The following is a 56,983-nucleotide window of genomic DNA, read 5'->3' as shown; positions in this document are numbered from 1 at the left end:
CCACTGGTCGCGCGGTGTGCCGGTGACGTCGTCGTGGTAGTCGAAGCCGCTGCTTCCGGCGGAGGACTGGTAGGCCCGTCGGGCGCGGTAGGCGTCGGTGGACCAGCTGCTGCTTCCCATGGTGGTCTCCTCGTGGCGTGGCGTGGCGTGGCGTGGCGTGGCGTGGCGTGGCGTGGCGTGGCGTGGGGTCTGGGGGAGGGGGTCTGCGGATCGGTGCGGGGGATGGCGCGCGGCGTCCGGGCAACGGGCCGGGTCAGCCGGGCATGGAGAAGGGCCGGAACCGGCGCGGTCCGAAACAGCGCTCCAGCGCGCGGTCCACTTCGCCCAGCAGGGCGAACGCGTCCGCGGGCCGCCGTTCGGGCGAGGGGAGCGTGCACCCCCGTGCCAGGGCGAGCAGCGGCCCGGGCAGGCGGCCGCCGGTCACGAACTCCACGCAGCGGGTGGCCATGTACACGTCCGTGGCGGGAACGGCGGGGCACCGGTCGGCGACCTCGGGAGGGTAGGTGTCACGGCGGTGCGGCACCATCGCCGGGACGTGCGGCGCGGTGCGCGACGAGGCGAAGGTGACGGAGTAGCACCAGTCCACGAGCACCAGTCCGTGCTGTTCCGGGTGGATGAGCACGTGCTCGGGGATGACCGCCCCGTGCACGACCCCGGCTCCGTGCGCGTTGCCGAGCGCGACGAGGAGCCGCCGCCACATCCAGGCGGCGTCGCGCGGGTCGATCCCCTCGGGGCGGGCCCGTCGCACCTCGGCCAGGCTATGGAAGCCGGTGAGGCGGTCCAGCACGTTGCCGCGCCGCTCCACTCCGGTGGCCGCGTCCCGGTGGCGCAGTGACTCCACCAGCCGGGGTACGAAGGCGCGGTATCGCTCCTGGCCGTGTTCGCGGACGCGGCGCAGCGCGGTGGCCTCGGCCAGGACCAGGTCGTTGTCGCGCGGGGCCCGGGGGAGCTTGAGCACCCCGTCGTGCCAGCCGCCGCCGGGGGCGGCGGGGTCGTCCCCCCTCCACCGCAACGGGTGCAGGTCGGCCACGTCGCCGCTGGCCAGGGGACCTCCCCGGCTCACGTGGTAGGTCCGCTCCCGGGTCACCAGCGTCACGTCGTCGAGGCCGGGGCCGCCCTCGGCGGCCCTCCGGTAGCGCCGCCACGCCTCGGTGAGCCGGGTGAACCCGTCCGCGGCCTCGGCCGCGCGGAGCGGGGGCGCGGTGTCCGGATGCAGCCGCCGCGCCAGGCGACGGTACGCGGAGGCGGCGGCCGCGGGGAGGGGGCCGCCGTCGACCGGCACGGGGCCGAACAGGTCGGTGGGGTCGGCTGCGAGGCCGACCTCGCGCAGGGCCTCGTCGAGTCCGTCCCGGGGGTCTCCTCCGGTGTCCACTGTGCTCCCCTCACCCGTGCTCGCGGTCGTCGTGTCCTCGTCGGTTCCGTGCCCCAGGGGCCCTCTCACGGGGCGCCGCGCAACAGCGGCGGGTGGAGCAGGGCCGCGCCGCCCGCCCGGTACAGCCGGGCCCGCCGCCCGCCCCCCGCGCCGCCGCGCTCGGCCAGTGCGCCGGTGTCCTCCACGAACCCCGGGGTGGCCTGGATCTTGCGGTGGAAGTTGGCGGCGTGCAGGGTGCGCCCCCAGACCGCCTCGTACACACCGCGCAGGGCGGAGACGGTGAACGTGCTCGGAAGGAAGGCCGTGGCCAGGGAGGTGTACTCCAGCTTGGAGCGGGCGCGTTCGATCGCGTCGCCGAGTACGCGGGCGTGGTCGAACGCGAGTTCGTACCGTTCCCGGGCCCCGTCCCCGTGGCCGAGCGCGGTCCACGGCACCCACGCGGCCTCGGCGGTGTCGCGGCCGGTGCGCGGGTCGGGCAGGTCGGGCGCGAGCACCATGTACGCCACCGAGACCACCCGCATACGCGGGTCGCGGTCGATCGCCCCGTAGGTGCCGAGCTGCTCCAGGTGGAGTTCGGCGGGCAGGGGGGTCTTCTCCGTGAGCACGCGCAGGGCGGCGTCGGGCAGGTCGGGGTCGGCCGGTCCGTTCGGTCCGTCCTGGGCCCGGACGAACCCGCCGGGCAGAGCCCACCGTCCGTTCTGGGGCTGCTGGCCGCGTCGGCCGAGCAGGACGTGGGGGACCGTGTCGCGGATGGTGAGCGCCACCACGTCGACCGTTACGGCGACGGGGGCGAACGCGTGCGGGTCGTACCCGGCGAGGAACCTGCGCTCGTCGTCGGCGTCGTGCTCCCGGCCGTGTGGCGTGTCGGCCGGTCCGTCGATCCCCTCGGACACCGCGCCTCCCAAGTTGTTCTCATTATGAGTTTTTCTCGATCTGAGATGAACATAGCACCGTTCGGGCTCCGCGTCCACCCCCGAGGCCCGCGCGGGCCCGACACGCCGCGCACGGCGGCCGATCCGTCGGTGCCCGCCGCTAGCATGGTGCGAACGGGCGTTCGAGACCGGCGGCCGCTGGACGACGAGACGAAGGACCGGGTGGCGACGTGCGCGTGCTGGGGATCGACCCGGGGCTGACCCGCTGCGGCGTCGGCGCCGTGGAGGGAGCCATCGGCCGCCCACTGCGCCTGCTGGCCGCCGACGCGATCCGCACCGGTCCCGACACGCCGCTCCCGCAGCGCCTGGTCGAGGTCGAGCGCGGCATCGAGCAGTGGCTGGACACCTACGAACCCGACGCCGTCGCCGTCGAACGCGTCTTCGCCCAGCACAACCTCAGCACCGTCATGGGAACCGCCCAGGCCAGCGGTATCGCCCTGGTCTGCGCCGCCCGGCGCGGCCTGCCCGTGGCCACCCACACGCCCAGCGAGGCCAAGGCCGCCATCACCGGCAGCGGCCGCGCCGACAAGAAGCAGGTCGGCGGTATGGTCGCGCGTATCCTCGGACTCGACGGGCCGCCGAAACCGGCCGACGCCGCGGACGCCGTGGCCCTGGCCATCTGCCACATCTGGCGCGGCGGGGCCCAGGCCCGGGTCGCCCAGGCCCAACAGGACTTCGCCCGCAAGGTGGAACTGGCCCGCCGCGCACGCGGCCGCTGACACCGCCGCGCGGTCGGGCCCGCGCGACCCCACCGCCCCCAGGAAGGAGACGGGCACCCCTCCCGGTGTCCACACCAGATGATCGCGTTCCTCACCGGCCGGGTGGCCGCACGCGGCGCGACCAGCGCCGTCATCGACGTCGGCGGGGTCGGCATGACCGTGCGGTGCACCCCCGCGGCCCTCTCCCGGCTCCACGTGGGGGAGGAGGGCACCGTCGCCACCAGCCTCGTCGTACGCGAGGACTCCCTCACCCTCTTCGGTTTCGCCGACGACGACGAGCGCACCCTCTTCGAACAGGTCCAGACCGCCTCGGGTATCGGGCCCCGGATCGCCCTGGCCATGCTCGCCGTGCACAGTCCCGACAGCCTCCGCCAGGCCGTGGCCACCGAGGACACGGCCGCGCTGACCCGCGTTCCGGGCATCGGCAAGAAGGGCGCCCAACGCATCGTCCTCGAACTGCGCGGCAAGCTCGACGCCCCGGTCACGACCGACGGCACCCTGCCCCCCGTCGACACCGCCGCGGGTGCCGCCCCCAACGACGCCTGGCGCGGACAGGTCGTCTCCGGTCTGGTCAACCTCGGATGGTCGGCCAGGGACGCCGAGGCCGCGGCCTCGGCGGTCGCCGCCGAGGCCGAGGACACCAACGACGTCGCCGTCCTGCTGCGCAGTGCCCTGCGCAGGCTCAGCCGCGCCTAGCCGCCACCGGAACCGGAGGGGAGAACACCCGTGTACGAGCGTGACGCCGTCTCGCCCGAGGCAGACGTCGAGGAGCACCAGATCGAGGGAGCGCTGCGCCCGAAGAACCTGGACGAGTTCGTCGGCCAGCACCGGGTGCGCGAACAGCTCTCCCTGGTCCTGCACAGCGCCCAGCGCCGGGGCCGGGCACCGGACCACATCCTCATGTCCGGCGGCCCGGGCCTGGGCAAGACCACCCTGGCCATGATCATCGCCGCCGAACTCGGCGCGCCGCTGCGCATCACCTCGGGCCCGGCGATCGAACGCTCCGGCGACCTCGCCGCCGTGCTGTCCACGCTCCAGGAGGGAGAGGTCCTCTTCCTCGACGAGATCCACCGCATGGCCCGGCCCGCCGAGGAGATGCTCTACGTCGCCATGGAGGACTTCAGGGTGGACGTCGTGGTCGGCAAGGGCCCCGGCGCCACCGCGATTCCCCTCGACATCGCCCCGTTCACCCTGGTCGGGGCGACCACACGGGCGGGTATGCTCCCGGCGCCGCTGCGCGACCGCTTCGGCTTCACCGCGCACATGGACTTCTACGAGCCCGACGAACTGGAGCTGATCCTCCACCGCTCGGCCGGGCTCCTCGGCGCCCCGCTGGAGGGCGACGCCGCCGCGGAGATCGCCGGACGCTCGCGCGGCACGCCCCGGATCGCCAACCGCCTCCTGCGGCGCGTGCGCGACTACGCCGAGGTACGCGGCGGAGGCCGCCTCACCCTGGACAACGCCAGGGCGGCGCTGGAGCTCTACGAGGTGGACGCCCTGGGACTGGACCGCCTGGACCGGGCCATCCTGGACGTGCTCATGAACCGCTTCCGGGGCGGCCCCGTCGGTCTGTCCACGCTCGCGGTGTCCGTGGGGGAGGAGGCCGAGACCGTGGAGGTGGTCGCCGAACCCTTCCTCGTCCGCTCCGGGTTCCTCGCCCGCACCCCTCGCGGCCGGGTGGCCACCCCGATGGCCTGGGCGCACATGGGGCTCACCCCGCCCCCCGACGCCGCCTTCGGCGCGGCCGCGCCCGCCGCCAACGGCTCCGGCACGGCCGGCCAGGGCACCGCGGGCCCCTGACCTGGCGTGTGCGCGAACCGGGTCCGAACCGTTAGCGCTCCGACCCCGGGCGGTGGGCCGCCGGTGACCGGCGCCACGTAAACTGGGGTGAACCAGCCAGGACGGGGCGAGCGCCCCGTGTGGTGTCGTCGGACACCGGCGGAACGAGTTGGCCCTCCTGCGCGTTGTACGCGTCGGGACGACTCCGGCCGCCGAGGTCGGTCGGCCCGAGAAGGTGGTCGTCGCGGTGTCGGAGCCGACAGACGTCGGCCACAGGAAACGTCAGGAAGGACGCCCCCGTGCAGGGCATTTACACTCTCGCCGACGCGGCCCAGCAGGAGGGCAGCATCTTCAGCATGATGCTCCCGTTCGTGCTGATCCTCCTGGTCTTCTGGCTCCTCTTCTGGCGCCCGAACCAGAAGCGCCGCCAGCAGGAGACGCAGATGCAGAGCTCGCTGGTCCCCGGTGTGGAGGTCATGACCAAGGCGGGTATCTTCGCCACGGTGGTGGAGGTCCACGACCAGGACGTGCTGCTGGAGATCTCCCCCGGCACCCGGATCAGGATGCTGAAGGCCGGTGTCGGCGAGGTCATCACGCCCGCCGCCGACGACACTCCCGTCGAGGACCGTCCCGACTTCGGCGACGACGACAAGCCCAAGGGTTAACCGGGCCGGGCGCCGTCGCGCGCCCCGGCTCAGCACAGACTCCGTACCGGCCCCCACCGGGGGCCGGTACCGCTGTTTTCCGGCCACCGACCCGCGCCGGCCCGGGCCGCCGCCCGACCGGACCCACGACAGAAGGCCCCGCCCCACCATGTCCCACACCGCGACCCCGGACGTCCCGGACGCCGCCGACCTCGCCCTGATCGAGGCGCACATCCGCGACGTCCCCGACTTCCCGCACCCGGGCATCCTGTTCAAGGACATCACGCCCCTGCTCAACCACCCGGAAGCGTTCGCCGCGACGGTGCGCGCGCTGGCCGCGCCCTACGCCGACAGCGGCGTCGACCACGTCGTCGGCCTGGAGGCGCGCGGGTTCATCTTCGGCGCGCCCGTCGCGATGGCGCTCGGCGCGGGATTCGTTCCGGCGCGCAAAGCGGGGAAACTGCCCTCGGACACCATCGACCAGGCCTATGATCTGGAGTACGGCACCGCGACCGTCGAGATTCACGCCGACGCGATCACCCCGGGCGGCCGTGTGCTCGTCGTCGACGACGTCCTCGCCACCGGCGGGACCGGCAGGGCCGCGGTGGACCTGGTCCGCAAGGCGGGTGGTACGGTCGTGGGATTCTCCGTCCTGATGGAGCTCTCCGCGCTGCGGGGACGGGAGAAGATGCCCGACGTGGAGCCGCGCACCCTCCTTTCGGTCTGAGGCCGACCCTGCCCGGCTGTCGCCCTTTCGGGGGAATAGCTCGAGCACCCGTCCTTGTTGACGTACTCCGGCACTCGGTGTGACGTTCCTGGTGGTCCGTGTCACCGGGCGTACCCGCGGGCCGGTGCCCGGACAGGAGGGGCCGGACCGCTCCCCGCGCAGGTGGGGACGGTCCCACTAGACTGGCGGGAGAGGGGACCGCGGCGGCCGCGTCAACGACTGGCCCTGATGACACGCACGTGCACCGGAGGCGAGCCGGACGGCGACGTCGGCTCCACCGGGAGGAACCGCGGGAGGTAGGCATGCCAAGCGAAGTGGTCTCGACCGGGGCGGTGTCCGAGCAGGGGCCGGGCCGCCGGACCCCCGAGGCGCCCACGGCCGCCACCCCCCAGGAACCCGCCGCGCGCGCGGAGCACGCGGACGAGCGCGGTGCGCAGACCGCCGACAGACCACGGAAGGACCGCCCGGAGGGCGCCGCGCGGGACGCGGCGCCCTCCGACGTCTCGGGGCCGGGAGCCCCCGGGGCGGCGGCCGCCACCACACCCTCCACCGTGCGAGTACGCCGAAGGCTCGCCCGACTCGGGGCCCAGCGGGGAGTGACGATGAACCCGGTGCTCGAACCACTGATCAAGACCGTGCGCGCCACCCATCCCAAGGTGGACGTGCGGCTGATCGAACGGGCCTACGAGGTCGCGGCCCACCATCATCGCCACCAGAAGCGCAAAAGCGGCGACCCCTACATCACGCACCCGCTCGCCGTCGCCACCATCCTCGCCGAGCTCGGCATGCAGGAGGCCACCCTGGCCGCCGCGCTCCTGCACGACACCGTCGAGGACACCGACTACTCCCTCGACGAGCTCCGCGCGGACTTCGGCGACGAGATCGCCGAGCTGGTCGACGGGGTCACCAAGCTCGACAAGGTCAAGTACGGCGAGGCCACCCAGGCCGAGACGGTCCGCAAGATGGTCGTGGCGATGGCCCGCGACATCCGCGTCCTGGTCATCAAGCTGTGCGACCGCCTCCACAACATGCGCACCCTGCGTTACCTCCCGGCCCGGGCCAAGCGGGAGAAGAAGGCGCGCGAGACGCTGGAGATCTTCGCCCCGCTCGCTCACCGCCTGGGCATGAACACCATCAAGTGGGAGCTGGAGGACCTCGCGTTCGCCACCCTGTATCCCAAACGGTTCGACGAGATCGCCCGACTCGTCTCCGAGCGGGCCCCCCGTCGCGACGTGTACCTCCAGGAGGTCATCGAGGCGGTCTCGGCCGACCTGCGCGAGTCCAAGCTCAAGGCGACCGTGCGCGGACGGCCCAAGCACTACTACTCGATCTACCAGAAGATGATCGCCCGCAACGTGGGCTTCGACGAGATCTACGACCTGATCGCGGTACGGGTCCTGGTGGACAGCGTCCGGGACTGCTACGCGGCCCTGGGCACGATCCACGCGCGGTGGAATCCGGTGCCGGGCCGGTTCAAGGACTACATCGCGATGCCCAAGTTCAACATGTACCAGTCGCTGCACACGACGGTCATCGGCCCCTCCGGCAACCCGGTCGAACTCCAGATCCGCACCCGGGCCATGCACCGCCGCGCCGAGTACGGCATCGCCGCGCACTGGAAGTACAAGGAGGACCGCAACTCGGCCGGGACCGAGGCCAGGTCCAAGGGCAGCACCGACATGCAGTGGCTGCGCCAGCTCATCGACTGGCAGCAGGAGACCAAGGACCCGGGCGAGTTCCTGGAGTCGCTGCGCTTCGACCTGTCCGTGCAGGAGGTGTTCGTCTTCACCCCCGGCGGCGACGTCATCTCGCTTCCGCAGGGGGCCACGGCCGTCGACTTCGCGTACGCCGTGCACACCGAGGTCGGCCACCGCACCGTGGGCGCCCGGATCAACGGCCGCCTCGTGCCGCTGGAGAACGAGCTGCACAACGGCGAGACCGTGGAGATCCTCACCTCCAAGGACCCCGACGCCGGGCCCAGCCGCGACTGGCTCAACTTCGTCAAGAGCGCCCGCGCCCGCAACAAGATCCGGCACTGGTTCACCAAGGAGCGCCGCGAGGCCGCGATCGAGCAGGGCAAGGACGAGATCGCCAAGTTCATGCGCAAGCAGGAGCTGCCGGTCAAACGCCTGTTCAACGGCGAGGCCATCATCGCCCTCGCCCGCGACCTGAGGTATCCGGACGTCGACTCGCTGTACGCGGCGGTGGGCGAGCGCCAGGTCAGCGCCCAGAGCGTGGTCGGCAAGCTCGTGGAGTCGATGGGCGGGCTGGACAGCCACACCGAGGACCTGGCGGAGTCGTCGCTGCCGACCCGCGCGGGCGGCACCCGCCAGCGGGCGGGCAACCCCGGCGTGGTGGTGGCCGGGGGCGACGCCGATGTGTGGGCCCGGCTGTCCAAGTGTTGTACGCCGGTGCCCGGCGACGAGATCGTCGGGTTCGTGACCCGGGGCAACGGGGTCTCGGTGCACCGCGCTGACTGCGTCAACGCCGCCAGCCTGGACCGCGAGCGCATGGTGGACGTGGAGTGGCGTCCCACCGAGGACTCCATGTTCCTGGTGGCGCTGCACGTGGAGGCCCTGGACCGCTCCCGGCTGCTGTCCGACATCACCCGGGTGCTCTCCGACCAGCACGTCAACATCCTGTCCGCGACGGTGCAGACCAGCCGGGACCGGGTGGCGCAGAGCCGCTTCACCTTCGAGATGGCCGACCCCACCCACCTGGGCAGCGTGCTGCGCGCGGTGCGCGGAGTGGACGGGGTCTACGACGTCTTCCGCGTCCGCAACTGACCGGCCTCCCCGAGCGGGCCGACCGGGCCCGAAAACCGGTGGATGCGGTGCGGTTCCCGGCGCTAGCGTGTGCGCCTGGCACCGCACCGACGGAAGGCAGCCCCCCATCATGCTCGACATCCGCCCGTTCCTGTCCCGGGACGCGCGTCCCCTGGAGGAGCTGGCCCGGCGCCTGTGGCCCGCGGCCCCGCACCCGGGCGGGCTCGGCTGGAAGCTGGCCATCGAGGACTTCACCGCCGACAACACCATCGTGGCCGAACGCGACGGCGCTCTGGCCGGTTGGGCCGTCGTCGAGGGCCCCAACGTCCTTCAGCGCCTGGCGACGATCTCGCTCGTGGGCGCCTCCGACGACCCCGGCGCCGGGGCCGCCCTGCTGGAGCGCGTCCTGGAGCGGACCGGCGACGCCGCCCTGGAGCTCCTGGTGTTCGAGGGCGACCCCGTGCTCCGCGACCTGGCCGAGGCCGCCGGGTTCACCCTTGGCGACGCCAACGTCTTCGGCGAGTGGATGGGCCGCGCCGCCACAGAGGAGGAGATCCGCCTGCCCGACGGCTACCTGATCCGCCCCGTGCGCGAGGGCGAGGAGGACGCCCGGGTGGAGTGCCACCGCGCCGCCTGGAAGCCCTCCGACCTGCCCTGGCCCGGACGCGAGTTCGACCCCGCGCTGAACAGCCGGTTCAGCCGCGAACGCTACGACAACACCCGCGCCTCCCTGCTGTACGACCCCGAACTCGACCTGGTCGTGGAGGCCCCGGACGGTTCTCTGGCCGCCTGCTGCGTGGTGTGGTGGGACGCCGAGAACCGCTGCTCGGAGATCGAACCCCTCGGGGTGGTGCCCGCGCACCGGCGCCGGGGCCTGGCCGTCGCGCTCGCCCTCACCGCGTGCGCCCTGACCGCCAGGCGCGGCGGGGACCGGGTCTACATCAACACCACCCCCAACGAGTCCTACCCCACCCCGGCCCGGACCTACGCCACCGTCGGCTACGCGGTGGCCGACCGGGGCACGGCCCTGACCCGCCCCGCGCGCTGACCCGCGACGGAGCCCCGGCCCCCCGACCAGGGGAACCGGGGCTCCGTGCGCCTCACCGGCGCGGGGCTACAGCCGGATCGTCGTGGACCGCACGATCCGAAAGACCGGGTGCCGGTCGGCCTCGGCCTCGAACGCCTCCTCCGGCGCCTCCGGAGGGGCGTCGAAATACGGTCCCACCACCGCGGAACGCGGGTGGTCCAGGTACTCCTTGAGCACCGGCGCCGCCTCGCCCGGGCCCAGCTCCACCACGCTCACCAGCTCGATCCAGCCGCCCTGGCGCAGGGTCGCGAAACCGTCCTTGCGGAGGTTGCGCACCCAGTCGACCTCCCCGTACGGGGAGACCAGGTAGCGGCCGCTCTCACTGTCCAGGACGATGAGCGGGATGGTGCGCAGGAAGCCGGAGGTGCGCCCACGCGTGGTGAGCAGGTGCAGCTCGGGCGGGCAGGCCCCGTACTTGACGAACCCGCTGACGAAGGCGTTGGCGGTGCGCCGCAGTTTCGTCATCTCGAACCGCTTCGTCGGTTCGTTCACCATCTTCGGCAACTCCCTCGTTCGGATGTTCCCATTGTGAGGGTTGCCGGCCGCCGATGGCACCCGGGCGAACCGGCCCGTCCTAGCGGAACGCCGAGACGCCGGTCACGGACTGACCGATGCTCAGCGCGTGGATCTCCTCGGTGCCCTCGTAGGTGGCCACCGTCTCCAGGTTCACCATGTGCCGCATCACGGGGTACTCCAGGGTGATCCCGTTCGCACCGTGGATGCCGCGCGCCGTCCGCGCCACCCGCTGGGCCGCCGCGACGTTGGCGAACTTGCCGAAGCTCACGTGGTTGTGGTGGCAGTTCCCCTCGTCCTTGAGCCGTCCGATCCGCAGCGCCGTCATCCCGGCGTGGTTGACGTCCACGACCATGTCGGCGAGCTTGCGCTGGGTGAGCTGGAACCCGCCGATCGGCCTGCCGAACTGCTCACGCGTGCGCGCGTAGTCCAGGGACGCCTCGTAGCAGGCGCGGGCCGCGCCCGCCACGCCCCACACGATCCCGTAGCGGGCCTCGTTCAGACAGGACAGCGGAGAGCCGAGCCCCCGGGACCCGGGCATGACGGCGTCGGTGGGCAGGCGCACGTCCTCCAGGACCAGCTCGGAGGTGATCGAGGCGCGCAGCGACAGCTTCTTGTGGATGACGTTGGCCGAGAACCCGGGGGTGTCGGTGGGCACCACGAAGCCGCGGATGCCGTCGTCGGTGGCGGCCCACACCACGGCGACGTCGGCGACCGAACCGTTGGTGATCCACATCTTGGTGCCGTTCAGGACCCAGTCGGAGCCGTCGCGGCGGGCCCGGGTGCGCATGGAGCCCGGGTCGGACCCGGAGTCGGGCTCGGTCAGGCCGAAGCAGCCGATGGCGTCACCGGCCGCCATCCTCGGCAGCCACTCGTTCTTCTGCTCCTCCGAACCGAACTTGTGGATCGCGGCCATGGCCAGCGAGCCCTGCACGGACACGAAGCTGCGCAGACCCGAGTCCACCGCCTCCAGCTCCCGGCAGGCCAGGCCGTAGGCGACCGCGCTGGACCCGCCGCACCCGTACCCGTCCAGGTGCATACCGAGCACGCCCAGGTCGCCGAAGGCCTTGGCCAGGCCGCGCGGGTCGGGCAGGGTCCCGGCCTCGAACCAGTCGGCGACCTGCGGCAGGAGTTCCCGGGAGGAGAACTCCCGGACGGCGTCGCGGATGTCGCGCTCGGTGTCGGAGAGTTCGGCGTCCACCGCCAGGAAGTCGAGGGGGTCGGGGGCGGCGGCCTTGCGCTGGGAGTCGCTCATGGTGGGTGTCCCTTCGTGGTGCTGTGTGTACGGGGTCGGTGCCGGGGCGCGGGCCCGGCTCAGCCGACGTCGGTCTGCTGGACGGCGCCGCGTGCGAGCAGCGCCGTGACGTGGTCCGGGTCCAGGCCGAGTTCGGCCAGGACCTGCGTGGAGTGCTGCCCGAGCAGAGGAGGGGCGGTCATGGGGACGGGAGTGCGTTCCATCCGGAAGCCCGCCCGCACCTGTTCCAGGGGGCCCGCGGTGGGGTGCTCCACCGTGCGCAGGACGTCGTCGCCCCTGGCGTCGGCGGTGCGCAGGGCGTCCAGCACGCCCCGGACCCGCCCGGCGGGGACCCCGGCCTCGACCAGGACTCCCATCCAGTGTTCGGCGGGCCGCTCCCGCAGGGTGGCCGACAGCTCCCCGACCAGTTCGTCGCGGTGCGCCACCCGTTGCGGGTTGGTGGCGTACCTGGGGTCCCGCCCCAGGTCGGGGCGGTCGAGAGCGGTGCACAGGCGCTGGTACAGGGCGTCGTTCCCGGCGGCGATCACCACCTCCGCGTCCCGGGTCGGGAACACCTGGTAGGGGACGATGGTCGTGTGAGCGTTGCCGACCCGCGCCGGTTCGGTGCCGGTCACCAGCGCCTGCTGGGCGAGGTTGACCAGGCTGGACAGCGTCGAGTTCACCAGTGAGACGCTGATGTTCTCGCCCCGACCGGTCTGCCGGGCCCTCATGAGCGCGCCGAGGATGCCCACGGCGGCGTTGAGGCCGGTCAGGACGTCGGTGAGCGCCACCCCCACCTTGCTGGCCGGACCGTCGGCGGGGCCGGTGGTCGCCATCAGCCCGCTCTCCGCCTGCACGACGATGTCGAAGCCCGGTCGGGTCGAGGGCTCGTGCTCGGGCCCGAACCCGCTCACCGAGCAGTACACGACCGCCGGGTTGAGGGTGCTGATCCGCTCGTAGCCCAGACCCAGCCGGTCGATCACCCCGGGCCGGAAGTTCTGGATGACCACGTCCGAGGCCGCGCACAGCTCCCGGACGGCGGTCAGGCCCTCGGGGTCCTTCAGGTCCACGGCCAGGCTGCGCTTGTTCCGGTTCACGGACAGGAAGTAGGCGGCCTCACCGGGGGAGTGGTCCGCACGGTGCTCCTCGGTGGGTTCCGCGTAGGGAGGGCCCCAGGAGCGGGTGTCGTCGCCGCGGCCGGGCTGCTCCACCTTGACCACCTCCGCGCCCATGTCCGCGAGGAGCATGGTGGCGTAGGGCCCGGCGAGTACCCGGGACAGGTCGGCGACGCGTACCCCGGCAAGGGGGAGCGGCGCGCCCTCCCCGGAGCCGGGGGCGGGCTGGGGGCCGTTCTCGTTCATGGGGGGTCACTCCTCGCCGTCGGGACGGACGGTGCCGTCCGGTTCCACGGAGCCGCCGGGCAGCTGGTCGCCGTCCCGGAGCTGGTAGTAGGTCTCCAGGCAGCGGCGCAGTGCGGTGGTGAGCGCGGCGCCGGACTGGCCCGCGTAGCGCGTCTGGACCCGCCGGACGATCTCCGCGATGTCCTCGGTCACCGAGGCGCCCTCGACCAGGGCGCGGAAGAAGTCCCGGGCCAGGTCGGTCAGCAGGGTGGTGTCCGCGGCCACGATCCGGCCGTCCGCGGAGTCCACCGCGAGCACGACACCGAGCCGCTGGTACTGGGAGTGGCTCGCCACCGAGTCGGGAAGACGGGCGTAGCCGGAGATGAGCACAACCCTGGGGTTGCGGAGAAGCTGCTGAACACGGTCGTCGCCGTACAACGGAAGATGCACCTCTTGTCTGCGGGCACGCGAAAACTCCAACGGACTGGAGTCTCGCGTCTGAAGGGCGGCCGGGGGAAACCGGACACCCGCGACGTGAGGGCAGTTCTCGATCAGTATGGCCCAGCCGGGACCTCCGGTGTCAAGGCGGGGGTGGTCCAGAGCACACGGACACGCGGATGCGCGCCTCGGGAACCCTGTGTTACATTTCGGCACAGGTCACGAGTACCAGCGACAAGCCCCGGCTAGCTGGTCGGCAACCCTCCTTCCGCGGTGGGGTGCCCCGGGTGAGGACCAGGTCCCGACACGACCGTGTCAGACAAGCGCGGACCCCTGAGGAGCGGCCGTCATCGGCCACCCCGTGGGTCCCCCGACCCACGAAGAGGTGCCCCATGACCACCGTCATCCCGTTCGACTCCACCCGCTCCAGCCGTTCCGCCGCTCGCGCGGCGGGCGCCGAGGCCCGCACCGGCTGCTCGATCGTCGCCGCGCAGGACGGGGTCCCCCTGGTCACCGGTGAGCGCGTCGACTACGCCAACTTCGACTACGCCGCCAGCGCCCCCTGCCTGACCAGCGTCGCCGAGGCGCTCGCCACCGCCCTGCCGTACTACGCCAGCGTCCACCGGGGCGCCGGACACCACTCGCAGGTGAGCACCGACGCCTACGAGCGGGCCCGCCGCAGCGTCTCCCGGTTCCTGGGCGTGCGCACCGAGGCCGACGAGCACGGTTCCGCCGACGCCGTCGTGTTCGTGCGCGGTACCACCGACGCGGTCAACCTGCTGGCCCGCGCCGTCCCCGAGGGCTGCACCGTGGTGGTCTTCGCCTCCGAGCACCACGCGAGCCTGCTCCCCTGGGAGCACCCGGCGTCGCGCGCGGGCGAGGTGGTCCGGCTGCCGCTTCCCGCCTCGCCCGAGGCCGCCGTCACCTCGGCCCGAGCCGCGCTCGCCGCGGCCCCCGAGGGTCCCCGGCTGCTGTGCGTCACCGCCGCCTCCAACGTCACCGGCGAGATCTGGCCGGTGGAGGAACTGGTCGAGGCGGCCCACGCCGAGGGGGCCCGTGTGGTCGTGGACGCCGCCCAGTACGTGCCGCACCTGCCCTTCAGCCTCTCCGGAACCGGTGCCGACTACGTGGCGCTGTCCGGACACAAGCTCTACGCGCCCTTCGGCTCGGGCGTGCTCGCGGGTCGCGCCGACTGGTTGGGCGAGGCCGCGCCCTACCTCGCGGGCGGGGGAGCGACCCGCCGGGTGACCGAGCACGACGTGAAGTGGAACGACCTGCCCGCCCGGCACGAGGCGGGCAGCCCCAACGTGCTGGGGGCCGTGGCCCTGGCGGCGGCCTGCGACACCTTCACGACCGAGGCGCTTTCCCTCCAGCACATCCGGGAGGCGGCCCTGCTGGAGAGGCTGCGCGCGGGGCTGGACGAGATCGCGGGCGTGCACGAGCTGTCCCTGTGGGACGCCGAGCACCCCCGGGTCGGCATCGTGTCGTTCGTGGTCGACGGACTGCCCGCCGACCTGCTGGCGGCGGCGCTGTCGGCCGAGTACGGGATCGGGGTACGCGACGGCCTCTTCTGCGCCCACCCGCTCACCACCCACCTGCTCCCCGAGGGCCACGACCAGGCCGTGCGCGCGAGCCTGGGCGTGGGCACCACCGAGGAGCACGTGGACCGGCTGGTCGGGGCGGTCGCCGACCTCGTGGCGCGGGGCCCGCGCTGGGAGTACGCCGACTGCGACGGCCGACTCGCCCCCGTTCCGGACCCCCGCAACGTCCTCTGACGCGGCCGCCCGTGTCCGGTGTGTCGCGAATGAGGCGTTTCGGGACCTCGTACCCAAGGGGCCATGCGACGCATGAACCCACATACGACGCACTAGGCCACATTTCACGCCGGGGTGTGCCGGGGATCACGTTCTCAGGCGGTACTATCGGGCCCTGACGGTGGGGCGCGCCGTCGCCGGACCCGACCGGTCCGCACCGGCACCGCGTCCCGCCTCCCGCGAGCGAACCGGCTGGGGGAGCGTGATCGTGACGGACGTCCGAGGACCCAAGGCAGGGCCCCTCACGGCCGTGTTCCGAACCACCGAGCCCCCGCGCGTGCCCGAGCAGCCCTCCCGGGTGGTCAGCCTCGGCGCGCGCGGCTGCCCACCGCCCGACCCCGCCGAGACGGAACGGGTCCGTCTCCACCAGGCCTTCCTCGGCCGCGTCGTCGACTACCTCTGCGCCGACGCCCGCGTACGCCAGTTCGTCGACTGGGGGTGTCCGGTGCCCGGTACCGCCGAACGGGTCCGCGGTGCCCACGCCGACGCCACCGTCGTCCACCTGGCCCCGACCGGGACCGCCGGTGTCCTGGCCGCCCCCGCGCGCAACAGCGCCGTCCTGGCAGGGGAGACCACCGGCGGGGCCGACGCCGCGCTCCGGCGCCTGCACGGCAGCGGCCTGGTCGACTTCGACCAGCCGGTCGCCGTGCTGATGACCCGACCTCACACCGAACAGGACCCGCCCAGGGGCCTGGACACCCTGCACTCGATGATGCGCGGCGGCGGATACGTCGCCCTCACCTCCACGGCCCCCCGCGTCGTCGCCGAACGCGCCTTCGCCCCCTTCCTCCCGGTCGAACCGGGGGTCGCCGACCTCACCTGGTGGCCCTACCCGGATGATGACGTGTCCGACCCCGGGTGCGGGACCCTGGGCGGGCTGGGCCGCGTGCCCGGGCGAGGAGGGGGACAGCCGCGATGGCGCTGAACTGGAACGCCGAGATCCTGGCCCAGATACAGTTCTACTGGGACTTCTCCCTGTGGCCCCGGCTGGAGGGGCTGACCGACGCCGAGTTCCACTGGGAGCCGGTCCCGGACTGCTGGACCGTGCGCCAGCTGCCGGACGGCCGCCACGCCCCGGACGGCTCCTACCCCGAGCCCGATCCGCCGCCGGTCACCACCATCGCCTGGCGCCTGGGGCACATCGTGGTGGACGTGCTGGAGGCCCGGATCAACTGGCACTTCGGCGACCGCACCGCCAACCGCGACACCATCGACTGGCCCTCCACCGCGGCCGAGGCCCGACAGCGTCTGCGCAGGGCCTACCTCACGTGGGTCGCGCACGTCCAGGAGCTCGACGACGACGCGCTGGCCGCGCCCGTGGGCGGGGCGGAGGCGCCCCAGTGGGCCGACTTCCCCCTGGTCGTGCTCCTGCTGCACCTCAACCGCGAGTTCATCCACCACGGTGCCGAGGTCGCCCTCCTGCGCGACCTCTACCGAGCCCGCTACGGGCAGGCGCCCGACACCGGGCCCGCGCCGGTCACCTAGGGCCTGTTGTGTGGATCATTCCGCCCGCCCGTCGCCCTCCACCACCCTCAAGGGACGCCTGGCGGCGCGGTGTTCTCACGGTGCCAGGCTGCCTCTCGCTGCGCCGATGAAGCTCGGACAGCCAAACCCGGGCTGACCGTCGCTCATCGTCTTGCGAGAGATGGCCTGGCGGCCGCTCGCGGAGCTGGCGGCTCCGCCGCCAGAAGGCGAAAGCATCCACAAAACACACCCTAGAGCACCTGTAGCGGGTCCACCCGCACCTGCACCAGGTGCTCGTCCCGGCGCGCGCTGCGCGCTGACGCGGCCGCCTTCAGCGCCCGGGACAGCTCGCCCACCGCGCCGCGCGGCACCCGCAGCAGCGCCCGCTCGGTCACCCCGCCGTCGTCGCCGGTCCGCGTGTCCACCGGAACCGGTCCCAGTACCTCGGCGGACTCCGGCAACCGGATCTGGTCCAGCAGCTCCCGCACGTGCTCCGGGGCGCCGGTGATCGAGGCCATCGACACCGCCGGGGGAAACCCCAGCCCGCGCCGCTCCGCGAGCTCGCGCTCGGCGAACCCGGCCGGGTCCCAGCGCACGAGCGACTGCACCACCGGCACGGACGCGTCGGCCGCCACCACCACGGTGCCGCCCGGCCGCACGAGCGCGGCGGCGTTCAGCCAGCGGCGTAGCGCCTCCTCAGAGGCGCGCAGGTCGGGACGGTTGAGCAGCGCCCAGCCGTCCAACAACACGGCCGCGGCGTATCCGCCGTCCGGAACCACCGGCTCGGCACCCGGGGTGGACACCACCAGCGACGGCTTGTTCGGCACCTGGGCCAGGACCTCGTCCCGACCGGAGGTGCGCACGGTCAGTGAGGGGAAGGCCCGGCCCAGCTCCTCGGCGGTCCTGCGATCGCCGACCACCACGGCGCGCATACGGGGCGAGCCGCACTCGGAGCAGGTCCACCGTCCGGCCACCCGACCGCACCACCCGCACGAGGGGACGGCGTGCGCGTCACGGATCGCCAGCGGCCCGCGACAGGCCTCGCAGCGCGCCGGTTCACGGCAGCCGGCGCAGGCCAGGGCGTTGAGATAGCCCCGGCGCGGTACCTGGAACAGCACCGGACCCTCGCGGGCGCCCTCGCGCGCCGCCTTGAGCGCCAGGCTCGGCAACCGCGCGGTGCGCGCGGCCTCGTCCCGGGCCAGCTCGTGGTCGTCCCCGGCGGGCCGGATCACCGGAGCCCGCCCGCGCAGCGTCGCCCGGTCGGCCACGAGCGGCTGCGCCCAGCCCGACTCCACCAGCAGCTGGGTGTCGGTGGAGCGGGTGTGTCCGCCGAAGAGCGCCCCGGCTCCCGACATGTGCGCGCGCATCGCCAGGACGGTGCGGGCGTGCGGATAGGGCGCGCTCTGGTCCACATGGACGTCGTCGCCGTCATCCCACAGCACCACCAGCCCCAGGTCGCGCACGGGAGCCAGCAGGGCCAGACGCGAGCCCACCACCACCCGGGTCCGCCCGTGCAGCACCGAGAGCCAGCGCCGGTAGCGCGGCGTGGGGCCCAGGTCGGCGGGCAGGGCGGCGTGGCGCCCCTCACCCAGGCGGCGGGTCAGCGCGGCGTCCACGGCCCGCACGTCGCGGCTGTTGGGGAGCACGATCACGGTGCCGCGACCGGCGTCCAGCGCGGCCTCGGCCGCCACGGCGATCGCGTCGTCCCACCCCGGCCCGGGCAGGGCGTTCCAGACCGCGCGGGCCGCACGCCCCTCGCGCAGGGCGGCCACGAACCCCGGCCCGTCCGGATAGTGCGCCCAGGGGCCGGGGCCCGTGTCGGCGTCCTCCCGCTCCGGGGGGTCGGGCGGCTCCGGCGGCTCCTCTCGTTCCACCCTGATCCTGCGCGGCGGTATCGCCAGCTTGGCGACCTCGTTGAGGGTGCCCGCGTAGCGGTCGGCCACGGCCCGGGCGAGTTCCAGGACCTCGGGGGAGAGCACCGGCTCGGCGGAGACCACCGAGTCCAGGTACAACAGCTGGCCGCCGAAGTCGGACGTCTCCACCCGCTCGGCGATCAGCCCCGACAGCAGGCGCCCGTGGAACCACACCTTCACCCGGCAGCCCGCGACGGCCTGCGCGTCCTGGTCGGCGGACACCCGGTAGTCGAAGTAGCGGTCCAGGTGGGGCAGCGGGGTGTCGACGATGACGCGCGCCACCGACAGGCTCCCGGCGGGCCGCCGCGCCTCGGGCCGGGCGGCCTCCTGGGCCCGGGCCTTGGCGAGCGCCTTGGGGTCCAGCAGCTCCGACACGTCGAAGAGGCCGTCGTCGGGTGGGCCGGGCTGTGCAGTCATCACCCTTGGTTTACCAGAAGCCGCCGACAACACCGCCGTTCCCGCTCGGGAGCCCCCTCGGGTACTGGTAGAACAGTGACCCGTACGCGCAGCGGAGGGGGAACCGAACATGAAGCTCGTCTTTGCCGGAACACCAGAGGTGGCGGTGCCCTCGCTCCGGGCGCTCATCGCCTCCGAACACGAGGTCGCCGCGGTGGTCACCCGACCCGACGCCCGCTCCGGTCGGGGGCGCAGGATCTCGGCGAGCCCCGTCGCCGAGGTCGCGGAGAGCGAGGGCATCGAGGTCCTCAAACCCGCCAAGGCGGGCGACCCAGAGTTCCTGGCGCGCCTGGCGGAGATCGCCCCCGACTGCTGCCCGGTGGTGGCCTACGGCGCGCTCCTGCCGCAGTCCGCGCTCGACGTTCCCGCGCACGGCTGGGTGAACCTGCACTTCTCCCTGCTGCCCGCCTGGCGCGGCGCGGCCCCGGTCCAGCACTCCGTCCTGCACGGCGACGACGTGACCGGCGCGTCCACCTTCCGCATCGTCAAGGAACTCGACGCCGGGCCGGTCTACGGCACGCTCGCCGAGACGGTCCGCCCCACCGACACCAGCGGCGAGCTCCTGGGGCGTCTCGCCGAGTCCGGGGCGGGTCTGCTGCTCCGCACGATCGACGGCATCGCCTCCGGTGAACTCGCCCCCGTGCCGCAGCCCGACACCGACGTCTCGTACGCGGGCAAGCTCACCTCCCTGGACGCGGAGCTCGACTTCACCGCCCCCGCTCAGCGGGTGGACCGCGTCGCCCGCGCCTGCACGCCCGCGCCGGGCGCCTGGACCACGTTCCGGGGCACCCGCCTGAAGCTGGGCCCGGTCCGTCCGGTCACCGACGCCGACCGGCCCGACCTCGAACCCGGTCAGCCGTTCGCGGACAAGAGGAGGGTGGTGGTCGGCACCAGCACCCACCCGGTCGAACTGGGTCGTGTCCAGCCCCAGGGCAAGAAGGAGATGGACGCCGTGGACTGGGCCCGCGGCGTGCGTCTCGCCGAGGACGACCGACTCGGCCGCTGAGCTGCCGTACTCTCGGACCTGGCGTGCGTGAACGCGCGTCGGTACCCGTCCCCGGCTTGTTGAGGCAGAGCACACGTTGAGCGAGCAGTCCCGGTCCCGGCACCAGCGTCCCCGTAAGGGCGGCAGGCCCAGGCAGGGCGGTGGGCACCGGTCCGGGCCGCCCCAGCCCCGCGATCCCGCCCGCCGCGTCGCCTACGACGTGCTGCGCGCGGTGGAACAGCGCGACGCCTACGCGAACCTGCTGCTGCCCGCCCTGCTGGGCGAGCGCGGCATCCACGGGCGGGACGCGGCGCTGGCCACGGAGCTCACCTACGGCACCCTGCGCCGCCAGGGCACCTACGACGCGATCCTGGGGACCTGCGTCGACCGTTCGCTGTCCTCCGTGGACGCCGAGGTGCTGCCACTGCTGCGCATGGGCTCCCACCAGCTGCTGTCCACCAACATCCCGCCGCACGCCGCCGTCAGCGAGACCGTGGACCTGGCCCGCCGGGTGGTCGGCCAGCACCGGGGCAAGTTCGTCAACGCGATCCTGCGCAAGGTGAGCGCACGCGACCTGGACGCGTGGGTCGCGATCGTGGCCCCCGACCGCGAGCGCGACCCGAGCGGATACCTGTCGGTGGTCGAGAGCCACCCGCGCTGGGTGGTCAAGGAGCTGGCCCGGGCGCTGGGGGAGCGGTCCAGGGACGGCCTCGTCCAGACCGAGAGGCTGCTCACGGCCCACAACGAACGCCCCCGGGTGACCCTCGTGGCCAAGCCGGGTCGGGCCAAGGTCGCGGACCTGGAGGAGTCCGGCGCGCTGCCGGGCCGCTACTCGCCCTTCGCCGCCTACCTCCCCGAAGGCGACCCGGGGCTCCTGCGCGAGGTGCGCCAGAACCGGGCCGCCGTCCAGGACGAGGCCAGCCAGCTGGTCGCCCTCGCACTGACCCGGGTGGACGCCGGGGGCAGGGACGCGCTGTGGCTGGACATGTGCGCGGGCCCGGGCGGCAAGGCGGGCCTGCTGGCCAGCCTCGCGGGCCAGGGCGGGGCCCGGCTGGTGGCGTCGGAGGTCCAGCCAGCCCGTGCCGGACTGGTGGCCAAGGCGGTCCGCCGCGCCCCCCGTGACGCGGGCCGGGCCGTGGTCGCCGACGGCACCCGCCCCGCCTGGCGTCCCGGCGTGTTCGACCGCGTCCTCGTGGACGTGCCGTGCACGGGCCTGGGCGCGCTGCGCCGCCGTCCCGAGTCCCGGTGGCGCCGGACCCCGGAGAACGTCACCCAGCTCGCCCCGCTCCAGCGCGACCTGCTCACCCGCGCGGTCGAGTCGGTGCGTCCCGGCGGTGTGGTCGCCTATGTGACCTGCTCCCCGCACCTGGACGAGACCGACGGGATCGTGCGTGCGGTGCTGGCCGAGCGCGACGACCTCGAACTGCTGCGCGCCCCCGACTACCTGGACGAGGTCCCCGACCTCGCGGCGGGCCCGGAGGGGAAGTACGCGCAGTTCTGGCCGCACGTGCACGGCACGGACGCCATGTTCCTCGCCCTGCTGCGCCGCACGCCGGAGTAGCCGAACCGCTCCCCGCCCCCGGGGTCACGCCCTGGGGGCGGGACCCGGGTCATCACGAATCTACGTCGTAAAGGTCGCGGTCAGTCGGTGCCGAGGGAGACCACCGCGCAGATCATGCACGAGTTGCCCGCCTCGCGCAGCAGGTACCGGTGCGCCTCCGCCAGGACCTCGTCGCCGCGCGCGTCGCGGTACGACCACCGCACGGCCGCCCACACCAGGCGCTCGGTGAGCTCCTCCATCCCCCGCAGCTCGGGAACCGCGTCGACCATCCCGCGCTCCCGATACCGCTCCGCCGCTCCGGCGAAGGCCTCCCGGACGTCCCCGGGAGAGGCCACCGCCACGCTCTCCACGTCGCCCGCCACGTAGGCCGGATACCCGTACCTGGCCGCGACCCCCTCCATGTCGCCCCCCACCAGCTCGCGGCCGTAGCCCTCCAGGAAGTCCCGCAGCCCGTCCTCGTCCAGCATGGCTCCCCCTCGATCGGTGCCGCCCCCTTGGAACCCCTGCCCCGAACCAGCCCCGATACACTGCCCGACGTGGCAATCCAGATCTCTCCCAGCATCCTCAGCAGCGACTTCGCGCACCTGGCCGACGAGGCGGCCCGCGTCCCGAGCGCGGACTGGCTGCACGTCGACGTCATGGACGGACACTTCGTCCCCAACCTCACCCTCGGCCTGCCCATCGTGGAGTCCCTCCTCAAGGCGACCCCCACACCGCTGGACTGCCACCTGATGATCGAGGAGCCCGACCGCTGGGCGCCCGCCTACGCGGAGGTCGGCGCGGGCAGTGTCACCATCCACGCCAAGGCCGCCGACGCCCCCGTGCGCACCCTGCGGGAGATCCGCCGGCACGGCGCGCGCGCCGGCCTGGCCCTGAACCCCGCCGAACCGGTCGACCCCTACGAGGACCTGATCGGCGAGATGGACATGCTCCTGCTCATGACCGTCGAGCCCGGTTTCGGCGGCCAGCGCTTCCTGGACCTCGTACTGCCCAAGATCCGCCGCGCCCGCGAGCTCCTGGACAGCCGTGAGGCCTCGGTCTGGCTCCAGGTCGACGGCGGGGTCAGCGACGAGACCATCGAGCGCGCCGCCGAGGCCGGGGCGGACGTGTTCGTGGCGGGTTCGGCCGTCTACGGGGCACAGGACCCGGACGGCGCCGTCGAGGCGCTGCGCGCCCGGGCCCACGGGGTGAGCCCACTGACCCGAACCCACCGGTAACGATCGCGGCGCGCCGGGCCCCGGGGCCTGGCGCACCACGGGCGGTCCGCCTAAGCTGCCCGCTGTAGTCGTCGATTCCGCTTGGTCGCGGCTCCGTCTTCCCCTGCACGCGCGTGCCCGGGGGAGCGGCGCGGCGTGAGCGCGTTGCCAGGCGCGGACCCCGTGGAGTACGCGTGAACGCTTGGACCACCGAGCACCTGGCCATGGACACCCTGCGGGAGGCGGAGCACGCCGGTATCCGCTGGTTGCAGGAACTCGGAGCGTGGCTCGCCCCGCCCTTGGAGGCCCTCACGCTCCTCGGCTCGCAGGGCGTGCTCATCGCCCTGATGGTGACCGTCTTCTGGTGCGTCCACGCCGGTCTGGGCGCCCGGCTCTTCGTGGCCGTCGTCGCCTCGGCGGTGCTCAACAACCTGCTCAAGTCGGTGCTCTACGGCCCCCGGCCCTACTGGTACGACCCGCGGATCACCGGATACGCGCAGCACGGGAGTTTCGGCATGCCCTCGGGGCACAGTCAGGCGGCGGTGGTGGCGTACGGCTACCTCGCGGCGCACGCGCGCCGCCGGTGGGTGCCGTGGGCGGCGGTCGCGGTGGTCGCCGTGGTGGCCTTCTCCCGTGTCTACCTGGGCGTGCACTACTTCAGCGACGTCGTGGTCGGCCTGCTCGTGGGCGGGGCCCTGCTGTGGCTGGTGCTGCGCTATGAGGAGCGGGCCCTGGCGTGGTGGCTCTCCCTGGACGCGACGCGCTGGGTCCCGTTGCTGCTGGCGGCCTCCCTGGTGCCGTGCGCGGCGGCGACCGTCTGGCAGACGGTCGTGCGGGGGAGCTGGGCGGTCCCCGCGGGCGAGTGGATCGGTGCCGTCCCCGCCGATCCGGCCGGGCACTCCCTGCTCGGGCTCTACACGACCAGCGGGGCGCTGCTCGGCGGGGCGCTCGGCCTCACACTGCTGTACCGGCGGGGCTGGTACAGCGCCGCGGGCACGCTCACGGCGCGGGCGGCGCGGCTCGCCCTGGGGGTCTCCGTGGTGGTGCTCGTCCTGGCCGTGGAGCGGGTCCTCTTCCGGGACCTGGGCGCCTTCCCCTCGGCCCTGGTGTCCTTCGCGGTGTACGGCGCGGTGGCCTTCTGGGCGACCTTCGGGGCGCCGGAGATGTTCGTGCGCGCGGGGCTGGCGCTGCGGCCCGAGCGCCCTCCGACGGCGCGGTCCGACCGTCCCGCCCGTTGATGACCCCGGTCACACGGGCTTTGCGGCGCGTGGGGGAGGGGATAGGATCGTGTCGTTAGACAACAGTCAAACGCGTGCTCCGGGGTCGGTGAAAGTCCGAACCGGCGGTGACAGTCCGCGACCCGGTCGATTCCATCGACCGGTTGAACCGGTGGAATTCCGGTACCGACGGTGAAAGTCCGGATGGGAGGCAGTGCGCGTTGGGGCGGTCCGAGCCGTGCCGTTCCTCGGTGACGGCTCCGTGGTCCGTTCCTGTCGTGGACCCGTGTTCCACACCCTTTTCCCCGGAGCCGTGCCAGGCGAAGGGATGTAGGGCGTGTTCACCGGAATCGTCGAGGAACTCGGCAGGGTCGTCTCCGTCGCGGCCGCCGGAACCAGCGGTGAGGCCGTCCTGCTCACCGTGGACGGCCCCCTGGTCAGCTCCGACGCTGGTCGGGGCGACTCCATCGCGGTCAACGGCGTGTGCCTGACCGTCGTCGAGCTCGGTGAGGGCACCTTCACCGCCGACGTGATGAAGGAGTCCCTGGACCGCTCCTCCCTCGGCGCCCTCGTCCCGGGCTCTCCCGTCAACCTCGAACGCGCCGCGCGCAGCGACGGCCGCCTGGGCGGCCACATCGTGCAGGGCCATGTCGACGGCACCGTCACCCTCCTGTCCCGCGATCCCGGTGACAACTGGGACGTCCTCCGGTTCGGCCTGTCCCCGAGGCTGTCCCCCTACGTGGTCGAGAAGGGCTCGATCACCGTGGACGGCACCAGCCTCACCGTGTCAGCGGTGAGCACCCCCGGCGCTGACGAGGAGTTCTTCGAGGTCAGCCTCATCCCCGCCACTCTCGAGGCCACCACCCTGGGCGGCCTGGCGGTGGGCGCCACCGTGAACATCGAGGTGGACGTCATCGCCAAGTACGTGGAGCGCATCACCGCGGTCTCCCTCGCCCGTGCTCAGGACGGCACCCGCTCCTAGCGGGCCCCACCACCCACCCCGAACCACCCACGACGCACCTTCAGGAGCGGGCATGACCGTCACCGACACCACCCCGGCCGCCGACACCGGACAGGCCGTCGTCCTCGACCGCATCGAGGACGCCATCGCCGAGTTCGCCCAGGGCAGGGCCATCGTGGTCGTGGACGACGAGGACCGCGAGAACGAGGGCGACATCATCTTCGCCGCCGAACTCGCCACCCCCGAGCTGTTGGCCTTCATGATCCGCTACACGTCCGGCGTGGTGTGCGTGCCCATGGAGGGCGAGGACCTGGACCGCCTGGACCTGCCGCTGATGACCGCGCGCAACGAGGAGAGCCTGCGCACCGCCTACACGGTGACGGTCGACGCCCGCGAAGGGGTCAGCACCGGAATCTCCGCCGCGGACCGGGCCCGCACCATCCGCCTGCTCGCCTCCGACGACAGCCGCCCCGTGGACTTCGTGCGCCCGGGCCACATCCTGCCGCTGCGCTCCCGCCCGGGCGGTGTCCTGGCCCGCCGGGGCCACACGGAGGCCTCCGTGGACTTCGCCCGCCTGGCCGGTCTGCGCCCCGCGGGGGTGCTCGCCGAGGTGGTCAACGACGACGGCACCATGGCCCGTCTGCCCCGCCTGCGGGAGTTCGCCGACGAGCACGGCCTGAAACTGGTGTCGGTGGAGCAGCTGGCCGCACACCGCGCCTCGCTCGGTGACACCCTCACCGAGGACCAGGCCCGGCCCGCGCTGGTGACGCGCATGGTGGAGACCCGTATGCCCAACCGGCACGGCGAGTGGCGGGCGGTCGGTTTCAAGGGCACCGCCGACGGCGCCGAGCACGTCGCCCTGGTCCTGGGCGACCTGTCCGGCGGCGAGGACGTCCTGGCCCGTCTGCATTCGGAGTGCCTGACCGGCGACGCCTTCGGCTCCCACCGGTGCGACTGCGGCGCCCAGCTGGACGCGGCCATGGAGGCCGTCGCCGAGGAGGGGCGCGGCGTGATCGTCTACATGGGCGGCCACGAGGGCCGCGGGATCGGGCTCCTGCACAAGCTGCGCGCCTACCGCCTCCAGGACGAGGGCGCGGACACCGTCGACGCCAACCTGGACCTCGGTCTGCCCGCCGACGCGCGCGAGTTCGGCGCCGGTGCGGCCGTGCTCGCCGACCTCGGGGTCGTCTCGGTGCGGCTCCTGTCCAACAACCCGGCCAAGGCCGAGGGGCTGGAGCACCACGGTGTGCGGGTGAACGAGCGGGTGGCCATGGCCTCCTTCGTCACGGACGACAACCTCTCCTACCTGCTGACCAAGCGCGACCGCATGGGTCACGACCTGGCCGGTGTGGCGCGGTAGGCCCCGCCCGCCCCGCCCCCCGATCCACCCCCCCACATCCGTACACACCACCCACGAAAGGCCGGTCATGAGCGGCACAGGACGTCCGGACGAACACCAGGTCGACGCCTCGGGGCTGTCGGTGGGCCTCGTCGTCACCCGTTGGAACGAGGCGATCGTCGAACCGATGCTCGCCAACGCGCTCGCGGTGGTGAAGGCCTCGGGCGCGGCCGAGCCCGTGGTGGTGCGGGTCGCCGGGGCCGTGGAGATCCCGGTGGTCGCCCAGGAGCTGGCGCGCAAGCACGACGCGGTGATCGCGCTGGGCGCGGTCATCCGCGGCGGCACCCCGCACTTCGACTACGTGTGCCAGTCGGTCACCCACGGGCTCACCGAGGTGGCCCTGCGGGAATCCACCCCCGTGGGCAACGGTGTGCTCACGTGTGACACCCTGGAGCAGGCGCGTGACCGCGCCGGACTTCCGGGGAGCGTCGAGGACAAGGGCGCCGAGGCCGCGCTGGCCGCCCTGGACACGGCGGTCGCGTTGCGCGGACTGCGTCGCTGATCCCACCCGCCCGGGGCGCGCCCGCGCGTGGCCGACGGTGATCGGGGAGAGCCACGCCTTGGGCGCGTGGATGAGGGAGCAGCTGGTGCGGACGAGGGAACTACCTGTGGACGAGGTTTCGGGCGAGACGACCCTGCCGAGGACCTGGCGGCCCCGCGCGGTGCGCCTGGTGGCCTACGGCCTGGGCCTGTTGATCGTGGCGACCATGGTCGTGCTGGCGGTGATCCTGCCGAGTGAGTGGCGGGTGATGGACCGGTTCCTGGTCGTCCTGTTGGGGCTGGCGGTGGCGGCCGGGCTGCACATGCTGGGCCGTCCCCGGCTGGTGGCCACGGAGCGCGACGTGGTGGTCGTCAACGGCATCCGCACCCACCACCTGGCCTGGCCGGAGGTCCTGGACATCCGGATGCCGGTGGGGGAGCCGTGGCCCTGCCTGGACCTGTCGGACGGAACGTCGCTGCCGGTGATGGGTATCCAGAGCACCGACGGCGAGTACGCCCGTCGGGGGCTGGAGGAGTTCCGGTCGCTGCTGGGGCGGGGGGAGGGCCGCGAGCCCGAGTCCCCCGGCGGCGCGCGTTCGTAGGTGCGACCGAATCGGGCCCCCGTTTCCTGGAGGAACGGGGGCTCTTCCGTGTTGCGTGGGGCACATAGGTTGGTACCAGGGCCCATGAGCGGACCGCCGCCGTCCGCGTGGGGAGTCGTGGAAGAGGTGCCGCGTGCGAGATGTCCGAGCGAGCGTGTCCGAGCTGTACGCCTCGGGTGAGGTCTTCGCGGTGGCCACGGTGATCGACACCTTCAAGAGCGCACCGCGTGGCGCGGGGGCGGCGATGGTCGTGAGCGCCTCCGGCGAGGTCGTCGGCAGCGTGTCGGGCGGCTGCGTGGAGGGGGCCGTCTATGAGGAGGCCCTGGAGGCGATCCGCACCGGCGCACCGGTGCGCCGCACCTACGGTGTCGGTGACGACGACGCGTTCGGCGCGGGGCTGACCTGTGGTGGGACGCTGCACATGTTCGTCGAGCCGGTCAGTCGCGCGACCTATCCCCAACTGGGCGCGGTGCTCGGGGCGGTGGACGAGCACCAGCCGGTGGCGGTGGCCACCGTCGTGGCCGACCCCTCCGACGCCTCCAGGGTGGGCCGCCGCCGGATCGTGTGGCCCGGTCACGCGGAGGGCGACCTGGGAGAGGGCGGCGAGCGCCTGGCCGCGGCGCTGGACGACGACGTGCGCGGCATGCTCGCGCAGGGCGGTACGGGGCTGCTGCACTACGGTGTGGACGGCCAGCGGCGCGGCGACGAACTGGAGGTGTTCGTCCAGTCGTTCGCCCCGGCCCCCCGCATGCTGGTGTTCGGCGCGATCGACTTCGCCGCGGCCGTCGCCGACCTCGGCTCCTACCTGGGGTACCGGGTGACGGTGTGCGACGCCCGTCCGGTGTTCGCCACCGCCAAGCGGTTCCCGACCGCCGAGGAGGTGGTGGTGAAGTGGCCGCACGTGTACCTGGACGAGGTCGCCGACGAGATCGACGCGCGGACCGCGATCTGTGTCCTCACCCACGATCCCAAGTTCGACGTGCCGGTGCTCAGGCGGGCGTTGGCCACGGGCGCGGGGTACATCGGCGCGATGGGTTCGCGGCGTACGCACGAGGACCGTCTGGAGCGGCTCCGTGAGGCCGGGGTGGAGGAGGCGGCGTTGGAGCGCCTGCACTCGCCGATCGGTCTCGACCTGGGGGCGCGCACACCGGAGGAGACGGCGGTGTCCATCGCGGCGGAGCTGGTGCGCAGCCGGTGGGGCGGCACCGGCCGGGCGTTGAGCCGGACCCGGGGCAGGATTCACCACGACACGCCCGCGGTGCCGCTGGTTCCGGCCGGATTCGGCCAGACCCAGGGGTGATCCGAAACCCGTCCGGTGGTGAAGTGCCAGGTCGGAGCGGTGGTCCGGGTTCTGGCTGCGCGGCGGTGCCGGTGACCTCGTCCAGGCGGCCCACCCGGAGACCCCGTCCGTGGCATCATCGCGTCATGGATACGGGGGAGCGAGGGGACGAGCGTTCGGGTGCGGTGGCGGGCCTGCTGTTGGCGGCGGGTTCGGGCAGCAGACTCGGCCGCCCCAAGGCCCTGGTCGAACTCGCCGGCGAACGTCTGGTCGACCGCGGGGTGCGCACCCTCTCCGAGGGCGGTTGCTCCCCGCTGCTGGTGGTCCTGGGAGCCGCCGACACGTCCGTGACCGGCGCCCTGACCGTGCGCAACCCGGACTGGGAGACGGGCATGGGCTCCTCGGTCCGTGCCGGGATCGACGCCGTGCCGGGGACGGCCGACGCACTCCTGATCGCCCTCGCCGACCAGCCGTTGGTCACGCCCGAGGCGGTCCGGCGCCTGGTGGTGGCCTACGAGCAGGGCGCGCGAGCGGCGGTGGCCACCTACCACGGAAACCCGCGCAATCCGGTACTGCTGGGGCGGGAGCACTGGTCCACGGTCTACTCGATGGCCCAGCGCGACGTGGGCGCCCGACCCTTCCTGCGCGCCTACTCCCACCTGGTCACGACGGTGGCCTGCGACGACGTCGCCAGCCCGGAGGACATCGACACCCAGGAGGACCTGGCCCGGGTCACGGAGATGTTCGGCGGGGTGTGAGTCCGGGTTCGCGTAAGGTGGTCCCATGTCCTCCTGAACGCGTGCCCATCCCTTCCGCCCACCGCCCCAGCGTCGCCGCTCCCGCGTCCGCGCGCCGGTGGTCCCGCACGTGACCCCGAGGAACCCTCAGTGAACCCCGTCTACGCCGCGCTCCGCGCCATGGCCGAACGCCCCGAGCCCTACGCCCGAGTCAGCACCGCCGACCTGTGGACCGATCCGCACGTCTCCACGCGGATGCTCCGCCACCACCTGGACCCGGAGGTCGAAGCCGCCTCCCACCGGACCGAGTTCGTCGACCGGTCCGTTGACTGGATGGTGGAGCGCTTCGCCCTGGGGTCGGGTGCCCGCGTCGCCGACCTCGGCTGCGGACCCGGGCTGTACACCACGCGACTCGCACGCGCCGGGGCGAGCGCGCTGGGGGTGGACTTCTCTCCGGGATCGGTGGAGTACGCCGAGGACACCGCGCGCCGGGACGGGCTCGACGCCCGTCACCTGTGCCGCGACTACCTGGAACTGGACCTGGACGAGCGCTTCGACCTGGTCGTGATGGTGATGCGTGACTACTGCGCCATGTCCCCCGCGGACCGGGCCCGGCTGCTCGACGTGGTGCGTCGCCACCTGGCGCACGGCGGGTCCCTCCTGTTCGACGTGGACGCCGAACCGGCGCTGGAGCGGGTTCGGGAGGGACGGACGTACGCACCGAACCTGATGGACGGGTTCTGGTCCGCCCGCCCCTACCACGGCTTCCGGCACACCTTCCGCTACGACGACGAGCGGGTGAGCGTGGACCGCTACACCATCGTCACGGAGGACGGGATACGGGTGTTCCACACCTGGGTCCGCTACTTCACACCCGACACGCTCGCCGCCGAGCTCACCGCGGGCGGGTTCGTCGTCGAGGAGGTCCTCGGTGACCTCACCGGTGCGCCCTACGACCCGGCCTCGGGGGAGTTCGCGGTGCGGGCCCGGCCGCTCGACTGATTAGGCCGGCGGTTCGGCGAGGATGCCGAAGGAGTGCTCCACGCTCGCACCCGGGGCCAGGACGATCAGGTCCGTGCCGCTGTTGAGGGCGTCGGGCGGGCAGGTCATGGGTTCGGCGGCCAGGTGCGCCCGGTGGAGTTCGCCGCCGAGCGAGTCGGAGCTGAACAGTTGGAGCCACCCGTAGCCGGGCCCGGACCACAGGCTCACCCGGTGATCGGGGCCGCTCAGACGCACCCAGGCGCGGCCGTCGGCGTCGCGGTCCAGGTCGGTGAAGGCGGTGTCCAGCTCGGTGGCGCCCGGGTCGCGGCCGGGCGGGCGCAGGTCGAACCCGGTGCCGGCCACCGGGACCGGGTCGCCCACCGGCAGCAGCGACGCGTCGGCGGGCTGGCGGCTCCGTGCGGTGGCCTCCAACCGGACCTCGCCTCGTTCGACCAGGTCCCGCAGGGGGGCGCCCAGCGTGAGGTAGGGGTGGAAGCCCAGACCGTACGGGGCGTCGGTCCGGCCGGTGTTGCGCGCCGTGACGGTGACGGTGAGCCCGGGCGCCGGGGCGTCCGGCGGGCTCAGGTGGTAGGCGGCGGTCAGCTCCAACGGGAACGGGTAGCCGGGGGTGCCGGGGAAGTCCAACCGCAGGGTCACGTCCTTTTCGGAGCGCTCCTGAGTGGACCACGCGACCTCGCTGACCAGGCCGTGGATGGCCGAACCGGTCTCGGGGTCGTTGACGTCCAGGACGTACTCGGTGCCCTGGAAGGTGTAGCGGGCTCCGCCCACCCGGTTGGGCCAGGGCGCGAGCAGCTGCCCCTGGGAGGCGATGGGGCCCGACTGCCGGGTGTAGGGCCAGACCAGGTCGCGGCCCCGCCACGTGAGTGCCTGCAACCCGGCTCCGGTCCGGTCCACGCGCGCCCGGTACTCCCCGGCACGCAGCTCGAACACCTCAGCCACCCGTCCACCCTTCTCCGCCTGGTCCGGCACGGCGCCGAACCGGGAGATCATAGCGTGTCCGGCGCCTCACCAGGGGTGTCGGCCCGCCGACGCTCAGCCCAGCAGTCCGTCCAACGGGATGAGCACGCCCGACCCCAGGGCCAGCAGCCCCGTGGACAGCACCACCACGAGCATGAGCAGTGATCCCGCCACGGCCAGGCGGAAGGCGCCGAGGCGGCGCCGGGCCTTGACCGTGGACCTGGCGGCGGTGCGCCCCAGCACGAACAGGGCGACGGAGAGCAGTACCGGGAACCACCACGCGGAGCCGATCCCGCCGGGCAGCAGGTCGGTCAGCGCGGCGGCGCCGTCGGTCAGCGGGTTGTCGCCGAACTCCAGCAGACCCGTGTAGGCGTCGGTCACGAACGCGCTCTCGGGGAAGAAGCCCTCCCCGGGGCGCAGGGCCCGGCCCAGGCCGTCCACCAGGCCCACCAGGGCGGCGGGGTAGGCGAACCGGCGGCAGCGGCCGGCCCGCATCGCGCGCTGGATCTGTCCCATGGTGCGCTCGACGCGTCGCGACGCCCGTTCCTGCTGGCGACGCTCCTTGGCGGTCGCGGGCTCCTGCGGCCGGGTGGGGTCGCTGGGCAGCGCCGGGTTGTCGGGCCGGGTGGCGGCCGCGCGCCGCTGCCGGGCCGTGCCCACCCTCTCCCGTGCGCCCTCCCAGCGCGCCCGCGCCGATCCGGCCAGCGCGGCCCAGCGGTCCTGGCGGCGGGCCCGGCCGTCGGCTCGCTCGCGCTCGGCGATGGAGCCGCCGATCCGGGCGGCCTCGGGCAGGAGCAGGAGGGCCGTGAGTGTGGCTCCCCGGCTGGCCAGCGGGTCGCCGCCGTCGCGCAGGGCGAGGCGGCGCTGCTCGGACCACCAGGGCGCGCTCGGGGCGGCGCTGCGCTGCTGGGGGTGCCAGGACTGGCGGCGCAGCAGGGAGCGGTGCTGGGCCACGGTCTCTGGCGAGAGCACCAGCTCCACGGCTCGCGCCCAGGTCGAGTCGATCTCGTGGGTGGCGGGGTGCCGGGGGGCGTCCGGGTCGCGGGCGGTGTCGGGGCGCGCGTCCACCACGCGCTCCAGGGTCTGCTCGACCCGTGCCATCAGCAGCGGCACCTCGTGCTGGACCCGTTCCAGCCGGGCGCAGCGCCCCGACCCCCCGGAGCGGCACTCGGGGTGCGGGCACCAGTGCTGGGCGCCCAGGCCCACGGCCCCCGACGCCACGGCCTCGCGTACCACCGCGTGGCGGCTGGCGTCACCCGAGGCCAGGGCCAGGAGCCCGTCAGCGCTGATCTCGTGCCCCCGGAACCGGGGCGGCATCCCCGGTACGTAGCGGGCGGCCAGGGCGCTGATCGCGACGTGCGCGAGCTCGGGGCGGCCCTCCAGCCCGGTCAGATAGGCGCGGTCGAAGGTGTAGTCGTTGACCTCGCGATCCAGCCACGTGCGGAGCTCGGACCAGTGGCTGCGCAGCCACATCGCCCCGGTATCGGAGCGGTCCAGCAGGTCGAAGGCGAGGCTGGGCGGGTCCTCGTGGGAGGTCCCCGCGAAACTGATGGGGCGTCGGCGGCTCGCGGTGCGGATCGGCGGTCGCTCGCCCGCCAGCCACGCCGCGACCTCCTCGTACCCCCAGCGGGCGGAGGGGGCCAGGGTGAGCAGGCCCCGGGCGAGCAGGCGCCAGCGGTCGTCGGTGATGGCCGAGACGTCGACCTCGGTGTTGCGGGCGGTCAGCCAGTTCCCGCCGCGGTCGGGGCGGCGGCCGGTGGTGATCTCGTGCACCATGACGCCCAGCGACCACCAGGCGGCGGGGGCCTCCCGGCGGCCCTCCACCACCTCGGGGGAGGCGTAGGCCTCGGTGACGGCCTGGCTGCCGTAGACCCGGCTCATGGTGGCGCGCACGGCCCCGCCGAAGTCGGTGAGGGCGACCACCGGCGGGTCCAGGGAGCGGACGAGCAGGTTCTCGGGCTTGACGTCGGTGTGGTTGTGCTGGAGTTCGCCCTGCCAGTGGTGCAGGCAGTCGGCGACGGCGCGGACCACGGCCCGGGCGCCCTCGTCGTCCAGGGGGGCCTGGTTGATGACCTCGCGCAGGGTGCCCAGGGAGAAGTACTCCTGGGCCTCCCAGGCCAGGTCCTCGCCCCAGGAGCTGGCGGCGGTCCCGTACCCCTGGATGGCCGGGGTGTGCGGGGAGGCGGTACCCCGGGCGCGCAGGCGGTCCAGGAGTTCGCGGTTGATGTCGTGACCGGGCCGGTACACCTTCAGGGCCAGCCGCCGTCCGGGTGCGTCGGCGGGTTCTGCGAGGTAGACCACGGCCTCGCCGCCCGCGCCGATGTGGTCCAGGACCTGGTAGCGGCGGCGGAGTTCGGCGGGTACGGCGTAGTCGAGGTCGCCCGCGGGTCCCACGACCACGCGGGAGACCAGGCGGGCCATCCAGTCCAGGAGCGGACCGAGGAGGACGCGCCACCAGGGGGCGGGTGCTCCGGGCCCGTTCGCTCCGGGGCCGGTGCGGCCCCCGCCGGGACGGGCGGTGGGGGAGGGCGGCGGCTGGACCCGGGTGCCGTCGACGGGTGCGGCCGCGGGGTCGGGGCCCGCGGGCAGGACCGTGGTGCGGTCCGTACCGGACGGCGTCGGCGGGACGACGCGGGTGGCGGCCTCGTCGGGGGCGGGCAGGGGGACCGGGCGGGCCCCAGGCCCGGGCGGGGGTGACGCTCCTGGTCGGAACACGCGTGTGACCCAGCGCGTGGGGCCCGTGGGCGGGCCGTGCTGCCCGGAGGGCGCGGTGGGGTCGATCCGTTGGGTCGGTGCGTTCTCGTCACCGGGGTCGGGCGTGACCATCGAGGCCGGAGCCATCCTTCGGATAGGAGGTCGTCTGCGGGTGTCCGGGAAGCTCGCCGTGGCGGGGCGGACCCCTCCAGGTTAGGTCGTGCGCGGGCCCGGTCGGGGCGTCGGGAGCCCGCCACTGACCGGGTGCGCGGACGACGTCCTCCCCGTCACCTCCTGGGACTCCGGCGGGGGCGTCGCGGTTCCGGTTCCGTCGCGTTCTCCCTGTCGGCTCCGGGCGCGGCCCGCGCGGTGCGCGCGGGCCGGTTCAGTGCTGTCCGCGCGGGGTGGTGCCGAGCGCGGCGCAGGCCTCCTGGTACATGCGGACCACCTCGACGCGGATCTGCGCGCGCTCGGTGAGCGGCGCGGACCAGGGGATGCGTACGGTCTCCTCGGTGCCGTCGACGGTCACCGCGTAGTCGCCGCCCTCCCGGTCGAGACCGGTCATGCGTGCCGAGGTGGCCTCGGGGCGCCCGCCCAGGGCGCGGCAGATGACCAGGGTGTCCTCCGGGTGGTCGCCGTTCATGTGCGCGGTGACGGCGGTGACGACCTCGGGGGCGAAGGGTTGGGGCTGCACGGTGCTCCTCCTGCGGTCCGGGACCGGCCGGTACGTACGAGACGGGGGAGGGTCGTTGGACCCTCCCCCGTCGACGATATCCGAGCCCTCACCGGCTTGACGACGGAGTGTCGTCAAAACCCCCGGGTCGGGGCGCCGTTCCGGCCGGAGCCGGTGCGGCTCAGGCCTCTCGGGTGAACTCGGCGTCGATCTCGATGGAGATCTTGTCGCCGACGACCACGCCGCCGCCGTCCATGGGCATCTCGATGTCGACGCCGAACTTCTTGCGGCTGATGGTGGTGGTCGCGGCGAACCCGGCGCGGTCCAGGCCGTAGGGGTCGACCGTGGAGCCGTTGAACTCCAGGGCCAGCTCGACCGGGTGCGTGTTCTTCTTGATGGTCAGGTCGCCCTTGAGGACGAAGTCCTCGCCGCGGGCCTCCAGGCCGGTGGAGCGGAAGCTGAACTCCGGGTGGTGGTCGGCCTCGAAGAAGTCGTTGGACCGGATGTGGTTGTCGCGGTCGGCGTTGTCGGTGTTGATGGAGCTGGCGTCGATGCTCGCCTCGACGGAGGACTGGGTGGGGTCCTCGGGCACGGTCAGCGTGGCGTCGAACCTCTCGAAGCGGCCGCGCACCTTGCTCACCATCATGTGGCGGACGGAGAAGCCGACGATGCTGTGCGCGGCGTCGATCTTCCAGGTGCCGGGCTTGAGTTCCTGAGCGGCCATGGTGTCTCTCCCTGTGTGCGGACGGCCTCGGTCGAGGGCCGTTCTCCGAGTTGTTCCCTGACTGGCAACAAACTACCCGAGAAGTATCTTCCTGGGAAGTAGTTTAGGTGTTCGTTCTCGAACACGCAAGGGCCACGGGGGTCCACGCCCTAGAATCGAGCCATGGAGAAGGCCTGGCTCGACGCCGACGAACAGCACGTCTGGCGCGGTTTCCTGCGCATGAACGCCTGGATCTACGACGAGCTCGAACACGACCTGCGGACCCGCGACGGTCTCACCCTCATCGAGTACGGCATCCTCGCCCACCTCTCCGAGGCCCCCGACCAGCGCATGCGCATGCGCGACCTGGCCGAGTCCGTCATCGTCTCCAAGAGCCGCCTGTCCCACCAGGTCGCCCGCCTCGAACGCGACGGCCACGTGCGCCGGGAGAGCTGCGCCGACGACCGGCGCGGGCTGTGGGCGGTCCTCACCGACGACGGGGTCGCCGCCCTGCGCGAGGCCGCCCCCGGACACGCCACCCGGGTGCGGGCGCTGATGTTCGACCGTCTCAGCCCGGAACAGGTCGGCCAGCTCAGGGGGATCGTCGCCACCCTCGGCGGCACGCGGCCCTAATCCAGCCCGAACTCCCCGAAACCGCCGTCCCCCGGGCGCGACCCTGCCAGGCTGGTACCCGGGGCGGGCCGCCGAACGCGCGCACCCCCGCGGGGCGGCCGCCCCGCACGGCGCCGACAGGGGAGAGGTCACATGGTTCTGTCCGAGAGGGGACCCCGGCACGGACACGCGCCCCGGGTAGAGTCGGAACACGTGAGCAGACCATCGATCACCGGCGCCCAGAACTTCCGCGACGACGACGGCAGCGCCGACCCGGCCGTCGAGACGGCCCTGCGCGAGCACGCGGCGGGCCGGACCGGCGACCGCCAGGTCCTGACCGCCCTCGGCGGGTCCCGGGTCCTCATCCCGGTGGTGGCGGTGGCCACCGAGACCGAGGAGGGCGCGGGCGGGCTCACCAAGGACAAGAACAGCGAGGTGGCCATCCCCATCATGACCGGCAAGGACGGTCGCAGGGGGGTCCTCGCCTTCACCTCCGTGGACGCGGTCCGGCGCTGGCGGCCGGACGCCCGGCCGGTCCCCTTCACCACCCGGGACGCCTGCAAGGCCACCCTGGAGGAGAACGCCGACGCGCTGGTGATCGACGTGTCCGGGCCGGTCCCGCACACGATCCAGGGGCGCTTCCTCACCGTGCTCGCCGAGAAGGGCTCGGTTCCCGAACCCAAGGACGACCCGCAGGTGCTGTCGATCATCTATCGCGTCACCCACGCCGAGTTCGGGGTGGAACGCGTGCGGGTCCACGCCTCCGAACGCGCGGACCTCGGCATCCGGCTCGAACTGGAGGAGCGCGACGACGAGTCGCTGCGCCGCGTCGCCGAGCGGCTCGGCTCCGAACTCCAGCACGTGCTGCCCGGCGGGGTGGAGCTGAGCGCGGTCGTGCGGGCCCGGCGCGACGACACCTGACCCCGGGGTTGTGCACAGGTGGCCCGACACCCTGTCGCCGACCGCCGCCAGCAGGTAGTTTCCGAACATGTCCACCCCCCTGGAGCTCGCGTCGTCCCCCACGGCGCGGGCGGCCCTCACCGCCGCCGTCCTCCTCGTCGCGGGACTGGCGGTCGGCCGCGTCGGCGGTCGCCTGGTCCACCTCTTCGGCCCCGCGGGGCCGCCCGAACCCGCCGGGCCGCCGGGGCGGGCCGCTCCCCAACAGGACGCTGCCACAGGAGGGGGCGGCGACCCCGTAGGCGCGCCCGACGCGCCGAGCGCGTCCGCCGCCACCGCCACGAGCGCCCCCGACCCCGGTGCGCCACCGGACGGCCCCCCGCCGCCCCGCTGCCCGCACTGCCTGATCCGGGTCCCCTTCGCCCGCGGGCTGCCGGTTCCCGCCGCGCGCGCGTTCCGACGCGGTGGGCCCTGCCCCCACTGCGCGGTGCCCGTCCGCTCCCAACCGGCCGTCGTCGCCACCACGGCCCTGCTGTTCGCGCTGGTCGGAGCCGTCGCCCCCGCCCACCTCGCCGAGTGGACGCCCTTCGGCCTGCTCGCCGTGCTCTGGTTCGTCGCCCTCGGTGTGCCGCTGTCCGCCGTCGACCTGCGGGTCATGCGACTGCCCGACGCCCTCGTCGCCCCCGCCTACCCGGTCGCCGCGCTCCTGCTGGCCGCGTCGGTGCTCCTCCCGCCGTCCGGGCCCGACCCGGAGCGCGGGTCCGGGGCCCTGGTGAGCATGGTGCTCGTCACGGTCCTGTACTGGCTCATGTGGCGGATCAGACCCGGGGGGCTCGGCTTCGGAGACGTCAAGCTCTCCGGACTCACCGGTCTGTACGCGGGCTGGGCCGCCGGTCCGGTCGGCGCCCTGGCCGCCGCCTTCTGGGCCTTCGCGGCCTTCTCCCTGCTCGGCCTGGCCCTGCTGCTCCTGCGCCGGATCACCCGGGCCGACCCCCTGCCGCTCGGCCCGTTCATGCTCGCCGCCACCCTCGCCACCGTCCTGGCCGGTCACCCCCTGCTTCCCCAAGCCTGAACCCGGTGACCACGCCCGCCCCCGATCCGTGGGAGGATCGGTGCCATGTTGCGTTGGCTGACCGCGGGGGAGTCCCACGGACCTGCACTCGTCGCGATCCTGGAGGGCCTTCCGGCCGGTGTGTCCGTCACCTCTGACGACATCGCCGCCGCGCTGCTCCGCCGTCGCGCCGGGTACGGTCGGGGCGCCCGGATGAAGTTCGAGAAGGACCAGGTCTCCGTCATCGGGGGCATCCGGCACGGCCTCACCCAGGGTGGGCCGGTCGCGATCGAGGTCGGAAACTCCGAGTGGCCCAAGTGGGAGAAGGTGATGTCGCCCGACCCGGTTCCCGCCGAGGAACTGGACGGCATGGCGCGCAACGCGCCGCTCACCCGCCCCCGGCCCGGGCACGCCGACCTCGTCGGCATGCAGAAGTACGGGCACGTGGAGTCCCGGCCGATCCTGGAGCGCGCCAGCGCCCGTGAGACCGCGGCCCGGGTCGCGGTCGGCGAGGTCGCCCGGCGGTTCTGCCGTGAGGCGCTCGGCGTCGAGATCCTGAGCCACGTGGTCTCCATGGGCCCCGTCGGCGTTCCCGAGGGCGCGCCCGAGCCCCGCCCCGAGGACCTCGCCGCCATCGACGAGGACCCGCTGCGCTGCTTCGACCCCGCGACCAGCGCGCGCATGGTCGAGGAGGTCGACGACACCAGGAAGTCCGGGGACACCCTGGGCGGCGTCGTCGAGGTGCTCGCCTACGGACTGCCGCCCGGCCTGGGCAGCCACGTGCACTGGGACCGCCGCCTGGACTCCCGCCTGGCCGGTGCCCTCATGGGCATCCAGGCCATCAAGGGCGTGGAGGTCGGGGACGGTTTCCGGACCGCCGCCCGCCGGGGTTCGCAGGCCCACGACGAGATCGAGCCCGGTCCCGACGGCGTCCGCCGCCGCACCAACCGCGCCGGAGGGGTCGAGGGCGGCATGTCCACCGGCGACCCGCTGCGGGTGCGCGCCGCGATGAAGCCCATCGCCACGGTGCCCAAGGCGCTGGACACCATCGACACCGAGACCGGAGAGCCCACCAAGGCCCACCACCAGCGCAGCGACGTCACCGCCGTCCCGGCCGCCGGTGTGGTCGCCGAGTCCATGGTGGCGCTGGTCATCGCCGAGGCCGCCATCGAGAAGTTCGGCGGCGACTCGGTCTCCGAGACCGCCCGTAACCTCCGGGGCTACCTGGACGCGCTGGCGATCCGCTAGCACCACCCCACACCGGCCCGCCCTCCCCGGAGCGCGGGCCGGTGTGCTGGGCGGATGAGCCCACCGCCCGGGGGCCCGCGCACGCGTTGAGGGGTGGTCCCCGGGAACGAGCACTCCCGGGGCCGGCTCTGGTGGTCCCCCGCGCACGTGGGGACGCGCCCCGCGACAACCGGTAGCGTTGGTGGGACAGAGCCTGCTCCCCGTGCGCGGTGAGGGACCCGCCGTCAGGCGCGCCTTCGAGCAGGCGGTCGGAAACGTTCCCCGCGCACGCGGGGATGACCCCCAGAGGTAGGCAGAGCGTGGCAAGAGCGATCGCGGTGCTCATCGGTTCGCCCGGTTCGGGCAAGTCCACCGTCGGCGAGGCCCTGGCCCGTCGGCTGGACACCGACCTGTTGTGCACCGACACCGAGATCGAGAGGCGTGCGGGCAAGCCCATCGGCGACATCTTCGTCCAGGACGGGGAGGAGCGCTTCCGCGCCCTGGAGCGCGAGGTCGTCGCGGAGGGGTTGCGCGCCTGGGACGGTGTCATCGCGGTCGGCGGCGGCGCGGTCCTGGACGAGGACACCCGCAGGGACCTGGCCGACCACCACGTGGTCTACCTCCAGGTGGAGTTCGGCGAGGCCGCCAAGCGCGTCGGCATGGACGTAGCCCGCCCCCTCCTGGCCGGTAACCCCCGCACCCAGCTGCGCAAGCTCCTCAACGAGCGCCTCCCCGTGTACGAGGGCCTGGCCTCGGTCACCGTCCCCACCACCGACTACCACCCCGAGGAGATCGTGGACGTCATCGTCGCCTCCCTCCCCGCCGGAAGGGCCGCCCAGTGACCGTCACCCGCATCGGCGTGGGCGAGCCCGCCGGACGCTACGACGTGGTGATCGGCACCGGCGTCCTCTCCGAACTCCCCTCCCTGGTCGGCGGCGCCGCCCAGGTGGCCGTCATCCACCCCGAGGGCCTGGGCGAGATCGCCCGCCCGGTGGTCGGGGTCCTGGAGGAGGCGGGGTACCGCGTCCGGCCCATGCCGGTCCCCGACGGCGAGGCCGCCAAGACCGCCGCCGTCGCCGCCGACCTGTGGTCGCGGCTGGGCGCGGCCAACTTCACCCGTACCGACGCGGTGGTGGGCGTGGGCGGCGGGGCCGCCACCGACCTGGCCGGGTTCGTCGCCGCCACCTGGCTGCGCGGGGTGCGCTCGGTCCTGGTCCCCACCACCCTGCTGGGCATGGTGGACGCCGCCGTGGGCGGCAAGACCGGCATCAACACCCCCGAGGGCAAGAACCTCGTCGGAGCATTCCACCCCCCGGCCGGAGTCCTGTGCGACCTGGCCACCCTGCCGAGCCTGCCACGGGCGGACTACGTCGGCGGGCTCGCCGAGATCATCAAGGCCGGGTTCATCGCGGACCCCGTCATCTGCGACCTGGTCGAGGACGACCCCGAAGGCGCGGCCCGGCCCGAGGGAGGCCACACCCGCGAACTCATCGAACGCGCCATCCGGGTCAAGGCCGACGTCGTCTCCGGCGACCTCAGGGAGAGCGGCCGTCGCGAGATCCTCAACTACGGCCACACCCTCGGGCACGCCGTCGAGCGCGCCGAGAACTACACGTTCCGGCACGGCCACGCCGTCTCCATCGGCATGGTGTTCGTGGCCGAGATGGCCCGTCTGGACGGTCGGATCGACGAGGCGCTGGTGCGGCGGCACCGCTCCCTGCTCACCTCGGTGGGCCTGCCCGTCAGCTACTCGGCCGAGGCCTGGCCGGAGCTGCGCGCCACCATGGCTGTGGACAAGAAGGCCCGCGGGGCCACGCTCCGCTTCGTCGTCCTGGACGGTCTGGCCCGTCCCGCGATCCTCAGCGGACCCGCCCCCGAGCTGCTCGACGGCGCCTACCAGGCGGTCGTGGACGGTTCCTGAGTCCTCGGAAGCCACTAGACTGACCGAAGGCGAGGAGTGCCCGGGCACCGGACCGGCACGGCCGAGGGCCGCCACGGGAACCGCGCCTCGCCCCACTGACCACCGACCGGACCACCGTGTCCGGTCTCCGACGTGTCACACCCCTGGGAGAGACGACCGAAGTGGCCACGACGAACGACATCAAGAACGGCACGACCCTGCGGCTCGACGGCGGCGTCCTCTGGAACGTCCTGGAGTTCCAGCACGTCAAGCCGGGCAAGGGCGGCGCGTTCGTCCGTACCAAGCTCAAGAACGTCCTCACGGGCAAGATCGTCGACAAGACCTTCAACGCGGGCTCCAAGGTCGAGTTCGCCAGCGTCGACCGGCGCGACATGGAGTACCTGTACCACGACGGTGACTCCTTCATCTTCATGGACACCCAGACCTACGACCAGATCCCGGTCAGCGACGCCGTGGTCGGCGACGCCAAGGGCTTCCTGCTGGAGAACACCAAGGTCACGGTGGCCACCAACGAGGGCAACCCGCTCTACATCGAGATGCCCGCCGCCGTGGAGCTGGAGATCTCCGAGACCGACCCGGGCGTCCAGGGCGACCGCTCCACGGGCGGCACCAAGCCCGCCAAGGTCCAGACCGGCGCCACCATCCAGGTCCCCCTGTTCGTCACCACCGGCGAGCGCGTCAAGGTCGACACCCGCACGGGTGACTACCTCGGGCGTGTCAACTGATGAGTGGTGCACGGCGCAAGGCACGTCGGCGCGCGGTCGAGGTCCTCTACGAGGCCGAGGTGCGCTCCACCTCGGTGGAGGACGTCATCAGGCGTCGCCGAGCCCAGCCCGAACCGCCGATCAACGAGTTCACCGAGCTGCTGGCCCGCTCCGTGGACGAGCGGCGCGAGCGCATCGACGCGCTCCTGGACGAGTACGCCATCGGGTGGACCCTGGAGCGCATGCCGGTCGTCGACCGCAACATCCTCCGGATGGGCGCCTACGAGCTCCTGTGGGCCGAGGACATCCCGGACGGCGTGGCGATCGCCGAGGCGGTCGGTGTCGCCAAGGAGCTCTCCACCGACGAGTCGCCCAACTTCATCAGCGGACTGTTGTCCAGGCTGATGGAGAACAAGGCGACGCTCTCGCTCTGAGACCTCGCACCGAGGCCGGGCACTAGCTGATTGAGGGAACGCAGGTGACTGACAGGAGCGGCACGCACGCGACCGCCGCGAGCGGTTTCGGTACGGGCGGCGCGGCCGGCCCCGCGCGGGCGGCCAACGCGGCCCGGACCGCCGTGGTGTGGGACGCCCTCTCGCGGTTGCTGGACCGTCTCTTCGATGGTGAGCCCCTGGAGATCGTCGACGCGGGCGGTGGTACCGGCGGTGTCGCCGTTCCGCTCGCCGAACTCGGTCACCGCGTGACCGTCGTCGAGCCCAGCCCGGACTCCCTGGCGGCCCTGGAGCGCCGCGCGGCCGAGAGCGGCGTCGTGGTGCGTGGGGTCCAGGGGGAGACCCGGGACCTGGCCTCGCTCTTCCCGGCCGCCAGCGCCGACCTCGTGCTGGTGCACAACGTGCTGGAGTACGTCGACGACCCCGCCGCCGCGTTGGCCGACGTCGCCGGTGTCACCCGACCCGGCGGCGCGGTCAGCCTGCTGGTCACCAACGCCGTCGCCGGGGCCCTGCACCGGGTCCTGGCCGGGCACATCACCGAGGCACGGCACCTGCTGGAGGACCCCGACGGCCGTTGGGGCGGCGCCGATCCCATGCCGCGCCGGTTCACCCGTCAGCAGCTCCTCGAGCTGATCGGCCGTTCGGGTCTGACCGGCGAGAGTGTGCGCGGGGTGCGGGTGTTCGCCGACATCCTGCCCGGGCACGCCTGGGAGGGCGACGCCCAGGCCGGGCAGCAGCTGGTGGAGCTGGAGCGGGCCGCCGCCGACCATCCGGAGCTGACCGGCGTCGCCACCCAGCTGCACGTCGTCGCGCTGAAGCCGTAGGGCGGGAACGGGCCGTCCTGATCAGGGCATAGCCTGGGCGTATGAGCCGACGTCAACTGGAGCGCGGTGCCGCTCTGCGGGGTGTGGTCACCTCCGAGGGGATCGCTCCCCTGGGGCCGGACTTCCCCCTGGACGGTTCCGGTCCGGACGACGACTGCGCGATCCTGCACCTGGACATGGACGCGTTCTTCGCGAGTGTGGAGCAGCTGCGTCACCCGGAGGCGCGGGGCCGCCCGGTGATCGTGGGCGGAACCGGCCCGCGCAGCGTGGTCTCCTCCGCCGACTACCTGGCCCGCCGCCACGGCGTGCACTCGGCGATGCCCATGGCCCAGGCGATGCGGTTGTGTCCGGAGGCGCTGGTCTACCCGCCGGACGGCGCGGCCTACCGGAAGGCCTCCGAGGCCGTCATGGACATCCTGGGTTCGGTGACGCCGCTGGTGCAGCCGCTGTCGTTGGACGAGGCCTTCCTGGACGTGTCCGGTGCCCGTCGCCGTCTGGGGGGACCGGTGCGGATCGCCGCGATGATCCGCGAGCGGGTACGCCGCGAGCAGCGGCTCACCTGTTCGGTCGGGGTGGCCGCCACGCGGTTCGTGGCCAAACTCGGCTCCACGCACTGCAAGCCCGACGGTCTGCTGTTGGTGCCCACGCGGGAGGTACGCGGCTTCCTGCACCCGTTGCCCATCGGGGCCCTGCCCGGGGTGGGGGACAAGACCGAGCGCACCCTCGTACGGCTGGGCCTGCGCACGGTGGGGGCCCTGGCCGCGGCCGACCCGGGCCTGCTGCGGATGGAGCTGGGGGAGAAGGCGGGTTCCCGCCTGGCCGCGCTCGCGCGGGGCGAGGACCCCAGCCCGGTCGTCCCCGAGAGCCAGGACAAGAGCGTCGGAGCGGAGGAGACCTTCGCGGAGGACGTGGCCACCCCCGAGCTGATCGACCGCGAGCTCCTACGGCTGTCGGAGAAGGTGGCGCACCGGCTGCGGTTGTCGGGTCAGGTGGGGCGCACGGTGAGCGTGAAGCTGCGCCGCGCGGACTTCTCCACGATCACGAGGGCGCGGACCCTGTCCGAGAGCACGGACGTGGCCCGGGAGATCAGTGCCGTGGCGCGTGCGCTCTACGCGGCGTCGGGGCTGCGGGGTACCCCGCTGCGCCTGGTGGGGGTCCGGTTGGAGGGAGTCGCTCCGGTGGAGGGGGCGCACCACCAGCTCGCGTTGGGTGAGGAGGACACGGGTTGGCGGGACGTTGAACGGGTTATGGACCGGGTGAGAGCCCGTTTCGGTCCAAGCGCGATACAGTCGGCCGTATTGGCCAAGCGTGACGAAAACGACGTATGATGCGGCAACTTCCGGGGACCTCTGAGCGTTCTCAGAACAGGACCGGAGTAAGGGTAAGAAGAGAGGCATGGAAGCCGGTGTTTCCGATACAGGGCGAGGGTATCGTGGCCGTAGTGGGTCAGGTACACACGCAGCTTTTCTTTCCACTAGGCGCTAGTGCACCGTATTCTGGGCATACCACTGACCAAGAGACTGTTCATCAGTACCCGTCACCCCAACCGGGGACTGCCGTAGGGAGGCGCCGTGCCGCTCTCTGAACACGAGCAGCGCATGCTCGACCAGATCGAGCAGGCGCTGTATGCCGAGGACCCGAAGTTCGCGAACACTGTTCGGCAGACGAACCCGGGAGTCCATTACAAGCGCTGGATCATCAAGGCCGTCATCGGCTTCGTGCTCGGCATGGGGTTGCTGCTCCTGGGGCTGTTGCTGAGTAGTCCGGACTCGTCGCTGGCGCTTCCGGTCACCATCAGCGTCCTGGGGTTCATCTTCATGCTGGCCTCCTTCCTGCTGGGCGCCAACGCCTGGCGCAAGTCCGCCGGGGGCGGCGCGGAGGCGATGCTCGCGGAGGCCGAGGCGGAGGACAAACACAGGCGCAGGGGTGCCAAGCGTCCCGGGATGATGAACCGCTTCGAGGAGCGGTGGCGTCGTCGCCAGGAGGGCGAGGAGTAGGAGCCCGCCCGGGGCGGACACCGGTCCGCGCCGGGCGCCGCGTGCCTCGAACGTTCGCCCGTTCACGACGGTGGGGTCCACACACGTACGGCGTGTGTGGACCCCACCGTCGTGTGCGGGAGATTCCTGATCCGTCCTCCCGTGCCCGTGTGCCGACGCGTCGGCACACGGTTGCGTCCGTGGGACGCGCCGTGCCGCGGGGGCGGGTCACCGTGGGAGCGGGGCGGCGTGCCCCGTACGGGACACACCGCCCCGCGGCCCGAACGGGATCAGGCCGCGACGGGTACGGCGTCGGCAGCGGTCCGGGGGCGGCGCCACGGGGCCAGGGAACGCGGCAGGACCAGGGCCCGCCAGCGCTCGACACGGGTGGCCGCCGACCTCGCCCCCGACACGGCCGCGGCCAGGTCGGTGGCGAGGCCGGACCCGTTCACGCCCGGGTCCGGGGCGTAGCGGGCCGCCTCCTCGGCCAGGGCCAGCCGCCACACGGCGGCGTGCGCCTCGGAGGGCAGCAGCGAACCGTTCGTACGGACCGCCCCCAGCCGGGCGGCGGTGGCCCGGGGGCTCTCGGTGAGCGACCACTCCGTGCCCAGGTCCAGACAGGTGTCCCGGAGTTCCCGCCACGCGGCGTGCGCACCGTCGGCCCCGCCCGAGGCCACCGCGGCCCGGCGCGACCAGCGCACCACCGCACGCGCCAGCGCGGGTGCGACCAACAGCAGCAGACCGCCGAGGACGCCCGCCGCGACCGGCCACCAGGGCGCGGCGGACGAGCCCGTGCCCTCTCCGGAGGCGCTCACGGCGGGGTCGGTGGGCTCCGCCTCGTCCTCCTCCTGGGGGGTGGGGGTCGGCTCGGCGGGAGCGGTGGAGGGGTCGTCCTCGGGAGAGGCGCTCGGCTCGGGGGCGTCCGAGGCGCTCGGTTCCGGGTCGGGGCGGCGCTCGGAGTCGGTGCCGCCGTCCCCCGTGTACTCGGGGACCGTCGCGGTGCCCTGTCCCTGGGACGAGCTCGGGGTGGGCTCGAAGCGCAGCCATCCAGCGCCCTCGAAGTACAGTTCCGGCCAGGCGTGCGCGTCGCTCACCGACACCGACCACTCGCCGTCGCCCCCGCGCTGGCCGGAGGTGTAGCCCACCGCGACCCGGGCGGGGATGTCGGCCTGGCGGGCCATGACCGCCATGGCCCCCGCGAACTGCTCGCAGTAGCCGACCCGGTCCTCCAGGAGGAAGTGGGCCAGCGGGTCGGCGCCGTTCGGCACGGCGGGCGGGCGCAGGTCGTAGGTGAAGGAGCCGCCGGTGAAGAAGCCCTGAAGGGCGACGGCGCGCTCGTAGGCGGAGTCGGCGTCCTCGGTCAGGGAGTCGGTGAGCTCGCCCACGCGGCGGTCGATGCCGCTCGGGAGGTCGAGGTAGGAGCCGGAGAGGGAGCGTGGGCGACCGGCGTCGGCCAGGTCCCGCGCCTCGGGGCTGTTCTCCGCGGACTCCACGGTGAAGTCGAACCCGTCCGGGGGCGGGTTGGTGGTGTAGACCATCAGCGATTCGGGGTCCACGTACCAGTCGCCGGGCGCCTCCACCGAGCGGGCCGGGTAGGGCAGGGGAAGGAACTCCATGCCGGGGGCGTCGGGGTCCAGAGTGACACTCGTGCTCACGGAGGCGGGGGCGGCGGAGTCGCGGCCCGGGGGCGGCGGCAGCGTGCCGTCCAGGGTGGACTCGCGTCCGGTCCGCACCGGCGACATCGTCCAGTTCTCCCCGCCGAACTCGTCCAGGACGTAGGTGCGCAGGTAGTCGGGTTGCTCGGCGTCCGTCTGGTAGGTCAGTACCGTGCGGTCGGAGGAGGCGGCCAGGTCACGGCGGAGCGAGACCAGCGGATGGACGGTGGTCACACTGCCGCCGGCGTGGAACTCGGCGCCGTCCGCGAGGGTCTGGAACGCGTCGGTGCGCAGCGACGGCACCATCATCGGCAGGGACAGCGCCAGGAGGATCGCCGTGGAGGCCGAGGCCACCACGATGCCCGCCTGCGCGGCGCCCGCGGCGAACCGGCTGCCCGGGGTGTGCCCGTCCGGGACCCGCACCCCCCACTCGCGCCCCCGCACCCACATGTCCGTGGCCAGCAGGACGACGTAACCGCCCGCGCAGACCACGGCCTGGACCCAGGTCAGGCCGCCGCCGTCGACGGCCAGCGGCACCACGATGAGCGCCAGTGTCAGTCCGCCGGTCATGCCCGGGCAGCGGGCGGTGACGGCGAGGAAGTCCGCCGTCATCATGAACACCAGGAAGGTCAGCGCGATGATCAGCTGGAGCCCGGTGGTGGTCGGGACGGGCACGGCACTGGTGTTGATGCTGTGGACGCCCTGCTCGAACAGCGCCCACGCCCGTTCGAAGGTCGCCGCCGTCGGAACGACCCCGAGGAACCCGGTGCCGGGGGTGAGGATCGGGGTGAACAGCAGCGCCGCGACCAGGAGCTGGAGGAACGGCACCGGGAACGCGCTCCGGCCGGTCAGGCGGTACAGGGCCGACACCAGGGTCACCGCGACCATGAGGACCACGGCGGGCCCCCACCAGCCGTCGCCCCGGATCAGCCCTCCGAGCAGGGGCAGCGTCGCCAGCATCGCGACCAGGGTGGCCGCGGGCATCAGCGTTCTCGACAGGATCAACGGGACCCCTCCCAGGGGACACGTGCGCCCGCCGGGGCCGGAGGCGCCCCGGAGGGGGCGTGGCCGCCGTGGGGCGCGGCGGACGCGGACCCGACCCCGGAGTCGGGGGTGGTCGCGTGCCGCCACAACGGGGGAAGTTCGGCGGGGTCGGCGACGGCGAGCACCCGCCAGCCGTTGGCGGCCAGCAGGTCGCGGGTACGCCGGACGTGTTCGGGGTCGGTCCAGGCGGCCCGCGTGCACAGCACCGCCACGTGCGGACCCGAGCCCCTGACCCTGGACAGGGAGGCGGCGTCCTCGGGGGAGATCGCACCCAGGACCGCCACCACCAGACTGGAGGAGGAGCCCCGGGCGCCCTCCAGAGCGCTGATGCCCCCGTACAGGCTGTCCGCCTCGGAGGCCTCCACGGTCGCCAGGCCGTCCAGCACGCCGGACGCGTGCTCGGTGTGGAGTCGGCCCCGCTCGGTGTGCAGGCGCAGTTCGTGCCCGCCCTCCAGCAGGTGCACCGCCACCGACGCGGTCACGCTCACCGCCGTCTCCAGGGAGTCCCCGGAGTCCTCGCCTTCGTGCGCGGCCGAGCGGGTGTCGAGGAGCAGGGTGCTGTGCTCGCGCCAGTGCTGTTCGTCGCGGCGCACCATGAGCTCGCCGTGCTTGGCGGTGGAGCGCCAGTGCACCCGGCGCATCTCGTCGCCGTACCGGTACTCGCGGGGGATCGGGTCCTGTTCGCCGGCCCCGGCCACGGAACGGCGGGGGGAGTTCTCCCCCTGGGAACCGTCGGAGGCGCCGAGCGCGGCCAGCGGGACCACCTGCGGTGTCACCAGCAGGGCGCTGGGCGCGCCCACCCGTCGGGTCACCCGGACACAGCCCAGCGGGTCCGTCACGCTCACCCGCAGAGGACCGACAGGGTAGCGGCCGCGCACCTGCGGCCGCACCAGGTACGTGATGTCGCGGACCGCGCGCGGCGCCAGGAAGCCCACCGTGTAACGGGGCTCGTACCCCAACCGGACCGGGAGGGTGTCCTCGACCCGCACCCACACCACGGGCCAGGCGGGCGAGGCGTTGCCGACCCGGACCAGGACACGCGTGTCGGTCCCGGCGGTGACGCGGCTCGGCTGCAACGCCCGGCTCTGCGCCACCCGGCCGGCCGCGCCGAGGATCGTCAGCGCCGAGACCGGCGGTACCAGGAGGAGGAACAGACCCACCCCCACGAGTTCCCGCTGGCCGATGACGAAGCCGCACACGAGCGTGACGACACCGGAGAACAGCATCAGACCACCGCGTGCGGTGAGGGTACGTTGCGGGCGCATGGTCCGTCTCTAGGGGGTCGAGGGGCAGGGGTCAGCGGGGACCGGGCACGGGCAGACGGGAGACCAGTTTGGCCACGATCTGCTCGGCGCCGAGCCGCTCCATCTGGGCCTCGGGGCCGGGCAGCAGGCGGTGGGCCAGCACCGGGACGGCCAGCGCCTGCACGTCGTCGGGCACGACGTAGTGGCGTCCCTCCAGGGCGGCGTGCGCCCGCGCGGCCCTGACCAGGTGCAGGGTGGCGCGCGGCGAGGCGCCCAGCTTGAGTTCGGGGGCGGTGCGGGTCGAGTTGACCAGGTCCACGACGTAGCGGCGCATCCCGGGGGCCATGTGCACGTTGTGCACGCGCTCCACCAGGGAACGGATCTCCGCCGCGTTGGTGACCGGGGCCATCTGCTCCAGCGGCGAGCGGGAGCTGTGGCTGTCGATCATGTCCAGCTCGGCCTGAGGGGAGGGGTAGCCCACCGAGACGCGGGCCATGAACCGGTCCCGCTGCGCCTCGGGCAGCGCGTAGGTGCCCTCCATGTCCGCCGGGTTCTGGGTGGCCACCACCATGAACGGGCGCTCCAGGGCACGGGTCTGACCGTCCACGCTGACCTGGCGCTCCTCCATGCACTCCAGGAGGGCCGACTGGGTCTTGGGCGAGGCACGGTTGATCTCGTCGCCCAGCACGATGTTGGCGAACACCGGACCGGGGTTGAACTCGAACTCGTTGCGGTCCTGGTGGTAGACGCTCACCCCGGTGATGTCGCTGGGCAGTAGGTCCGGGGTGAACTGCACGCGCTGCACCGAGCAGTCCACGGCCCGGCCCAGGGCCTTGGCCATCATCGTCTTGCCCACCCCGGGGACGTCCTCGACGAGGAGGTGGCCCTCGGCGAACAGGACGGTCAGCGCGATGCGCAGGACCTCGGGCTTGCCCTCGATGACCGTTTCGATCGCCCCGCGGACGCGGTCGGCGACGGCGACGACGGCACCGACGTCTCCCCGCACGTCGCCTCCGTGGCCGTCATGCTGTGTGCCGAGTGACACGGGAACCCTCTCGCTCGGTGTGTCTGCCTGTATCCCTGTGTATCGCTCCGAGGCTAGGGCCAATCACATCGATTGCAAACCAAAGTGCCGGAATCGGCCGCCGTGCGGAGCGGCCGGTGGCGGAGGCGGTGCGCGACGCACGCGGGCGTCATCGCGCCCCACACGGACACCACGCGCAAGCCGCCTTTCTGACCTGCGCATTTATCGATTCTTCGGCGGTCGAATACCGATTGAAGCTGTTGACGGTGGGGAGGAGTGGAGTAAGGTGGAGCACCGTGGAGAGGGGTGAATTCTCCGCATAGGGGTGAGGGGGTGAGTGCGTGTTCCTCGGCACCCACACACCTCGCCTCGACCAGAAGGGACGGCTGTTCCTTCCCGCGAAGTACCGCGACGAACTGTCGGGGGGTCTGGTGATCACGAAGGGCCAGGAGCGCTGCCTCTACGTCTTTCCGGCGGACGAGTTCCGCCGCCTCACCGACGCCCTGCGCTCCGCGCCGGTCACCGCCAAGGCGGTCCGCGACTACAGCCGCGTCCTCTTCGCCAGCGCGTCGGACGAGTCCTGCGACAAGCAGGGCAGGGTCACGATCCCGTCGAAACTGCGCGCCTACGCGGGCCTGGACCGCGAGTGCGTCGTCATCGGGGCCAACACGCGACTGGAGATCTGGGACGCCGCCGCGTGGTCGGAGTACGAGGCCGTGCAGGAGCAGGCGTTCTCGCAACTCTCAGAGGAGGTGCTGCCCGGAGTGCTGTGACGACGCGGCGGGCGCCCGAACGCCCCCGATCCACCAGCACAGCCCATGCGACGCCGGGACCGGTGGCGGTCTCCGGAGACGGTCATCACGAGCTGGCGCGACTTCCCCGGTGCCAGGTCGTGAGCGTACGTCCGCCGGAAGGTGGACAATAGCGGCCGTGTCCGGAGGCCCTGCCGACCGTTTCGGAAGGGCCACGCGAAGGACACCGTGGGGCGCGCCCAGCGCGTCGTACGGACCCAGGGGGAGATCGCGACAGCGTGGAGGAACAGCAGCGCATGGGGGACAACCGGCAGTACGGGCGGTCCGACGGGCCCGACCCGACGGACCACGGGGCCACACAGGACGACATCGCCGCCCGCGTCAGGGCGGCCAGGGAGGGGATCGATCCCCTGCACGTACCGGTCATGCTCGACCGGATCGTGGAACTGCTCGCGCCAGCGCTGAGCAGGCCCGGGGCCGTCCTCGTCGACGGCACCCTCGGTCTGGGCGGGCACTCCGAGGCCCTGCTCAGGGCCTGCCCCACCCTGCGGCTGGTCGGCGTGGACCGCGACCCCACCGCCCTCGAACGCAGCGCCAGGCGGCTCGCGCCCTTCGCGGACCGCACCCACTTCGTCCACGCCGTCTACTCCGAGATCCCGCGCGCCCTCGACGAGGCCGGAGCGGAGTACGCCGACGCGGTCCTGCTGGACCTCGGTGTGTCCTCGCCACAGCTGGACGAGACCGACCGTGGTTTCGCCTACGCCCACGACGCGCCCCTGGACATGCGCATGGACGGTACCCAGGAGCTCACCGCCGCCGCGGTCGTCAACGACTACCCCGTCGCCGAACTCACCCGTGTCCTGCGCACCTACGGTGAGGAGCGCTTCGCCTCCCGGGTGGCCCGCGCCATCGAGCGCCGACGCGCCCAGGGTCGGATCGACTCCACCCGTGAACTGGCCGAACTGGTGCGCGACGCGATCCCCGCGGCCACCCGCCGCACCGGCGGACACCCCGCCAAGCGCACCTTCCAGGGCCTGCGCATCGAGGTCAACGCCGAGCTCTCCATCCTGGAGGAGACCCTCCCCGCCGCGACGTCCCGGCTGGACGTCGGCGGCCGCATCGCGGTGCTGTCCTACCACTCGTTGGAGGACAGGATGACCAAGAGGGCCTTCGCCGCCCTGGCCACCGACACCACCCCCGCCGACCTTCCGGTCCCCCTCCCGGACCGCCAACCGGAACTCCGGCTCCTGACCAGGGGCGCGGAACTCCCCACGGACGAAGAGAACGAACGCAACCCGCGCGCCCAGTCGGCACGCCTCCGGGCCGCCGAACGCGTGCGCTGGCCGTCGCGGCAGTAGGGAGACCAGATGGGCACGAAGACGGACACACGCCGTACCACCAGGGAGCGCACGACGACCAGGCGTACCGGGGCCGCCAAGCGCCCCGCCGCGCCCAGACGTCCGGCGCGCCCGGCGGCCAACCCGGGCAGCGCCCGCCCCGCGGGTACCGGCCCCGCACCGAAGATCCCCTTCGTGCTGCTCATCCTGTGCCTGCTCGGCGGGGCGCTGGTGGCGCTCCTCGTGCTGCGCAGCGTCGTCGCACAGGAGGCGTACACCATCACCAGTCTCCAGTCGGAGAACCGGGAGATGTCCTACGTGGAGCAGCAGCTGGAGAAGTCCGTGGCCCACCTGGAGACCTCCGAGCGCATCGCGAGCGAGGCCGAGGGCATGGGCATGGAACAGGGGGACGCGCCCCTCTTCCTCGACCCGGACAGCGGTGAGGTCTCCGGCGGTACGGGGGCCGGCACCGGGACCGCTGGGAGCGGAGAGTGAGCAACCCCCGCGACCGGCGTCCCCGAGACCCCCGAGGGCCCGGAGCCGCCGGACGCTCCGGGTCCCGCCCCAGCAAGCGCCCCCAGCGCGAGCCCCGGCGTCCGGCCAGCGGCGCCCGTACCGGTTCCGGCACCGGCCGCAGGGGCACCGCGCGTGAGGTGAGGAGGGGCGGGGAGCGGCCCCGGCGTACGTCCGCGCCTCCGCCGCCCCCGCCGCCGCTCCTGCGCCGCACCTTCCAGCAGGGCGATCCGAACAAGCGCATCAAGATCGGCGGGGCCATCATCGTGGTGATCCTCCTGCTGTTCGCGGGAAGACTCACCCAGATCCAGGGAGTGGACGCCGAGCGCTACGCCGAGGCCGCCGCCAACCTGCGCCTCCAGACCATCGACATCCCCACTCTGCGCGGGCAGATCACCGACGCCGCGGGCAACCCCTTCGCCCTGTCGGTGGAGGTGCGCACCGTCTTCGTCGACCCGGAGGAGGTCGAGGAGGAGCAGCGCGACCAGCTGGTGGACGAACTGGTCTCCCGGTTCGAGCTGGACCGGGAGGAGGTCGGGGCCAAGGTCGACGCCGCTCCCAGCCGCTACCAGGTGGTGGCCAAGAGGGTCTCGCCGGGCGACTGGCAGGACCTGCGCGAACTCGGCCTGTCCGGGGTGGGAGCCGAGGTGGACTACGAACGGGTCTACCCGGAGGAGACCGGAGCTGCCGACCTGGTCGGCTTCGTGGGCTCGGAGGGCCACGGTCTGGAGGGCCTGGAGGGCTACCTCGACTCGACACTGGCGGGTGAGTCCGGCAAGCGCCAGGTCGAGGTGGGCAACGACGGTACCCAGATCCCCATGGCGGGAGGGCTGGTGCGCGAGCCGGAGCCCGGCCAGGACGTGCGCCTGACCCTGGACCGCGACCTCCAGTGGTTCGTCCAGCAGGCGCTGGCCGAAAGGGTGGAGGAGTTGGACGCCGAGGGCGGCAGCGCCATCGTCACCAACACCGACCAGGAGATCCTCGCGATGGCGGACTACCCGTCCTACTCGCAGAACGACATCGACGCCACCGGACCGGAGGAGTGGTCCAACGGTGCCGTGGCCGAGACCTTCGAGCCGGGCAGCACGAACAAGGTGATCACGCTCGCGGCCGCTTTGGAGGAGGGGCTGACCACACCGGAGACGGTGTACACGGTGCCGTACACCCTCCAGTACTACGACCAGACGTTCCGCAACTCCACCAACAACGGCACCCAGCGGCTCACCGTCAACGGGATCATGGCCCAGTCCAGCAACGTGGGCACCATCAAGATCGCCGACCAGGTCAAGGCCGGGGTGCTGCACTCCTACATGAAGGACTTCGGTCTGGGGCAGCCCACCGGCCTGGCCCTTCCCGGAGAGGAGTCGGGCGTGCTCACCGACCCCGACGACTGGTGGGGGACCCAGCTCCCCTCGGTGTCCATCGGGCACGGACTCTCGGTGAACGCCGCCCAGATGGCGTCGGTCTACGCGACCATCGCCAACGGCGGGGTCCGGGTCGAGCCCCGGCTCATCGCCGGGACCGTCGACACGGACGGGGAGTTCACCCCCTCCGAGGCGCCGGAGAGGACCAGGATCGTCAGCGAGGACACCGCCGACCAGCTCGCCCTGATGCTGGAGGCGGTCACCAGCGACGAGGGCACCGCCCCGCAGGCGCGCATCGAGGGATACCGGGTCGCGGGCAAGACCGGCACGGCCAACCGCATCAACCCGGAGACGGGCGGGTACGACGGCGGCGGCTACACGGCGACCTTCGCCGGGTTCGCGCCCGCCGACGCCCCCGAGCTCGTCGTCCAGGTGGTCCTGCACAACCCGAAGGACACCTACTACGGCGGCGAGGCCGCGGGACCGGTGTTCAACGACATCATGTCCTTCGCCCTCAAGACCATGAAGGTTCCGCCGACGGACACCGAGCCCCCCGCCATCCGCCTCTTCGAAGAGGAGGAGGACCGCTGACCCCGCGCCCGGGCCGGGTACCCGGCCCGGGCTACGGAGCGTCGACGGGGAGGGCGTCCACCGCGTCCCGGACCGCGCGTACGTGCTCCGGTCCGGTGCGGCAGCAGCCGCCCACCAGGACGGCTCCGTCGGAGACCCAGCCGGCGGAGGCCCGCCCGAAGTCCACGGGGTCCGTCACCCCGGTCCACCGCCGCTCCGCGGCGTCCCAGCGCTCTCCGGAGTTCGGGTAGGCCGCGCCGGGGGCGCCGGCGAGGGCGACCTCGCGCAGGAGCCCCGGCACGTCGCCGGGCGGCACGCAGTTGACACCGACGGCCACGACACGGTCGAGGGCGGCGAGTTCGGCGGCCATTTCGCGCAGCGGCGTGCCGTCGGCGAGGTGCGCCGCGTCCGAGCAGGAGAAGGAGAACCACGCCCGCACGTGCGGCGTCTCCTCCAGGAGCCGGGCCAGGGCCCTGGCCTCGGCGCGCGAGGGCAGGGTCTCACAGGCCACCAGGTCGGCGCCGCTGTCGGTGAGCACCCGCCACCGTTCCCGGTGCCAGTGGAACAGGTCGTCCTCGTCGAGGTCGTAGTCGCCGGTGTACTCGGAGCCGTCGGCTCGGGCGGCCCCGTAGGGGCCCACGCCGGCCGCCACGAATCCGCTGCCGTGGGCGTCGCGTTCGGCGAGGGCGAGCCCGACCGAACGGGCGAGCAGCGCCAGCGCCTCGGATCGCGAGTGGACGTGCCGCGTCAGCTCCTCCACACCGGCCTGGTAGCTGGCGGTGATGGCGACGTCGGCGCCCGCCGCGAAGTACTCGCGGTGGACACGGGCGACGAGTTCCGGCTCCTCGACCAGGACGCGGGCGGACCACAGGCCGCCGGACAGGTCGCGGCCGCGCGCCTCCAGGCTCGTGGCCAGACCCCCGTCCAGCACGAGCGGTCGTGACGGCTCCGTCATGGCGGTACCTCCTCCGACCGAAGTATCACCCCTGGGCAGCGTGGAAATTACCGGCGGGACCCCCGCAGCCGTTAACCTCCACACGTGCCACCGGTAATGCGACCTGAACACGCCAGACTCCGTCCACTGTCCGACCTCGCAGCGCTGCTCGGTCCGGACGCCGCTCTCCTGCGCCCCGACCTCGGCGCGGACCGTCCAGCGGACATGCCCGACAGGGAGATCCATGTCCGCGGTATCACCCATGACTCCCGCAAGGTGCGGCAGGGCGACCTGTACGCCGCGCTGCCGGGGACCCGCGCGCACGGCGCCGACTTCTCCCAACAGGTGGCCGACGCCGAGGCGGCGGCCGTCCTCACCGACGCGGCGGGCGCCGACCGCGCCGCCGCGACCGGCCTGCCCGTGCTGGTCGTGCCGGACGTCCGCGCCGTGCTGGGAACGGCCGCGGCCTGGGTCTACGGCGACCCCGCCCAAGAACTGCTCCTGGTGGGCACCACCGGCACCAGCGGCAAGACCACGGTCACCTACCTGATCGAGTCCGGCCTGCGGCAGGCCGGGATGAGCACGGGCCTGGTCGGTACCGTGGAGATGCGGGTGGGCGACGAGCGGGTCGCCTCCTCGCTGACCACGCCCGAGGCCACGGACCTGCACGGCCTGTTCGCGGTCATGCGCGAGCACGGGACGTCGGCCGCGGCCATGGAGGTCTCCAGCCACGCCCTGGCCCTGGGCCGGGTCGGCGGGACCCGGTACGACGTCGCGATCTTCACGAACCTCTCGCAGGACCACCTGGACTTCCACTCGGACCTGCGCGACTACTTCGACACCAAGGCGCGTCTGTTCACCCCCGAGTACTGCGACATCGCGGTGGTCAACGTCGACGACCGGTTCGGCCGCGCCCTGGTGGACATGGTCCAGGGCCGCGGCGCGGTCCCCGTCACCACCTTCGCCGTGGAGGGCGGTTCGGACGCCGGTGCGGAGCACGCCATGGCCGCCGACTGGACGGCCGTGGACGTCGAGCTCGGCGCCACCGGCAGCACCTTCCGCATCGTGGGTCCGGGCGGCATGGAGGCCCTCGCCTCGGTGGGGCTGCCCGGGCCGTTCAACGTCTCCAACGCCATGGCGGCCGTCGTGGGCCTGGTCGAGGCGGGCGTGCCCATGGAGACGGCGATCGCGGGTGTGGCCGCGGCGCCCGGGGTTCCGGGCCGCATGGAGCCGGTCGAG

Annotated in this window: 54 protein-coding genes and 2 riboswitches (2 of these 56 only partly in view); of the genes, 37 read left to right on the top strand and 17 right to left on the bottom strand. The window is 73.1% G+C overall.

Translation table 11 applies throughout. From position 1 onward, the window contains the following. From ABZ635_RS01560 to ABZ635_RS01550, 3 genes are all read right to left on the bottom strand, one after another. Positions 1-120, bottom strand: partial view of a hypothetical protein gene (locus ABZ635_RS01560; RefSeq protein ID WP_357757188.1) — the start only. The gene continues 867 nt to the left of window position 1, outside the view; only the first 120 of its 987 coding nucleotides appear in the window; it begins with the start codon at positions 118-120; the stop codon falls past the left edge of the window. Between the two features lie 133 nt (positions 121-253). Beyond that, positions 254-1,372: a molecular chaperone DnaJ gene (locus tag ABZ635_RS01555; protein WP_357757185.1), complete on the bottom strand. Its 1,119-nt coding sequence runs from the start codon at positions 1,370-1,372 to the stop codon at positions 254-256. 65 nt (positions 1,373-1,437) lie between these two features. Next, positions 1,438-2,265 carry an NUDIX hydrolase gene (locus ABZ635_RS01550; protein ID WP_357757182.1) on the bottom strand — a complete coding sequence of 276 codons (828 nt, stop codon included), beginning with the start codon at positions 2,263-2,265 and terminating at the stop codon, positions 1,438-1,440. Positions 2,266-2,474: 209 nt separating this feature from the next. On the opposite strand from ABZ635_RS01550, the gene ruvC reads away from it, so the two are divergent. The 7 genes from ruvC (at position 2,475) to ABZ635_RS01515 (ending at position 9,986) form a co-directional block, all read left to right on the top strand. After that, positions 2,475-3,023, top strand: coding sequence for a crossover junction endodeoxyribonuclease RuvC (ruvC, locus tag ABZ635_RS01545; RefSeq protein WP_357757180.1), 549 nt, complete (start codon positions 2,475-2,477; stop codon positions 3,021-3,023). A 78-nt stretch (positions 3,024-3,101) separates the two neighbouring features. Then, positions 3,102-3,719 (top strand): Holliday junction branch migration protein RuvA, encoded by a 618-nt coding sequence (gene ruvA, locus ABZ635_RS01540; RefSeq protein ID WP_357757177.1) that lies wholly within the window; start codon positions 3,102-3,104, stop codon positions 3,717-3,719. A 30-nt stretch (positions 3,720-3,749) separates the two neighbouring features. Next, complete coding sequence (ruvB, locus tag ABZ635_RS01535) at positions 3,750-4,823, top strand: Holliday junction branch migration DNA helicase RuvB (protein WP_357757175.1); 1,074 nt, start codon at positions 3,750-3,752, stop codon at positions 4,821-4,823. Between the two features lie 278 nt (positions 4,824-5,101). After that, on the top strand, positions 5,102-5,467 hold the full coding sequence (yajC, locus tag ABZ635_RS01530; RefSeq protein ID WP_357757172.1) for a preprotein translocase subunit YajC: 366 nt from the start codon (positions 5,102-5,104) through the stop codon (positions 5,465-5,467). A gap of 148 nt (positions 5,468-5,615) precedes the next feature. Continuing rightward, entirely contained in the window at positions 5,616-6,173 is a 558-nt protein-coding gene (locus tag ABZ635_RS01525) for an adenine phosphoribosyltransferase (RefSeq protein WP_357757170.1), read from the top strand. Positions 6,174-6,775: 602 nt separating this feature from the next. Next, positions 6,776-8,959, top strand: coding sequence for a bifunctional (p)ppGpp synthetase/guanosine-3',5'-bis(diphosphate) 3'-pyrophosphohydrolase (locus tag ABZ635_RS01520; protein WP_357757400.1), 2,184 nt, complete (start codon positions 6,776-6,778; stop codon positions 8,957-8,959). Between the two features lie 109 nt (positions 8,960-9,068). Next, positions 9,069-9,986, top strand: coding sequence for a GNAT family N-acetyltransferase (locus ABZ635_RS01515; RefSeq protein ID WP_357757167.1), 918 nt, complete (start codon positions 9,069-9,071; stop codon positions 9,984-9,986). Between the two features lie 66 nt (positions 9,987-10,052). Here ABZ635_RS01515 and ABZ635_RS01510 read toward each other — a convergent pair whose 3' ends face one another. From ABZ635_RS01510 to ABZ635_RS01495, 4 genes are all read right to left on the bottom strand, one after another. Then, positions 10,053-10,520: a nitroreductase/quinone reductase family protein gene (locus ABZ635_RS01510; protein WP_357757164.1), complete on the bottom strand. Its 468-nt coding sequence runs from the start codon at positions 10,518-10,520 to the stop codon at positions 10,053-10,055. A 79-nt stretch (positions 10,521-10,599) separates the two neighbouring features. After that, the gene (locus ABZ635_RS01505; protein WP_357757162.1) at positions 10,600-11,793 is read right to left on the bottom strand and encodes an acyl-CoA dehydrogenase family protein; all 1,194 of its coding nucleotides are present in this window, start codon (positions 11,791-11,793) and stop codon (positions 10,600-10,602) included. Positions 11,794-11,852: 59 nt separating this feature from the next. After that, positions 11,853-13,133, bottom strand: coding sequence for a CoA transferase (locus ABZ635_RS01500; protein ID WP_357757159.1), 1,281 nt, complete (start codon positions 13,131-13,133; stop codon positions 11,853-11,855). A 6-nt stretch (positions 13,134-13,139) separates the two neighbouring features. After that, on the bottom strand, positions 13,140-13,550 hold the full coding sequence (locus tag ABZ635_RS01495) for a DUF3870 domain-containing protein (protein ID WP_357757156.1): 411 nt from the start codon (positions 13,548-13,550) through the stop codon (positions 13,140-13,142). A 217-nt stretch (positions 13,551-13,767) separates the two neighbouring features. Continuing rightward, positions 13,768-13,882: riboswitch (SAM riboswitch) on the top strand. A gap of 60 nt (positions 13,883-13,942) precedes the next feature. Between ABZ635_RS01495 and ABZ635_RS01490 the strand changes: the two genes are divergently transcribed. From ABZ635_RS01490 to ABZ635_RS01480, 3 genes are all read left to right on the top strand, one after another. Beyond that, positions 13,943-15,325, top strand: a complete 1,383-nt coding sequence (locus tag ABZ635_RS01490; protein WP_357757153.1) for an aminotransferase class V-fold PLP-dependent enzyme — start codon at positions 13,943-13,945, stop codon at positions 15,323-15,325. 289 nt (positions 15,326-15,614) lie between these two features. Beyond that, entirely contained in the window at positions 15,615-16,289 is a 675-nt protein-coding gene (locus ABZ635_RS01485; RefSeq protein WP_357757150.1) for an SAM-dependent methyltransferase, read from the top strand. Beyond that, the gene (locus ABZ635_RS01480; RefSeq protein ID WP_357757148.1) at positions 16,280-16,849 is read left to right on the top strand and encodes a DinB family protein; all 570 of its coding nucleotides are present in this window, start codon (positions 16,280-16,282) and stop codon (positions 16,847-16,849) included. Before ABZ635_RS01485 ends, ABZ635_RS01480 begins: the two co-directional genes overlap by 10 nt. 230 nt (positions 16,850-17,079) lie before the next feature. Here the strand turns inward: ABZ635_RS01480 and ABZ635_RS01475 are convergent, their stop codons facing one another. After that, positions 17,080-19,158: a primosomal protein N' gene (locus ABZ635_RS01475; RefSeq protein WP_357757145.1), complete on the bottom strand. Its 2,079-nt coding sequence runs from the start codon at positions 19,156-19,158 to the stop codon at positions 17,080-17,082. 109 nt (positions 19,159-19,267) lie between these two features. Between ABZ635_RS01475 and fmt the strand changes: the two genes are divergently transcribed. After that, positions 19,268-20,203: a methionyl-tRNA formyltransferase gene (gene fmt / locus ABZ635_RS01470; RefSeq protein WP_357757142.1), complete on the top strand. Its 936-nt coding sequence runs from the start codon at positions 19,268-19,270 to the stop codon at positions 20,201-20,203. A gap of 76 nt (positions 20,204-20,279) precedes the next feature. Next, a complete protein-coding gene (locus ABZ635_RS01465; protein ID WP_357757139.1) occupies positions 20,280-21,743 on the top strand; it encodes a transcription antitermination factor NusB in 1,464 nt (487 codons plus the stop codon). Positions 21,744-21,823: 80 nt separating this feature from the next. Here the strand turns inward: ABZ635_RS01465 and ABZ635_RS01460 are convergent, their stop codons facing one another. Next, entirely contained in the window at positions 21,824-22,210 is a 387-nt protein-coding gene (locus ABZ635_RS01460; RefSeq protein ID WP_357757137.1) for a hypothetical protein, read from the bottom strand. Positions 22,211-22,279: 69 nt separating this feature from the next. Between ABZ635_RS01460 and rpe the strand changes: the two genes are divergently transcribed. The 9 genes from rpe to ABZ635_RS01415 all read left to right on the top strand — a co-directional run bounded on the left by rpe (position 22,280) and on the right by ABZ635_RS01415 (position 30,616). Next, entirely contained in the window at positions 22,280-22,960 is a 681-nt protein-coding gene (gene rpe, locus ABZ635_RS01455) for a ribulose-phosphate 3-epimerase (RefSeq protein WP_357757134.1), read from the top strand. Between the two features lie 203 nt (positions 22,961-23,163). Next, positions 23,164-24,177 (top strand): phosphatase PAP2 family protein, encoded by a 1,014-nt coding sequence (locus ABZ635_RS01450; RefSeq protein WP_357757397.1) that lies wholly within the window; start codon positions 23,164-23,166, stop codon positions 24,175-24,177. Between the two features lie 70 nt (positions 24,178-24,247). Further along, positions 24,248-24,378, top strand: a riboswitch (FMN riboswitch). Between the two features lie 115 nt (positions 24,379-24,493). Then, positions 24,494-25,138, top strand: a complete 645-nt coding sequence (locus ABZ635_RS01445; RefSeq protein WP_357757132.1) for a riboflavin synthase — start codon at positions 24,494-24,496, stop codon at positions 25,136-25,138. A 52-nt stretch (positions 25,139-25,190) separates the two neighbouring features. After that, entirely contained in the window at positions 25,191-26,477 is a 1,287-nt protein-coding gene (locus ABZ635_RS01440) for a bifunctional 3,4-dihydroxy-2-butanone-4-phosphate synthase/GTP cyclohydrolase II (RefSeq protein WP_357757128.1), read from the top strand. Positions 26,478-26,544: 67 nt separating this feature from the next. Further along, the gene (gene ribH, locus ABZ635_RS01435; protein WP_357757125.1) at positions 26,545-27,018 is read left to right on the top strand and encodes a 6,7-dimethyl-8-ribityllumazine synthase; all 474 of its coding nucleotides are present in this window, start codon (positions 26,545-26,547) and stop codon (positions 27,016-27,018) included. A 106-nt stretch (positions 27,019-27,124) separates the two neighbouring features. Next, positions 27,125-27,598 (top strand): PH domain-containing protein, encoded by a 474-nt coding sequence (locus ABZ635_RS01430; protein WP_357757123.1) that lies wholly within the window; start codon positions 27,125-27,127, stop codon positions 27,596-27,598. A gap of 133 nt (positions 27,599-27,731) precedes the next feature. Next, on the top strand, positions 27,732-28,898 hold the full coding sequence (locus ABZ635_RS01425) for an XdhC/CoxI family protein (protein ID WP_357757120.1): 1,167 nt from the start codon (positions 27,732-27,734) through the stop codon (positions 28,896-28,898). A gap of 164 nt (positions 28,899-29,062) precedes the next feature. Continuing rightward, a complete protein-coding gene (locus tag ABZ635_RS01420) occupies positions 29,063-29,635 on the top strand; it encodes a nucleotidyltransferase family protein (RefSeq protein WP_357757395.1) in 573 nt (190 codons plus the stop codon). 129 nt (positions 29,636-29,764) lie between these two features. Further along, on the top strand, positions 29,765-30,616 hold the full coding sequence (locus ABZ635_RS01415) for a class I SAM-dependent methyltransferase (protein WP_357757117.1): 852 nt from the start codon (positions 29,765-29,767) through the stop codon (positions 30,614-30,616). Here ABZ635_RS01415 and ABZ635_RS01410 read toward each other — a convergent pair whose 3' ends face one another. The 4 genes from ABZ635_RS01410 to ABZ635_RS01395 form a co-directional block, all read right to left on the bottom strand. Continuing rightward, complete coding sequence (locus tag ABZ635_RS01410; RefSeq protein WP_357757115.1) at positions 30,617-31,606, bottom strand: aldose 1-epimerase family protein; 990 nt, start codon at positions 31,604-31,606, stop codon at positions 30,617-30,619. 42 nt (positions 31,607-31,648) lie between these two features. Further along, on the bottom strand, positions 31,649-34,399 hold the full coding sequence (locus tag ABZ635_RS01405) for a protein kinase (RefSeq protein ID WP_357757392.1): 2,751 nt from the start codon (positions 34,397-34,399) through the stop codon (positions 31,649-31,651). A 253-nt stretch (positions 34,400-34,652) separates the two neighbouring features. Next, positions 34,653-34,961 carry a DUF2470 domain-containing protein gene (locus ABZ635_RS01400; protein ID WP_357757112.1) on the bottom strand — a complete coding sequence of 103 codons (309 nt, stop codon included), beginning with the start codon at positions 34,959-34,961 and terminating at the stop codon, positions 34,653-34,655. Positions 34,962-35,121: 160 nt separating this feature from the next. Beyond that, the gene (locus ABZ635_RS01395; protein WP_357757109.1) at positions 35,122-35,664 is read right to left on the bottom strand and encodes a YceI family protein; all 543 of its coding nucleotides are present in this window, start codon (positions 35,662-35,664) and stop codon (positions 35,122-35,124) included. Between the two features lie 162 nt (positions 35,665-35,826). On the opposite strand from ABZ635_RS01395, the gene ABZ635_RS01390 reads away from it, so the two are divergent. The 11 genes from ABZ635_RS01390 (at position 35,827) to ABZ635_RS01340 (ending at position 45,328) form a co-directional block, all read left to right on the top strand. Then, on the top strand, positions 35,827-36,276 hold the full coding sequence (locus ABZ635_RS01390; RefSeq protein WP_357757106.1) for a MarR family transcriptional regulator: 450 nt from the start codon (positions 35,827-35,829) through the stop codon (positions 36,274-36,276). Positions 36,277-36,468: 192 nt separating this feature from the next. Beyond that, a complete protein-coding gene (locus ABZ635_RS01385; RefSeq protein WP_357757103.1) occupies positions 36,469-37,176 on the top strand; it encodes an SseB family protein in 708 nt (235 codons plus the stop codon). Positions 37,177-37,243: 67 nt separating this feature from the next. Next, entirely contained in the window at positions 37,244-38,224 is a 981-nt protein-coding gene (locus tag ABZ635_RS01380; RefSeq protein WP_357757100.1) for an A24 family peptidase, read from the top strand. A 45-nt stretch (positions 38,225-38,269) separates the two neighbouring features. Continuing rightward, on the top strand, positions 38,270-39,451 hold the full coding sequence (gene aroC, locus ABZ635_RS01375; RefSeq protein WP_357757097.1) for a chorismate synthase: 1,182 nt from the start codon (positions 38,270-38,272) through the stop codon (positions 39,449-39,451). A gap of 317 nt (positions 39,452-39,768) precedes the next feature. After that, positions 39,769-40,272 carry a shikimate kinase gene (locus tag ABZ635_RS01370; protein ID WP_357757390.1) on the top strand — a complete coding sequence of 168 codons (504 nt, stop codon included), beginning with the start codon at positions 39,769-39,771 and terminating at the stop codon, positions 40,270-40,272. Next, a complete protein-coding gene (gene aroB / locus ABZ635_RS01365) occupies positions 40,269-41,351 on the top strand; it encodes a 3-dehydroquinate synthase (protein WP_357757094.1) in 1,083 nt (360 codons plus the stop codon). Before ABZ635_RS01370 ends, aroB begins: the two co-directional genes overlap by 4 nt. A gap of 161 nt (positions 41,352-41,512) precedes the next feature. Further along, positions 41,513-42,076: an elongation factor P gene (gene efp, locus ABZ635_RS01360; RefSeq protein ID WP_357757091.1), complete on the top strand. Its 564-nt coding sequence runs from the start codon at positions 41,513-41,515 to the stop codon at positions 42,074-42,076. Beyond that, on the top strand, positions 42,076-42,489 hold the full coding sequence (gene nusB, locus ABZ635_RS01355; protein WP_357757089.1) for a transcription antitermination factor NusB: 414 nt from the start codon (positions 42,076-42,078) through the stop codon (positions 42,487-42,489). The genes efp and nusB overlap by 1 nt, the downstream gene beginning before the upstream one ends. A gap of 44 nt (positions 42,490-42,533) precedes the next feature. Further along, a complete protein-coding gene (locus ABZ635_RS01350) occupies positions 42,534-43,331 on the top strand; it encodes a methyltransferase domain-containing protein (RefSeq protein ID WP_357757087.1) in 798 nt (265 codons plus the stop codon). A 41-nt stretch (positions 43,332-43,372) separates the two neighbouring features. Next, the gene (gene dinB, locus ABZ635_RS01345) at positions 43,373-44,659 is read left to right on the top strand and encodes a DNA polymerase IV (RefSeq protein WP_357757084.1); all 1,287 of its coding nucleotides are present in this window, start codon (positions 43,373-43,375) and stop codon (positions 44,657-44,659) included. A gap of 243 nt (positions 44,660-44,902) precedes the next feature. Next, positions 44,903-45,328 carry a DUF3040 domain-containing protein gene (locus ABZ635_RS01340; RefSeq protein WP_357757082.1) on the top strand — a complete coding sequence of 142 codons (426 nt, stop codon included), beginning with the start codon at positions 44,903-44,905 and terminating at the stop codon, positions 45,326-45,328. A gap of 269 nt (positions 45,329-45,597) precedes the next feature. On the opposite strand, the gene ABZ635_RS01335 is transcribed toward ABZ635_RS01340, so the two are convergent. Genes ABZ635_RS01335 through ABZ635_RS01325 form a run of 3 tightly spaced genes read right to left on the bottom strand, consistent with a single transcriptional unit; the run spans position 45,598 to position 50,295 of the window. Then, a complete protein-coding gene (locus tag ABZ635_RS01335; RefSeq protein ID WP_357757387.1) occupies positions 45,598-47,946 on the bottom strand; it encodes a transglutaminaseTgpA domain-containing protein in 2,349 nt (782 codons plus the stop codon). A gap of 17 nt (positions 47,947-47,963) precedes the next feature. Next, positions 47,964-49,271, bottom strand: a complete 1,308-nt coding sequence (locus ABZ635_RS01330; RefSeq protein ID WP_357757079.1) for a DUF58 domain-containing protein — start codon at positions 49,269-49,271, stop codon at positions 47,964-47,966. Between the two features lie 31 nt (positions 49,272-49,302). Beyond that, positions 49,303-50,295 (bottom strand): MoxR family ATPase, encoded by a 993-nt coding sequence (locus ABZ635_RS01325; protein WP_357757076.1) that lies wholly within the window; start codon positions 50,293-50,295, stop codon positions 49,303-49,305. Positions 50,296-50,615: 320 nt separating this feature from the next. Between ABZ635_RS01325 and mraZ the strand changes: the two genes are divergently transcribed. The 4 genes from mraZ to ABZ635_RS01305 all read left to right on the top strand — a co-directional run bounded on the left by mraZ (position 50,616) and on the right by ABZ635_RS01305 (position 54,831). Beyond that, positions 50,616-51,047, top strand: coding sequence for a division/cell wall cluster transcriptional repressor MraZ (gene mraZ / locus ABZ635_RS01320; protein WP_357757073.1), 432 nt, complete (start codon positions 50,616-50,618; stop codon positions 51,045-51,047). Positions 51,048-51,322: 275 nt separating this feature from the next. Next, a complete protein-coding gene (rsmH, locus tag ABZ635_RS01315; RefSeq protein WP_357757384.1) occupies positions 51,323-52,384 on the top strand; it encodes a 16S rRNA (cytosine(1402)-N(4))-methyltransferase RsmH in 1,062 nt (353 codons plus the stop codon). A gap of 9 nt (positions 52,385-52,393) precedes the next feature. Next, positions 52,394-52,858, top strand: coding sequence for a hypothetical protein (locus ABZ635_RS01310; protein ID WP_357757070.1), 465 nt, complete (start codon positions 52,394-52,396; stop codon positions 52,856-52,858). Beyond that, entirely contained in the window at positions 52,855-54,831 is a 1,977-nt protein-coding gene (locus ABZ635_RS01305; protein ID WP_357757067.1) for a penicillin-binding protein 2, read from the top strand. Before ABZ635_RS01310 ends, ABZ635_RS01305 begins: the two co-directional genes overlap by 4 nt. Before the next feature lie 31 nt (positions 54,832-54,862). Here the strand turns inward: ABZ635_RS01305 and mmuM are convergent, their stop codons facing one another. Next, entirely contained in the window at positions 54,863-55,765 is a 903-nt protein-coding gene (mmuM, locus tag ABZ635_RS01300) for a homocysteine S-methyltransferase (RefSeq protein ID WP_357757065.1), read from the bottom strand. A gap of 96 nt (positions 55,766-55,861) precedes the next feature. On the opposite strand from mmuM, the gene ABZ635_RS01295 reads away from it, so the two are divergent. After that, positions 55,862-56,983: the 5' portion of a UDP-N-acetylmuramoyl-L-alanyl-D-glutamate--2,6-diaminopimelate ligase gene (locus ABZ635_RS01295; protein ID WP_357757063.1), read on the top strand. It continues 543 nt past the right edge of the window; the window shows 1,122 of its 1,665 coding nt (coding positions 1-1,122); the start codon lies at positions 55,862-55,864; its stop codon lies beyond the right edge, outside the window.

Source organism: Nocardiopsis sp. NPDC007018 (assembly GCF_040635075.1).
In the GTDB taxonomy this organism is placed as follows: Bacteria; Actinomycetota; Actinomycetes; order Streptosporangiales; family Streptosporangiaceae; genus Nocardiopsis.
This window is presented reverse-complemented; position numbering and strand designations above follow the sequence as displayed.

Bases quoted from the DNA above. Each gene is read 5' to 3' on its own strand.
- ruvA (WP_357757177.1), top strand. From the start codon at position 3,102: ATGATCGCGTTCCTCACCGGCCGGGTGGCCGCACGCGGCGCGACCAGC.
- ABZ635_RS01525 (WP_357757170.1), top strand. From the start codon at position 5,616: ATGTCCCACACCGCGACCCCGGACGTCCCGGACGCCGCCGACCTCGCC.
- ABZ635_RS01520 (WP_357757400.1), top strand. From the start codon at position 6,776: ATGAACCCGGTGCTCGAACCACTGATCAAGACCGTGCGCGCCACCCAT.
- ABZ635_RS01515 (WP_357757167.1), top strand. From the start codon at position 9,069: ATGCTCGACATCCGCCCGTTCCTGTCCCGGGACGCGCGTCCCCTGGAG.
- ABZ635_RS01510 (WP_357757164.1), bottom strand. From the start codon at position 10,520: ATGGTGAACGAACCGACGAAGCGGTTCGAGATGACGAAACTGCGGCGC.
- ABZ635_RS01505 (WP_357757162.1), bottom strand. From the start codon at position 11,793: ATGAGCGACTCCCAGCGCAAGGCCGCCGCCCCCGACCCCCTCGACTTC.
- ABZ635_RS01500 (WP_357757159.1), bottom strand. From the start codon at position 13,133: ATGAACGAGAACGGCCCCCAGCCCGCCCCCGGCTCCGGGGAGGGCGCG.
- ABZ635_RS01490 (WP_357757153.1), top strand. From the start codon at position 13,943: ATGACCACCGTCATCCCGTTCGACTCCACCCGCTCCAGCCGTTCCGCC.
- ABZ635_RS01480 (WP_357757148.1), top strand. From the start codon at position 16,280: ATGGCGCTGAACTGGAACGCCGAGATCCTGGCCCAGATACAGTTCTAC.
- ABZ635_RS01475 (WP_357757145.1), bottom strand. From the start codon at position 19,158: ATGACTGCACAGCCCGGCCCACCCGACGACGGCCTCTTCGACGTGTCG.
- fmt (WP_357757142.1), top strand. From the start codon at position 19,268: ATGAAGCTCGTCTTTGCCGGAACACCAGAGGTGGCGGTGCCCTCGCTC.
- ABZ635_RS01460 (WP_357757137.1), bottom strand. From the start codon at position 22,210: ATGCTGGACGAGGACGGGCTGCGGGACTTCCTGGAGGGCTACGGCCGC.
- ABZ635_RS01450 (WP_357757397.1), top strand. From the start codon at position 23,164: ATGGACACCCTGCGGGAGGCGGAGCACGCCGGTATCCGCTGGTTGCAG.
- ABZ635_RS01440 (WP_357757128.1), top strand. From the start codon at position 25,191: ATGACCGTCACCGACACCACCCCGGCCGCCGACACCGGACAGGCCGTC.
- ribH (WP_357757125.1), top strand. From the start codon at position 26,545: ATGAGCGGCACAGGACGTCCGGACGAACACCAGGTCGACGCCTCGGGG.
- ABZ635_RS01410 (WP_357757115.1), bottom strand. From the start codon at position 31,606: ATGATCTCCCGGTTCGGCGCCGTGCCGGACCAGGCGGAGAAGGGTGGA.
- ABZ635_RS01405 (WP_357757392.1), bottom strand. From the start codon at position 34,399: ATGGTCACGCCCGACCCCGGTGACGAGAACGCACCGACCCAACGGATC.
- ABZ635_RS01395 (WP_357757109.1), bottom strand. From the start codon at position 35,664: ATGGCCGCTCAGGAACTCAAGCCCGGCACCTGGAAGATCGACGCCGCG.
- ABZ635_RS01390 (WP_357757106.1), top strand. From the start codon at position 35,827: ATGGAGAAGGCCTGGCTCGACGCCGACGAACAGCACGTCTGGCGCGGT.
- ABZ635_RS01380 (WP_357757100.1), top strand. From the start codon at position 37,244: ATGTCCACCCCCCTGGAGCTCGCGTCGTCCCCCACGGCGCGGGCGGCC.
- aroC (WP_357757097.1), top strand. From the start codon at position 38,270: ATGTTGCGTTGGCTGACCGCGGGGGAGTCCCACGGACCTGCACTCGTC.
- nusB (WP_357757089.1), top strand. From the start codon at position 42,076: ATGAGTGGTGCACGGCGCAAGGCACGTCGGCGCGCGGTCGAGGTCCTC.
- dinB (WP_357757084.1), top strand. From the start codon at position 43,373: ATGAGCCGACGTCAACTGGAGCGCGGTGCCGCTCTGCGGGGTGTGGTC.
- ABZ635_RS01335 (WP_357757387.1), bottom strand. From the start codon at position 47,946: ATGCCCGCGGCCACCCTGGTCGCGATGCTGGCGACGCTGCCCCTGCTC.
- ABZ635_RS01330 (WP_357757079.1), bottom strand. From the start codon at position 49,271: ATGCGCCCGCAACGTACCCTCACCGCACGCGGTGGTCTGATGCTGTTC.
- rsmH (WP_357757384.1), top strand. From the start codon at position 51,323: ATGGGGGACAACCGGCAGTACGGGCGGTCCGACGGGCCCGACCCGACG.
- ABZ635_RS01310 (WP_357757070.1), top strand. From the start codon at position 52,394: ATGGGCACGAAGACGGACACACGCCGTACCACCAGGGAGCGCACGACG.
- mmuM (WP_357757065.1), bottom strand. From the start codon at position 55,765: ATGACGGAGCCGTCACGACCGCTCGTGCTGGACGGGGGTCTGGCCACG.